We start from the raw sequence: 56,426 nt of genomic DNA, 5'->3' as shown, positions 1-56,426 counted from the left end.
GGGGCCAAAGTTTTTCTCAAAAATATGAAACCCGGCAGCGTCCGGCGCCAGACCAATATGCACATAGGGCCCGGCAGTCTGCGAGGCGGTTTCAGCTAAATAGTCTTTCATTGGGCGGCCCCTTGAGTACGGTTTTCGAACAGCGTGGCGCGGTGGCCGCGCAGCACAAGGTCAAAACGATAGGCCAGGCTATCGAGCGGCACGGCGGCGTGGGTATCCAGTTCGGCAATCAGGGTACGCACGGCATCATCGTTATTGATGGTTCTGACAATCGGACACTGTTTAATAAGCGGATCGCCTTCAAAGTACATTTGGGTAATCAGCCGTTGCGCCCAGGCATCGCCGGAGAGCGAAAAGTGAATATGCGCCGGTCGCCAGTCGCTAACCTGATTACGCCACGGGTAGGGGCCGGGTTTGATCGTGCGAAAACAGTAATAACCGTTTTCATCGGTCAGTACCCGTCCGCAGCCGCCGAAGTTGGGGTCAATCGGCGCCAGATACTGGTCTTTCTTATGACGGTAGCGGCCGCCGGCATTGGCCTGCCACACTTCGACCAGCGTATTTTTCATTGGCCGGCCAAAGCCGTCGCGCACGTAACCGTGGACGATAATTCGTTCGCCAATCGGCAGGCCGTCTTTGGCGTAGTTGAGAATGAGATCGTTATCCAGCGGACCAAGGTCTTCGCTGCTGAACACCGGGCCGGTAATCTCAGAAAGTGAATTTTGCAGGGAGATGAGCGCATTGCGCGGCGAGCGTAGCACGCTGGTTTTGTATCCCGGCGCTAGTGCCGGCGGATGGCTATTGTAATCGCGATGTACGACCTCGCGCGGTGACCATTTATTATTCATAGGGTACTCCATCAAACGGAAGAGAGGCATGTTGTTGTAATTTCGCCAGAAACAGTCTCTGTAAATGTTTTGTTAATTTAAAGTGAAATTAAATCTAATTTTTCATAACCAGCGGTTATGATTTGTACAAACGAAACGCGGTAGCAGGTTATCCGCATCACAGTTTGTAAATTCTTCCCGCCACTCTTAACGCGCTTTCCTACACTCCAGGAAGTATTCACTGGAGGTAAGACATCATGGCGAACACCATCACGGCTGATGAGATTCGGGAAAACTTTTCACAGGCTATGTCGGCAATGTACCAGCAGGAAGTTCCGCAGTATGGAACCCTCCTGGAGTTGGTGGCGGATGTGAATCTGGCGGTCCTGGAACACAACCCGAAATTACATGAACAATTGGCTAATGCCGACGAACTGGCACGGCTGAACGTTGAGCGCCACGGCGCGATCCGCGTGGGAACGGCGGAGGAACTGGCGACCCTGCGTCGCATGTTTGCCATTATGGGGATGTATCCCGTTAGCTATTACGATCTGTCGCAGGCTGGGGTACCCGTGCATTCTACCGCTTTTCGCCCGGTCGATGATGCGGCGCTGGCGCGTAACCCGTTTCGCATTTTCACCTCCTTGCTGCGTCTTGAACTGATCGGCAACGAGGCGTTGCGCCAGCAAGCGGCGGATATTCTCGCGCGTCGCGATATCTTTACGCCGCGCTGCCGTGAGCTGATTGCGTTACACGAAGATAGGGGGGAATTCACGGCAGCAGAAGCGCGCGAATTCGTCAACGAAGCGTTGGAAACTTTTCGTTGGCACCGTCACGCCACCGTTGACGAGCAAACCTATCACGCACTGCATAATGAGCACCGGTTGATTGCCGATGTGGTCTGTTTCCCCGGTTGCCACATCAACCATCTGACGCCGCGTACGCTCGATATCGATCGGGTTCAGGCGCTGATGCCGCAGTGTGGTATTGAACCGAAAGCGCTCATTGAGGGGCCGCCGCGCCGCGAGGTGCCGATTTTATTGCGACAAACCAGTTTTAAAGCGCTGGAAGAGCCGGTGATGTTCGCCGGTGAACATAAAGGCACGCACAGCGCGCGCTTTGGCGAAATTGAACAACGCGGCGTCGCGTTGACGCCGAAAGGACGAGCGCTGTATGACCGCTTACTGAATGAGGCCGGGGTCGGTAAAGACAACCTTAACCACCAGCGCCATTTGCAGGAGGTCTTTTGCCAGTTTCCTGACAGCGAATTTCTGTTGCGTCAGCAGGGGCTGGCGTGGTTCCGCTATCGCCTGACCCCCGCAGGAGAAGCGCACCGCCATGCTTTTGGCCCCGGCGACGATCCGCAACCGCTGATCGAGCGCGGTTGGGTAGTCGCGCAGCCGATTGTTTATGAAGATTTTTTACCGGTGAGCGCCGCGGGGATTTTCCAATCAAATCTTGGCAACGAAACCCAGGCCCGCAGCCACGGTAACGCCAGCCGTGACGCTTTTGAAGCGGCGTTAGGCTGTGAGGTCCTCGATGAGTTCGAGCTATATCAACAGGCGGAGGAACGCAGTAAACGCCGTTGCGGTCTGCTTTAAAATCGGTACTCTGCATGGCATAACTTGCAAAAGGACGTTGTTATGCAGAATTCATCTACGCCGCTTGTGAAAACGCGGCAGGGCACGCTATCCGGCACCAGTGAACAGGGTATCCATATCTGGCGCGGTATTCCCTACGCGCAGCCGCCGGTTGGCGAGCTGCGTTGGCGTTCGCCGCAGCCACCAGAGCGCTGGCAGGGCGTGCGTCAGGCCGATACCTTTTCCGCCGCCAGCTGGCAGGATATCGAATATTGTCGTGAACTGGGCGGCGGCGATCCTGGCCGTTTCTCAGAAGATTGTCTGTATCTCAACGTGTGGGCGCCCGCCGCCCGCTCGCAGCCGCTCCCGGTGATGGTCTGGCTGCACGGCGGCGGCTACACCATCGGCGCCGGCAGCCTGCCGCCCTACGACGGTAGCGCATTGGCCAGCCGCGAGGCGGTGGTGGTCACGGTGAACTATCGTCTTGGACACCTCGGCTTTTTCGCTCATCCGGCGTTGGAAGGCGAAGAGGGCGAGCGGTTGTATAATTTTGCGCTGCTCGATCAGATAGCCGCGCTACGCTGGGTACAGGACAATATCCACGCTTTCGGTGGCGACGCCGCCAATGTCACCTTGTTCGGCGAATCCGCGGGGGCGCGTAGCGTCCTGTCGTTAATGGCGTCGCCGAAAGCGAAGGGATTGTTCCATAAAGCGATCGTACAAAGCGGTTATACCTTACCGGATTTACCGCGGGAAAAGGCGCTGGCGAAGGGAAAGCTGCTGGCGGAACATTTTTCTCTTGCCGATGCCAGCGCGGAACAGCTGCGGGCAATCCCCGCCGATGCTTTTTGGGCGCTGACAGCGCCGCTGAATATTGGCCCGGCGCCGATTGTCGGCGATGCGGTGCTACCGGAGCCTATGCTCGACACGTTCTTTAAAGGACGTCAGCATGCGATGCCGGTGATGATTGGCTCCAATAGCGATGAGGCCAGCGTGATGGCGGTATTTGGCGTCGATATTGCCGGGCAGATTCAAAAACTGCGGCGCGAACGCCGTTTTGGCCTTGGGCTTATCAAACTGCTGTATCCAGGCGTCAAAGGTGATGAAGCGTTAGGCAGAGAAGTGTGCCGCGATATGGCGTTCACGACTTTGGGGTATGTTGTCATGCAGGCGCAGCAGCGTCTCGGGCAACCGTGCTGGCGCTACTGGTTTGACTATGTGGCCGAAGCGGAACATGAAACTTATCTCCATGGCGCCTGGCATGGCAACGAAGTGGTTTACGTTTTTGACAACCTGACCCGCGCCGAGCCGGTGTGTCAGTATGCCAGTGAGGCGGATAAAGCCTTCGCCGCGCAGGTCGCCGACTACTGGACTAATTTTGCCAGGCTGGCAGGCAATCAGTGCAGCGAGTTAACGGGCCCTGTACGCTGGCCTGCCTGTCAGCGCGGGCGGGACCGTTTATTGCGTATCGGACTCAACAAGCGCGCGGGCTTTAAAGTGGAGAACCGCTTTATGCGCGCGCGGCTGGCGCTGTTTCGCCGGGTGATGAAGCATCATGTGACGCTGGATTAACTAGCGCGGCGCGAAAGCGCGCCAGACCGTCGGCCTTACTTTGCGAGCGGCGAACGACCAGCCGGTAGCTGGCGCCGGTTTTGACGCTGAGCGAGAAGGGGCGACAGAGTCGCCCGGTACGAAGATCCTCCGCAACCAGCGTTTCGTCCGCCATGGCCACGCCGAGCCCCTGCATCGCGGCGGTGATGGCGAGGTCCATGGTGTCGAAATATTGGTTTTTATGCATTTTTAGCGCAGGTTCATGCGGGAAGTGCGCCAGCCACAGCAGCCAGTCGGTTTTATCGCGCGTCGGATGGAGAAATGTAGTGCCTGATAGCTGGGGATCGCACGGCGTATCGGGACTGGCCACCGGCGTGAGGGCCTCTTCAAACAGCAAGTCGCCGGCGCTTTGATGGGTGCCGAAGATAATCGCCGCGTCGTAGGGCTCAGTCTTAAAGTTGACGCTATGCTCGGTGGTGGTGGTCAACGCCACCTGCAATTCCGGATAACGTCGTTCTATCTCCAGTAGTTTCGGCACCAGCCAGCGGATCGCACAGGTAGGCGCTTTCAGGCGCACGACAGTTTGCTGCTGGCGCGCCTGCTCGGCTACCGTTAACAGGCGGCCGAATGCCGACTGCAGCTCAGGATAAAGCGCGCTGCCTTGCGGAGATAGCCGCAGCCCGCGGGCGTGGCGTTCAAATAGCGGGAAGCCAAACCAGCTCTCCAGCGCGGCGATCTGTCGGCTGACCGCCCCTTGCGTCAGGCACAGCTCCTGTGCGGCATGGGTTAGGTTGAGATGCCTCGCGGTTATCAGAAACGTTTCTACGGTATGAAAAGGCAGGGCGCTACGCGACATGTTGGCTCCAGCTATGCATTTTGATCATGGGCAGTATGCCACGCATCGTTGCGAAATTGGGACGATGCGTCCCGTTTTTGCCATCTAATCGTCATCCAGTGCTTACACTATTATTAGTCTCGTTGATACAACGTCTCTCACCGATTAGTTGATGTGTATAAAAGGAGCCACCATGTCTAAACCTTATGTTCGTCTGGATAAAAATGATGCGGCAGTATTACTGGTTGACCATCAGACCGGCCTGCTCTCACTGGTTCGTGATATCGAGCCGGATAAATTTAAGAACAACGTCCTTGCTCTCAGCGATCTGGCTAAATACTTTAAACTACCGACGATTCTGACCACCAGTTTTGAGAATGGCCCTAATGGCCCATTGGTGCCGGAACTGAAAGAACAGTTCCCTGACGCCCCTTATATCGCTCGTCCCGGCAATATTAACGCCTGGGATAATGAAGATTTCGTCAACGCGGTAAAAGCCACCGGTAAGAAACAGCTGATTATCGCCGGTGTCGTCACTGAAGTCTGCGTGGCCTTCCCGGCGCTGTCGGCGATTGAAGAGGGATTCGACGTCTTTGTGGTGACCGATGCTTCCGGTACTTTTAACCCGATCACCCGTGATGCGGCGTGGGATCGTATGTCTCAGGCGGGCGTGCAGTTAATGTCGTGGTTTGGCGTGGCCTGTGAGCTGCACCGCGACTGGCGCAATGATATTGAAGGATTGGGAACCCTGTTCTCTAACCACATTCCGGATTATCGGAACCTGATGACCAGTTTTAACCTGTTGAGCAAGAAATAAACAGCTGGCGGCCAGTTTTCAGGCCTGGCCGCCGCTTCAATCAGACGGGATTATTCACTCATCGAGGCGACAGGGTGCGACTTTGTACGTTGATTTTTCAATAGCCGCGTCGCCAGTACGCCAGACATCATCGACCCATTCACATTCAGCGCGGTACGCGCCATATCGACAATTGGCTCAATGGCGATAAAAATGCCGACCAGCGCCACCGGGAAGTTGAGCGTAGACAGGACAATCAACGCCGCAAATGTCCCTCCGCCGCCGACGCCTGCGACGCCAATTGAGCCCAGAGCGATAGCCGGAAGTAAGCTGGCTAAAAACGAGAACGACAGTGGGTCGATACCTAGCGTGGGCGCAATCATGGCCACCATGATGGCCGGATAGATTCCGGCGCAGCCGTTTTGCCCCATACTGGAACCAAAAGAGGCGGCAATGTTGGCGATGGTATTCGGCACGCCGAATTTTTCCTGAGCGGTAATCGCTAATGGAATCGAAGCCGCGCTGCTGCGGGAAACAAAAGCGAAGGTAAGCACCGGCCACACCGTTTTAAAGTAGCGCAGAGGATTTTGACCGCTAATAGTCAGCAGAATCGCATGCACGATAAACATCATGGCGACTGCCAGATAACAGGCGGCGATAAAGCCTAGCAGGCTGGTGAATTGCGCTAGCTGATAGGTTGAAAAGACTTTTGCCATCAATGCGAGGACACCGTATGGCGTCAGCGCTATGACGATACGTACCATCTTCATCACCCAAATTTGAATCGCGTTAATCCCGCTACTTAATTTTTGACCTTCCTCCGGCGCCTCTTTTTTCACCTTCAATAACGCCACGCCGGCCAGCAGGGTAAAGATGACGATGCCGATAACCGATACGCTGCGCGCGCCGGTCAGGTCGAGAAAAATATTTGTCGGGATCAGCGAAGTGACCAGTTGGGGTAGCGAAACGGCTGTGGTTTTGCTGACGTCTTCGGCGGTCAGCGTCGATTGCATATGGCTGAATGCGCTGGCGTCGAGACCGATCAGGTTAGCGGTAAACAGGCCGACCCAACCCGCAATCATTACCAGACACAGCATGCAGGCGACGATGGTTAAGGACATTCGGCCAATACCGGCGCTATTTTCGAGTTTGTTAATCGCTGACAAAATTGAAATAAAAATCAGCGGAACCGCGACAAGTTTCAGCAAATTAACATAGCCGTTGCCGACGATACTGTACCAATCAATGACCGTTTTACGCGGTTCGTTGGCAATGAAATGGAGCGATAATCCGAGAAGGGCGCCGAGAAAGATGGCGATAAAAACGCTTTTTGATAACGAGTGGCTTTTTTGTTCGAGTTTAAAAAGTCCCCATGATGCGATTAAAAATAACGCGATATACGCTGGCGTAATAAACATAAGATGTGCCTCTTGCCCCATTCAGCACCTGAAATGCCGGAAAGAGATTTATTCCAAATTTCTCTAAGACGGTCAGTAGCCTTAGAACCGCTGGGGATTATAAAGAATTGAATAGTATAAGGCATACAAAAATTGTGGTTCATGGCCTGAGTGTTAGCCCCGTCATGTTTTAAAGGCGTCCTGAGCCATGATCGGAATGCATAGCTCTTATGATAACAATTCGCTTGTCGCCTGAAGTCGCTTTGGTTTGAATGGATATGCAAATAAAACGAGAAAGGATTAATCATGGTTCTTAGTGCTTCGGTCACCACTCGCTCGAAATTGCCGGATGTCGGCACCACGATTTTTACCGTTATTGGCCAGCTTTCAGCGCAGCATAACGCGATTAATCTCTCTCAGGGTGCGCCTAATTTTGCCTGCGACCCACATCTGGTGGCCGGCGTGACGCAGGCGATGACCGCCGGACATAATCAATACGCGCCGATGACCGGCCTGCGGGCTTTAAAAGAGCGTATCGCTGACAAAATCGCCACGTTATATGGCACGCAATATGATGTCGATAACGAAGTGTTGGTTACCGCTAGCGCCAGCCAGGGGATCTATTCCGCCATTGCCGGGCTGGTACATGCTGGCGACGAGGTGATTTACTTTGAGCCTTCGTTTGATAGCTATGCCCCGATAGTGCGTCTGCAAGGCGCGACGCCGGTGGCGATTAAGCTCACCGTGCCGGATTTCGCGATTAACTGGGACGAGGTGCGCGCCGCGATTACCCCGAAGACGCGGATGATCATCATTAATACGCCGCATAATCCAAGCGGCCAGGTATTATCCGCCGACGACCTTAATCAACTGGCGATGCTGACCCGCAATACCGATATCGTGGTTTTGTCCGACGAAGTCTACGAGCACGTAGTCTTCGACGGCGAAAAGCATCACGGCATGGCGACCCATCCGCAGCTAGCGGAACGCAGCGTGATTATCTCTTCCTTCGGCAAGACCTACCACGTGACCGGCTGGCGGGTTGGTTATTGCGTGGCGCCAGCGGCGCTGATGGATGAGATCTGCAAGGTACATCAGTTCCTCATGTTTTCTGCCGATACGCCGATGCAGTACGCTTTCGCAGAGCATATGCAGAACCCGGCTTCATGGCTGTCGCTGGCCGCTTTTTATCAACAAAAGCGTGATTTGCTCCAGCAACTGCTGCAAGACTCGCCGTTCCGCTTATTGCCGAGCGCCGGCTCTTTCTTCATGCTGGCGGATTATCGCCATTTCAGCGATGAGCATGACAGCGAGATGGTGAAGTGGTTGATTACCGAATACGGCGTCGCCACGATTCCGCTATCGGCATTTTATACCGATGGTACTGATAACAAACTGATTCGGCTCTCTTTTGCCAAAGATGAAGCCACATTGCGGGCCGGCGCGCAGGCGCTGTGCCGCGTTAAGCCGCGTTAAGGAGCCAGACGATGAAAATAAAAGCCCTAACTCTTGCTTTGGGAATGCTGTGTACCGTATCAAGCTTTGCCGCTAGCGAATTACGCTACGGCGTGGAGGCGGAATATCCGCCGTTCGAAAGCCGTAATCCGGCAGGGGAGTTGCAGGGTTTTGATATTGACCTCGGCAACGCGATTTGTCAGGCCGCGCAGTTGAAATGCAGCTGGGTCGAAACCTCCTTTGATGCGCTCATTCCGGGACTGGTGGCGAAGAAATTCGACGCGATTAATTCGGCGATGAACATTACCGAACAGCGGCGCAAGAGTATTGATTTCACCCAGCCGATCTACCGTATTCCTTCACAGCTGGTGGGCAAGGCCGACAGCGGTATGCAGGCGACGCCGGATGGGCTGAAGGGCAAAACCATCGGCGTGCTACAGGGCTCGATTCAGGAAACCTTTGCCAAAGAGCATTGGGAAAAACACGGCGTCACGGTGGTTTCCTATAAAGACCAGAACATGGCGTGGGCCGATCTGCTTAACGGCCGTATCGACGCCTCGCTGGTGATGTCCGCGGCCGGGCAGGCCGGGTTCCTCAGTAAGCCGCAGGGTAAAGGATTCGGTTTTATCGGTAAGCCGGTGGCTGATAATACGATTCTGGGCAGCGGTATTGGCTACGGCTTGCGCAAGGGCGATGAGGCAACTAAAAAACAGCTCGACGCGGCAATTGATAAAGTGCGCGCCGACGGCACTATCACCCGTCTGGCGGCGAAGTACTTCCCCGGTATCGACGTCAGTGTGAAATAATCTTTACTTGCGGCTCTTTGTTTCGCAAAGAGCCGCCCGCATTACATCAGTACCACCGGTTTGATGACTTTACCGGAAGCTGAATCTGCGAAAGCCTGATTAATCTCTTCGAGCGGATAGAATTCGATAAGCTTATCAATGGGGAATTTTCCTTGTTTATAAAACTGTACCAGCTGCGGGATAAACAGCTGCGGCACGGCGTCTCCTTCGATTACTCCTATCAATGATTTACCTTCCGCCATTAGATCGTTTTGCACATTAAAGGTGATATCGCCCGTAAAGCCGACGACCGCCACCGTGCCTAACGGCTTAATCGCGTGGATTGCCTGCAGAACGATGGCGGCGACGCCGGTCGTTTCGATGGCGTAGTGCGCGCCTTTGCCGGTCAGTTGGCGAATAACCGCAACGCTATCTTCCTGTTTGCCATTGATCACGTGGGTTGCGCCGAGTTCACATGCCAGCTCAAGGCGATTGGCATGAATATCGACGGCGATGATTTGGCTACAGCCGGTGAGCTTTGCAGCCATAATGGCGCTTAAACCAACCGCGCCGCAGCCGAATACCACCAGCGATTCCCCGGCCACCGGTTTTAGTCGATTTAACACCGTGCCGCTACCGGTTTGAATTCCGCAACCCAGCGGACCAAGAAGCGATAGTTCGACTTCACGGTCGACAACAATAGCATTCGTCGCTTTGGTGACCACATACTGACTAAACGAAGATTGACCGAAGAAGACGGATAATTCTTGATCATCCAGACGATAAGGGGTGGTGCCATCGTCTAAGCGTCCACCAAAGTTTAAGTCATTGAAACTTTCGCACGCGGAAGGATGGTTGGTGAGGCAGTTTTCGCAGTGATGGCAGGCGGCGTAGCTCAGTACCACGTGATCGCCAATTTCGACCCCACGAACGGCATCACCGACGTTAACCACGATACCTGCGCCTTCGTGGCCCAGAATGGCGGGCATCGGCAGGATTCCGGCGTTATCGCGGATCACCGCGTCGGTATGACAAACGCCTGTGGCGACAATTTTTACCATCACTTCGTCTTTTTTAGGGGCGCTAACCTGAATATTTTTAATGCTAAATGGCTGTTGATAACCCAACGTCACGGCGGCTTTTACTTTCATTAGATACTCCTGACATTTTTCCCTGGAGAGTAGAGATTACACCTGGCGTGATGAAAATTTATCCTGTTCGTGCTGAAAATAAACAAAATGCGGGTAAAAACGGTTAGGTATCGGATCGGCGCGTGTTCGCCAAAACAGTTCAGCGATAGCGATCGCTGGGTGGTTATTCAGTCTGTTCCGGTGGACATCTTTTTTTTCATGCTTTTCGCCTGCCAACAATTGGATTATCAATCATTTTTGTCTAGAGTGAGCGGAATTCACGACGCAGATGTTTGCAACGTTGCGTATCCGTCGAACTCTCAAAAAGGACGCTTTTCCAGGCATGAACCGCAGACGTTTTCTTAAATCATCCATGGCTGTTGCCGCCGTATGCGGAACGTCAGGAGTCGCCTCGTTATTCACTAAAGCGGCTTTCGCCGCGGATTCTGCTATCGCCGATGGCCAGACGCGCCGCTTTGACTTTTCCGTCCTGCAGGCGATGGCTCATGACTTAGCCCGTCAGCCGTGGGGCGGCGCGCCGCGTGACCTGCCGCCGACGCTGGCGAATCTGACCCCTCAGGCCTATAACAGCATTCAGTATGATGCGGCGCATTCGCTGTGGAATAACGTTGAAGAGCGTAAGCTGGATATCCAGTTTTTCCATGTTGGTATGGGCTTCCGCCGCCGGGTGCGCATGTTCTCGCTGGACGCGCAGTCTCAGCAGGCGCGGGAGATACATTTCCGTCCGGAGCTGTTCCAGTACAACGACGCCGGCGTTGACACCAAACAGCTGGAAGGGCAGACCGATCTTGGTTTCGCCGGTTTCCGCGTGTTTAAGGCGCCGGAACTGGCGCGCCGCGATATCGTCGCCTTCCTGGGCGCCAGCTACTTCCGCGCGGTCGACAGCACTTACCAGTACGGCCTGTCGGCGCGTGGTCTGGCCGTCGACACCTTTACCGATACGCCGGAAGAGTTCCCGGATTTCACGTCATTCTGGTTTGAAACCGTCAAACCTGGCGCGACGGTGTTCACCGTTTACGCGCTGCTCGATAGCCCAAGCGTCACCGGCGCTTATAAGTTCACCGTGAATTGCCAGGAAACGCAGGTGATCATGGATGTCGAAAATCATCTCTATGCGCGCAAAGACATTAAGCAGTTGGGCATTGCGCCGATGACCAGCATGTTCAGCTGCGGTAATAACGAACGCCGGATGTGCGATACCATCCATCCGCAAATCCACGATTCTGACCGCCTGTCGATGTGGCGCGGCAACGGCGAGTGGATTTGCCGTCCGCTGAATAATCCGCAAAAGCTGCAGTTCAACGCGTTCCAGGATAAAAACCCGAAGGGATTTGGCCTGCTGCAGCTGGATCGCGATTTCAGTCATTATCAGGATGTGATGGGCTGGTATAACAAGCGCCCGAGCCTGTGGGTGGAGCCCCGTAATCAGTGGGGAAAAGGGGCCGTTAGCCTGATGGAAATCCCGACTACCGGCGAAACGTTGGACAATATCGTCTGCTTCTGGCAGCCGGAAAAACCGGTAAAAGCGGGTGATCAACTGGACTTTAGCTACCGCTTGTACTGGAGCGCGCAACCGCCGGTACGCTCTCCGCTGGCGCGAGTGCTGGCGACACGTACCGGAATGGGCGGCTTCCCGGAAGGATGGGCGCCGGGTGAACATTATCCGGACAAATGGGCGCGCCGCTTTGCTATCGATTTTGTTGGCGGCGACCTGAAAGCCGCGGCGCCGAAAGGCATTGAGCCGGTGATTACGCTCTCCAGCGGCGAGGCTAAGCAGGTAGAGATCCTCTACGTCGAGCCGTTTGACGGCTATCGAATTCTCTTTGACTGGTATCCGACTTCAGATTCCACCGATCCGGTGGAGATGCGCATGTTCCTGCGCTGCCGTGGCGACGCTATCAGCGAAACGTGGCTGTATCAGTACTTCCCGCCTGCGGCGGATCGGCGTAACTACGTTGATGACCGGATTATGAAATAACCAGGTCGTTGATACCCGCCCGCGGTGCGCTACTGCGGGCGTTGTTGTTTATCAGTGAGATATTGCCATGACTGCCGAAAACGGCCCCACCATCGAAACTATCCCGGTCAACGAACAGCTGGAGCTGCGTGCGGTTGACGAACGTTACGTCAGTGAGCTACATCAACTGGTGCTCAAAAACCGTGACTGGTTGCAGCATACGTTAAGCTGGCCTGCGGAAGTGCTGAGTGAAGATGAAACCCGGCGCCACGTGCAGGGAAACGTGATGCTGCACCAGCGCGGTTATGCAAAAATGTTCCTGCTGTTTTTACAGGGGCAGATGATCGGCGTACTGTCATTTAACCAGATTGAACCGTTGAACAAGACGGCCTATATCGGCTACTGGATCGATCAAAACCATCAGGGGCAGGGACTGTTATCACAGGCGTTACAGGCGTTTATCCACCATTATGCGCAAACGGGCATCGTGCGCCGTTTCGTTATTAAATGTCGGGTCGCCAACCAGCGCAGTAATCAGGTGGCGCTGCGCAATGGTTTCCAACTGGAAGGTTGTCTGAAGCAGGCCGAGTTTTTAAATGGCGCGTATGACGATCAGAATATCTACGCGCGGATTATCGACCCGCAATAAGTGGCTACAGCGAACCCAGCAGCGGCGTACGGGTGATATGCTCGTCGCCGCTGACGATTTTGCGCCCGCGAAGATGAATTTTGTCACCCTCCAGCGCTTCGATACAGGCGTTACCGCAGATTTCTACCTGATGTTCGATAATCACATCGCCACGAATCGTCGCATTTCCTTCGATGAGTATCTCGTCATCCAGCAGAATGGGCCCGCCGAGAAGATGGGCGTGCCCGCCGACCATGACGCGATGCTTTAACAGGCAGTTGCCTTCGACCACGGCGTTTTCACCCACTTGCGCACTATAGCGCAGAGTCGGGATTTGATCCTCGCCGCGCCCGGCAACCAGTCGCGCGCAATCGTAGACCCGGGCGTTGTCACATATCCATACATCGTTATCTTCATTACCTTCAATACGTGCGTTATCGAACACTTCGGCACGGTGTTCAACAAAAGCATGCTCAACTACGGCATCACCGTAGATTTGCGCCTGATGAACAATCCGTGAGGCGCTGACCGTGGCGCGCTGATAAATTTGCAGCACTTTGTCGGCATCAGAAGTCAGCCCCTGAGCGGCAATCACCAGACAATGGGGGAGAATACGCGCCTGGTCGGCGATTCGGCAGACACCACGGATTTGCGATTGCTTTATAGTGACGTTGTCACTTATCCTGGCGCCGTGACTTACCTCAACATTATCAAGCCAGGCGTTATCGCTAATCGTCGCCCCGTGGCTTATTACGCAGGTGCCGGTCAGACGGGCGTTGTCGTCAACGCGCGCGCCAGCAAAGACGACGCTATTGGCGTCATATATCCAGCAGTCGCCGCCCTGGCTTAAAGCGGCTTCATCATCGAGCCAGCCACCTTCGCTACCCGCCTTAACGTCCGAGAAATCAATCAGCGCCACGATTTGCCGCAGATTTACGCTATGTTTAATTCCGTCTACTTCGAAATGATACAGGCGGACGTGCTCACTCAGACGATATTTATTCATCAGTATTTCTCTTTACCGTTGGTTAACATAAACATAGCAAAAATCTCCGTAGCGCGTTTTATAAGGTTCCTTTAAAATGCAACTTAAAATTAAATTGAAAGTTTAAATAAAATGAATAAAAACGCAGTAAGCGACCGGGTGCTGAATCTACCGGCTGGCTATTTTGGTATGGTGCTGGGGATAATCGGCATGGGCTTCGCCTGGCGTTATGCCAGTACCATCTGGCCGGTGAGCAGTATTATTGGCGATGCGCTGGTGGTGCTGGCGACAACTATCTGGGCGCTATTAATGATAGCGTTTATTGCGCGGGCTATTCGTTTCCCGTGGAGCGTGCGGCAGGAGATCCGTCATCCGGTGGCCAGCAGTTTTGTCAGCCTGATCCCGGCAACAACGCTATTGGTGTCGATCGCTTTTGCAGGCTGGTATCGCCCGTTGTCGCTGGCGTTATTTGCTGCGGGGGTTACGCTGCAGCTTTGCTATGCGGCCTGGCAGAGCGCCGGGCTGTGGCGGGGTAAACATCCGGGAGAGGCGACGACGCCCGGTTTATATCTGCCGACTGTCGCCAACAATTTTATCAGCGCCATGGCCTGCGGCGCGCTGGGATTCAGCGATGCCGGACTGGTGTTTCTCGGCGCCGGCGTCTTCTCCTGGCTCAGCCTGGAGCCGGTAATCCTACAGCGTTTGCGCAGCAACGGCGAGCTACCGGCGGCATTGCGGACATCGTTGGGTATCCAGCTGGCGCCTGCTCTGGTGGCCTGTAGCGCGTGGCTCAGCGTCAATGGCGGCGACGGTGATACGTTTGCCAAAATGTTATTTGGTTACGGGCTGTTGCAGTTGCTATTTATGCTGCGCCTGATGCCGTGGTATCTGCAGCAGCCGTTTAATGCTTCATTCTGGAGCTTCTCGTTCGGGATTTCCGCACTGGCGACCACCGGCCTGCATCTGGGGCACGGTCAGCCGCACGGTTTTTTCCATACGCTGGCGATCCCCTTATTTATTTTTAGCAACCTGATTATCGGCCTGCTGCTGCTGCGTACCTTTCTTCTGCTGGTGCGGGGTAAACTGTTAATTCGCGTAGACCGTGCCACTTTATTGCCAAACAAGGATTAATCATGACGACTCGTGACGAAAACTACTTTACAGAAAAATATGGCCTCACGCGCACCCACTCAGAAGTGGTGTATGCCGCCTCGCTGATGCAGCCGGGCCAAACGCTTGACCTCGGCTGCGGCAATGGTCGCAACAGCCTGTATCTGGCGGCGAAAGGTTACAACGTCACCGCGTGGGATAAGAACCCCATGAGTATCGATAATCTGGAGACCATTCGTCAGGCAGAAGGGCTGGAAAACCTGCAGACGGCGATTAAGGATCTGAATACGCTGAGTTTTGATGACGAGTATGATTTTATTCTTTCTACCGTGGTGATGATGTTCCTGGAAGCCAAAACCATCCCTGGTCTTATCGCCAACATGCAGCGCTGCACGAAGCCTGGCGGCTATAACCTGATTGTGGCAGCCATGGATACCGAAGATTACCCTTGTACCGTGGGTTTCCCGTTCGCCTTCAAACCTGAAGAACTGCGCGACTATTATGCTGGCTGGCAGTTCCTCAAGTACAACGAAGATGTCGGCGAATTGCACCGCACCGACGCCAGCGGCAACCGCATCAAGCTACGCTTCGCCACGATGCTGGCGCGTAAACCGGCTTAATCCGCCGCCAGCAGGCACAGCTGCAGGGCGGTTAGATAGGAGGCCTCAAAGGCGCGCAGCGGCAAAAATTCGAATTTCGAATGGAAATTATGCGCGCCGGTGAAGAAGTTCGGCGTCAGCAGCCCCTTTGCCGATAACGCTGCGCCGTCGGTACCGCCGCGCATCGGCGTGGGTTTTGGCGTTATACCGAGGCTTTCCATCGCGGTGAACATCAGATCAATAGCCCGGCGGTCTTCGCCAATGGCGTTGCTGATATTGCTGTAAGTATCGCTTATCGTGAATTCAACCCTGGCAGTGGGGTACTGGGCGGCGATTTTCTCTGCCACTTCGCCAATCTGTTGTTTGCGTCGGTTAAAGCTGTCCAGATCGAAATCGCGAATATTAGCCTGCAAGCGCGTGCTGTTCTGATCGCCATGAATACCATTAAACCACACGTAGCCTTCGCGCCCGGCGGTGTGCTCCGGCGTCTGCCGGCGGTCGAAATGGCTCATAAAGTCGGTAGCCATTAACAGCGGGTTAACTAATACGCCTTTGGCGGACATTGGGTGCGCCGTGACGCCGGTAAACCGTATCTCCGCGGAGGCTGCGTTGAAGTTTTCATAAACGATCTCGCCCAGTTCGCAGCAGTCGATGGTCCAGGCAAAATCGACGGCAAAACGCGAGAGATCCAGCGCTTTTGCCCCGCGAAGACCCACTTCTTCATCCGGGACGAACGCCACGACGATATCGCCATGCTTATGTTCGGCGGTCAGGTTTTCCAGCAGAGTCATGACAACGGTCACCGCTGCTTTGTTATCGGCGCCCAGTACGCTGGTGCCGTCGCTGAAAATAATCTCTTCATCACGGTAGGCCAGAATTTCCGGATGCTCGTCAACCCGCAGCCAGATTTGCTGTTCCGGGTTAAGGCAGAGATCTTCGCCAGTAAATCGCAGGATTTGTGGATGAATATCCGGCGACAGTCCGACATCAACGGTATCAATATGCGTGATAAAGCCGATCCGCGGCGCACCGGGGACGGTGCCTTTTTTAACCGCCGTCACGGTCGCGTGCTCGTCGACAACGATATCGTCAAGGCCAAACTGACGTAGCTCGTCGGCTAACGCCTGCGCCATCTGATGTTGTCCGGGCGTCGTGGGTAACGTGGTTGCTCGTGGATCGCTTTGGCTGGTGATAGCCAGATAGCGAAAGAAGCGCTGGGTTAATTGTCTGGTTAAGGGCGAGGCCATAGTGTTTCCTTCTTAATTTATTATTTCGGGTGTTTGCAATCTGGCTTTAGTGTTATCTATGGGCAATAAAACAAAAAGCTATTCATTAGTCAAAAAATGAAAAGGGAAACGCATGCAACGCACATTTACTTCAATAGCTCTGACGATAGCGGCATTAGCGGTGAGTTCCGCTGTGAATGCGAAAACACTGGTTTATTGCTCTGAAGGCTCGCCGGAAAACTTTAATCCGCAGCTTTATACTTCCGGGACCAGCGTCGATGCCAGCGCGATACCGATATATAACCGGCTGGTGGACTTTAAAGTTGGCACCACGGAATTGCAGCCCAGCCTGGCGGAAAGCTGGGAGGTGAGCGACGATGGCAAAGTTTATACTTTCCACTTACGCAAGGGCGTTAAATTCCAAAGTAATAAGTATTTTAAACCGACCCGTGATTTTAATGCCGATGACGTTATTTTTTCCTTTATGCGGCAAAAGGATCCGAATAACCCTTATCATAACGTCTCTAATGGCAACTACTCCAATTTTGAAAGCCTGGAGTTTGGTTCGTTAATTACCGCAATTGATAAACCGGATGAATATACGGTGCGTTTTACCCTCGCGCACCCCGAGGCGCCTTTTGTCGCTGATCTCGGCTGGTATTTTGCTTCAATCCTCTCTGCGGAATATGCCGATGCGATGCTGAAAGCCGGAACCCCGCAGCGCGTTGATATGGATCCCATCGGTACCGGGCCATTTAAGCTGGCGCAATACCAAAAAGATTCGCGGATTTTGTTTACCGCATTCCCTGATTACTGGCAGGGAAAAGCGAAAATCGATCGTCTAGTATTTAGTATTACGCCTGATGCCTCGGTGCGTTACGCTAAACTCGAGAAAAATGAGTGTCAGGTCATGCCATTCCCTAATCCCGCCGATTTACCGCGGATGAAAGAGAATCCGCAGATCAATCTGATGAGCAAAGCCGGGCTTAATACCGGGTTCCTTGCCTTCAACACGCAGAAAGCGCCGCTGGATAACGTTAAGGTACGCCAGGCATTGGCTATGGCTATCAACAAACCGGCAATTATTGACGCGGTGTTCCACGGCACTGGTACGGTAGCGAAAAATCTGCTGCCGCCTGGCGTCTGGAGTGCAGATGCCGACCTGCAGGACTACAGTTGGGATCTGGAAAAAGCCAAAGTGCTGCTGCGTGAATCCGGCGTGAAGGGTCCCATCACCATCGACCTGTGGGCGATGCCGGTTCAGCGTCCCTATAACCCGAATGCGAAACGGATGGCGGAAATGATCCAGGCCGACTGGGCTAAAATCGGCGTGCAGACCAAAATCACCACCTATGAATGGGGCGAATACCTTAAGCGGGTGAAAGACGGCGAGCATCAGGCGGCGTTGATGGGCTGGACCACCGCGACCGGCGACCCGGATAACTTCTTTGGCCCATTATTTACCTGCCAGTCGGCCAACGGCGGTTCTAATTCGGCGAAATGGTGTTACGCGCCGTTTGATAAAATTATCGCCGAAGCCAAAACCATCACCGACAGGCCACAACGAGAAGCTTTGTATAAACAGGCGCAGCAGATGATGCACGATCAAATGCCGGCCGTGATGATTGCGCACTCAACTATTTTTGAGCCGGTAAGTAAATCGGTGACCGGGTATGAAATCGACCCGTTTGGTAAACATCTTTTTTATCAAGTGGACGTAAAATAAACACCATAAATAAATCCGCCGCATTGGCGGATTTATTTTTTGCAAGGAGTTGACGGACCACCTTTTTTGTCACAAAACTTAGCGTGGGAATTTGTTATAAATCTTGCCGACAAACTGCATTTACAGGGATCATCCATGCGTACGAAAACGTTATTTAAAGTAGCCGCTCTGGCCGGGCTACTGGCATTAACCGGTTGTGCATCCAAACTGGCGCAACCGAATCAGTATTCCGGGTTCTTAAAAGATTACTCTAAGTTAAAAGAGACTACCTCGGCTTCCGGCAAACCAGAGCTGCGCTGGATCTCCCCGGACTACAATCCGAGCAATTACGACAATGTTGTCTACCGTCCAATCACCTACTACCCGGTGCCGAAACCAACGACTCAGGTAGGGGAGAAAGCGCTGCAGGACATCCTCAATTACACCAACAAGCAGATGAAACAGGCCATCAGCGAACGTAAACCGTTGGCGACTACGGCTGGCCCGCGCAGCCTGATTTTCCGCGGCGCAATCACCGGTGTTGATACCAGTAAAGAAGGTCTGCAGTTCTATGAAGTGATCCCGGTGGCGATGATTGTCGCGGGTACCCAGGCGGCAACCGGCCATCGCACGATGGACACGAATCTCTACTTCGAAGGCGAACTGATCGACGCGAAGACCAATAAACCGGTTATTAAAGTTGTACGTAAGGGCGAAGGCAAAACGCTGTCTAATGAGAGCACGCCGCTGACCGCTGATACGTTGAAACAGGTGATTGATGATATGGCGATCGACGCGGTGAAATTCGATCCGTCACAGAAGTAATTGATGCGTTAAGCCCGTCTGGCGCGATGCCTGACGGGCTTATTATTAGGCCAGCCGGCGGCGCAAAAACAGCTGTTCGGGGCGGGCGAACATCACCAGATTTCCTACCAGTATTAACGCCAGACCTAGCACCGCATTGCTATGCCAGACGTAACCTTCGTAGAAGGTGGAGATAGTTAATGCCACCAGCGGGAAAAGCAGCGTGCTATAGGCCGCTTTGCTGGCCCCGATACGGCCTACCAGAGTGAAATAAGCGCCGAACGCGATAACCGAACCGAACAACGCCAGATACAGCAGGGCGCCCATATAACTCCATGTCCACTGTGGCGTAAAATTATCGCCGCGCAGCAGCGCGATCGCCCCCATCACCAGGGTGCCGTAAAACATGGCCCAACTATTGGTGGTTAATGTCTCAAGCCCGCGGCGCTGGTGGCGAATACTCAACATGTTGCCTAATGAAAAACCGTACGTTCCCAGGGCGCTCAGGCCAATTCCCCACAGCAGCGACGCGTTTAGACCATTGGCGAGGAGATCGTCCCAGAAAAGGGTGACAATTCCTGCGAGCCCCAGTGCCGCAGCCAGCCAAAAGCGCCCCGGTGGCTGCTGGCGGAAGAAAATAAAACTATTGATCGCGTTAAATAATACCGCCATCGAAAAGATCACCGACTCAAGGCCGGTATTGATATGCGCCGCGGCGGTATAAAAACACCAGAAGTTAAAGCAAAAGACGCAGCAGCCTTGCAGCATGCAAAACAGATGATCGCGCATCGCCAGCGGGCGCAGGCGGCGGGTAATCAGCAAAATTGTCAGCATAGTGACGCTGGCGACGGCAAAGCGCCAGAAAATCGATACCGGCGCGGCGACGGGCCCTTGTTGTAAAAAGATAGCAATCCATGTGGTACCCCAGATAACCACCACCAGCCCGTAGAGTAATGCGTTCAAAATGTCTCTCCTTTAATATGCCTGGCGTAAGTGTGCGATTTTTCCTGGCAAAGCGCTGTCACCGTTTTGTTGCTGACTTGCAAAATCTTGCGCTTATTTTTCACAAGCTCATGGTCAATGCTGGTAAGCGGTGATGACAATTCATAGACTAGAGGTCTGCGGATTAAAAACGATGTGAAGGCTATGGCATACGGGACGTTCGAAACATTACAACAACAGAATGCGGTGCTGCGGGGGACCGTAGAACTCAATTCCGGGATCCAGCTTGCCGCGTGGTACAACGACCTTGACCGGATCACGGTGCGCAGCGACCACCACACGTTGAGCCTGTATATTGCCGATGGTTACGAAAGCTACCAAAAAACGCCCTACGGCTGGAGGAACGGCGGCGGGCCGGATCGTTTTTGTCTGATGCCAAAGGGGGACGAAAGCACCTGGGATATTCGCGGCGATCTTTCGTTCGTTCATCTCTATTGCACCGATGAGCACCTACGCCGCGTCGGCGAGCAAATTTGGGACCGCAGCCCGGCGTCTTTCACCTTGCAGGAAAAAACCTTCGCCAGCGATGACAAAATTACCGCGGTTTATCGTCAGTTTCTGCTCGATAACGACTGGCGCCAGCAGGCTAATCAATTACTGTTAAGCTCGGCCAGTACGCTGCTGTTAACGCATCTGATTCAAAACTATTCGAACGTCCAGTGGCGCCTGCCGACGGTTACCGGCGGCCTGGCGCCGCATCTGTTGCGTAATCTGTTGGCGTGGATTGAGGAGCACCTCGAGCAGCCGCTAACGCTCGCCGACCTTGCCGCCCAGGCTTCGCTTAGCGAATACCATTTTGCGCGGATGTTCCGCCAGTCAATGAATATGGCGCCGCATCAGTATGTGATGCAGCGGCGGATGATCAAGGCGCAACATCTGATTTGCCACACCCAACGGCCGTTGACCGAGATAGCGCTGGCCTGCGGGTTTAGCTCCGCCAGCCATTTTAGCCACCGGGTAAAAAGCGCCACGGGTCTTACGCCAAGCCAGCTACGCGCGGCGCAGCGCGGTTAATAGCGCATAGCTGATACCGCCGAGGACCAGCCCCCAAAAGGCCGAGCCGACTCCTGCAAGGGTAACGCCGCTGGCGGTGACTAAAAAGGTTACGACTGCGGCATCGCGTTCGCTCTCATGCCCCAGCGCCTGATAGAGGCTGCCGCTAATGGTTCCTAACAATGCCAGCCCCGCCAGCATTTGGATCCACACCGGCGGTAGCGCCGCCATTAGCGCGGTTATCGAACCGCCAAATAGCCCCGCCAACAGATAAAACACACCGGCCGCCGCTGCGGCGAGCCAGCGCTTATCCGCATCCGGATGCGCATCCGGGCTTTGGCAGATGGCGGCGGTAATGGCGGCGATGCACACGGAATAGACGCCAAATGGTGAGAATAGCAGCGCCAGCGCGCCGGTAAATACGATTAGCGGCGAGACCGGAACCCGATATCCTGATGCCTGAATGGTCGCCAGGCCGGGCGCGTTCTGTGACGCCATGGTGACAAGGAAAAACGGTACACCGACGCTGAGCAGTAGCGAAGGGGTGAACTGCGGCGTAATCCACTGCGGAGCAACAAAAACCATATCGTTTGCCACTGGCGACAGCGAGCCGGTTAGTAGGGCGATGATCCCGCCCGCCGCTAACGCCGCAACGACCGCAAAACGTGGGTAAAGCGCTTTGCATAACAGCCAGGCGGCGAACATCCCGCCGCATAGCGGGAGATTATCCTGCAAACTGCCAAATGCCTGCAGACCAAAACGCAGTAGGATCCCCGCCAGCATTGCCGCCGCCAGCGAATGCGGAATGATTTTCATGAGGCGGGCAAACAGTCCCGTCACGCCGCATAGCAGAATCAGGGCGTTGGCGAAAACAAATATTCCCACCGCCTGCGCCAGCGTCGCTCCCTGTAATCCACTGACCAGTAAAGCCGCGCCTGGAGTTGACCATGCGGTGAGAATGGGGACTTTCCGCCATAGCGTTAATACCAGCGTGCTGACGCCCATCGCCAGGCCAAGGGCGGTCATCCAGCCAGCTATTTGTCCGGCGTCGGCGCCAGCGGCGGCGGCCGCTTGCCAGATGATGGCGGCGGAGCTGGCGTAGCCTACCAGCACGGCGACAAATCCCGCGAGCAGCGTGGGGATGGGAAGGGTAAAGGAGCGCATGAACACCTCTTGTGCGTTATAACATACGACGAAGGTAGCATTGTGCGTTATAGCGTACAACTGGTAATATCATGAAAATGACGAGGAGCCCCCAATGAATATTGCCCAACATCTGGCATTGACGCTGAAAAGCCTGCGTCAGCAGCGCGGCTGGAGTTTGTCGCGGCTGGCGGAAGAAACCGGAGTATCAAAGGCGATGCTCGGGCAAATCGAACGTAATGAATCGAGCCCAACGGTCGCGACATTGTGGAAGATAGCCACCGGCCTCAATGTGGCGTTTTCGACGTTCATCGTTGCCGATGAGACGGCTGCGCCCGCCGCCTTCGACCCGCAGCAACAGGCGATGGTGGTGACGCCCATCTTCCCATGGGATCCTGAACTGCGTTTTGACCATTTTTCGATTACCCTCGCCCCCGGCGCACTGAGCGAATCGACGCCGCATGAGACCGGCGTCATTGAACATGTCGTGGTCATTAGCGGTACGCTGGATTTATGTCTGCAGGGGCAGTGGCATTCATTGCAGGCGGGAGAAGGGCGGCGCTTTGCCGGCGACCTGACGCACGCTTACCGCAATAGCGGCGCGCAGACGGCGCACTTTCATTCACTGATTCATTATCCAAAAGAAAAAGCCGCGGATTAATCCGCGGCCAATCAAGATGACTGAGACTAAAATTCACAACGTGACGAGGAAAATCCGGAATACGCAGCCACTGTAACCTTGCCGGGTTTTCATGAGAAATAGCTTTTTCTTCAATGCTTTGCCGATTTCTGCAAATTCGCTGTGTGGGCGCGGCGGAAAATGTTTTCGTCTACGCCCAGTTCTGACTACAATAGCCGCCATTTCGACCCCCTATAACGGATAACGACGAGCGTATGCGCCTGCAAAACCATCATCTTGAACTTCTTAGTCCTGCCCGCGATGCCGGGATCGCCCGTGAAGCGATTTTACACGGCGCCGACGCGGTCTATATCGGCGGGCCGGGCTTCGGCGCGCGGCATAATGCCAGCAATAGCCTGAGCGATATCGCCAACCTGGTGCCGTTTGCGCATCGCTTTGGCGCGAAGGTGTTTGTGACGCTGAATACCATTCTTCATGATGATGAACTGGAACCCGCGCAACGGCTGATTACCGATCTGTACGAGACCGGCGTTGATGCATTGATCGTGCAGGATATGGGGATTATGGAGCTGGATCTGCCGCCGATTGAGCTGCACGCGAGCACCCAGTGCGATATTCGCAGCGTCGAGAAGGCTAAGTTTCTCTCTGATGCAGGCTTCAGCCAGATTGTTCTGGCCCGCGAACTCAACCTCGATCAAATTAAAGCGATCTATGATAATACCGACGCGACTATCGAGTTCTTTATTCACGGCGCCTTATGCGTAGCCTATTCCGGTCAGTGCTATATTTCTCATGCACAAACCGGACGTAGCGCCAACCGCGGCGACTGCTCTCAGGCTTGCCGCCTGCCTTACACCCTGAAAGACGATCAGGGGCGCGTCGTGGCCTATGAAAAACATCTGTTGTCGATGAAAGATAACGATCAGACCGCCAACCTGGCGGCATTGATCGACGCCGGCGTGCGCTCCTTTAAGATTGAAGGGCGTTATAAGGATATGAGTTATGTGAAAAATATCACCGCTCACTATCGTCAGATGCTGGATCGTATTATTGAAGACCGCGGCGATCTCGCGCGTTCTTCCGCCGGGCGCACCGAACACTTCTTCGTGCCGTCGACCGATAAAACGTTCCATCGCGGCAGCACCGACTATTTTGTTAACGCGCGTAAGGGCGATATCGGCGCGTTTGATTCGCCGAAATTTATCGGCCTGCCGGTAGGCGAAGTATTAAAAGTCGGAAAAGATTATCTCGATGTCGAAGTGACCGACGCGTTGACTAACGGCGACGGTCTGAATGTGATGATCAAACGTGAAGTTGTCGGCTTCCGCGCCAATACGGTGGAGAAAACGGGGGAAAATCGTTATCGCGTCTGGCCAAACGAAATGCCGGCAGACCTGCATAAAGTGCGTCCGCACGAGGCGCTTAATCGTAACCTCGATCATAACTGGCAGCAGGCGCTACTGAAAACTTCCAGCGAGCGCCGCATTGCGGTTGATATCGCGCTGAGCGGCTGGCAGGAACAGCTGGTGCTGACCATGACCTGCGAAGACGGCGTCAGCGTCACGCATACGCTGGATGGCGAATTCGCCGAAGCGACCCAGGCGGAAAAAGCGCTGGCCAATTTACGAGATGGCGTGGCGAAGCTCGGCCAGACCATTTACTACCCGCGTGATGTGCAGATTAATCTACCGGCGCTGTTTGTTCCGAACAGTATGCTTAACCAACTGCGCCGTGAAACCGCAGAGATGCTCGATCGGGCGCGCCTCGATGCCTGGCAGCGCGGAACGCGTAAACCGGTCTCCGTACCACCGCCGGTGTATCCGGAAACGCATCTGTCGTTCCTGGCGAACGTTTATAACCACAAAGCGCGCGCTTTCTACCAGCGCTATGGCGTTCAACTGATCGATGCGGCGTATGAAGCTCATGAAGAGAAAGGCGACGTGCCGGTGATGATCACCAAGCACTGCCTGCGATTCGCCTTCAACCTGTGTCCGAAGCAGGCCAAAGGTTCGATAAAGAGCTGGAAGGCGACGCCGATGCAGCTGATCCATGGTGACGAAGTGTTAACGCTGAAATTTGATTGCCGTCCATGCGAAATGCACGTGGTGGGTAAAATCAAAAATCACATCCTCAAGATGCCGCATCCGGGCAGTATCGTCGCCTCCGTCAGTCCTGACGAGCTGATGAAAACGTTGCCCAAGCGTAAAGGCGCGTAAGGGCCGTTCTCACGGCGGACAGTTATGCGCCTTTGCTTTGCGCGCATACTGCCGGTGGTGATGCTCGCGCAGCGAACTGGCGGTATCCTCAGCCCGGCTGCGTAGCTCATCGCAATCAGCCTCGTGCAGTAACTGCTGTTCGAGGCTTTGCACCGGGAAATAATCATGCCCCTGACGTTGGGCGAGCAGATGCCCGGAGAATAATCCGCACATCAGCACCACTGCCGCTATTCCTCTCCGCCACATATCATTTTCCATATCAATAAATAACGCATGATTAATATGATTGATTTAATATTGGTTTTTCTGCCTGGTTATCAAAGAAGCGCAAGGCTTTGTCAGGCAAGGCTGAAGAAAGATGAAAAAAAAGCCTGACGCGATAAGCGCCAGGCCAGGGAATAGATTTTTTTCAGGCGCGAAGCCCGGCGGCGTTCATCAGCAGGCGGAAAATCATGCTGATGGCGCCCAGCGCCAGCACGCTAGCTCCCCATATGGCCGCCAGCCATAACAGCCGTTTTATCCATGAGCGCTCCATCAGTGATACCCCTCGCCAGGCTGAACTTTGCCGCGGAAGACGTAGTAGCTCCAAAAGGTATAACCAAGAATGACGGGAATAATCAGTAGCGCGCCAACCAGCATAAAGCCCTGGCTTTGCGGCGGCGCCGCGGCCTGCCACAACGTGATTCCCGGCGGGATAATATGCGGCCAAATGCTGATCCCAAGTCCGCTAAACCCAAGAAAAACGAGCCCCAGGGTCAACACGAACGGCAGGCAATGACCGTCGCGTTGCCCAAGCGTGCGCCATAGCCAGGCGCTGATGGTGATAACCAGCAGCGGTACCGGCAGCAGGTAAACCAGATTCGGCAGGCTAAACCAGCGCTCGGCGATCGCCGGCTGGGAGAGCGGCGTCCACAGACTAATCGCCGCTATCACTATCAGTAAGGCCAGCAGCAGAAGGCGTGAAATTCTGCGCATGGTATTCTGCAGCGGATTCTCGCTTTTCATTACCAGCCAACTGGCGCCCAGCAACGCGTAGGCAACGGTGAGGCCGAGACCGCAGAATAGGGTAAATGGCGTGAGCCAATCCCACATTCCGCCGCTAAAGCTGCGACCGCTGACCGGAAAACCATGAATGACCGCGCCGACGACCATGCCCTGGGTGAATGTCGCCAGTAGCGATCCGCCCAGAAAAGCCTTATCCCAGAAAGGGCGGTGCGAGGGGGTCGCTTTGAAGCGAAACTCAAAGGCCACGCCGCGAAAAATAAGCCCGATCAGCATCAGGGTGAGCGGCACCGACAGCGCGTCGATAATCACCGCATAGGCCAGCGGAAAAGCGCCGAAGAGGCCTGCGCCGCCAAGCACCAGCCAGGTTTCATTGCCATCCCATACCGGTGCGACGCTGTTAACCATCACGTCGCGCTCTTCACCGCCGCGTACGGCGGCAAATAGTATCCCGATCCCTAAGTCGAAACCGTCCATGACGATGTACATCAGGGTGGCGAACACGATGATAACAAACCAAATAACCGATAAATCAATACCCATTAGCGGGACTCCTTGTGCTGAAAACCATCCGTAACGGCAGAAAGCGGACGCGCGGGCGTTCCTGATGGCACAGGTACCTGCTCTTGCGGCCCTTTGCGGATCAGGCGCAGCATATAGCTATAGCCAACACCGAATACCGAGCTGTAGACGGCAATAAAGGCCAGCAGGCTAATGGTCATATGCAGATCGCCGTGAGCTGATACGGCCTCGGAAGTGCGCTGTACGCCGTAGACCACCCACGGCTGGCGGCCGACTTCGGTGGTCACCCAGCCAGCCAGAATCGCAATTAGTCCGGAAGGCCCCATCCACAACGCGAAGCGCAGGAAAGGTTTTGAGGTATACAAACGCTGACGATAGCGCAGCCATAGGGCAATGACGCCAAGCAGAATCATCAGCATTCCCAGGCCCGCCATCAGACGAAATGACCAGAAGACAATGGTTGAGTTAGGGCGATCTTGCGGGGCGAATTCCTTCAGCGCCGGCACCTGTTTATCGAGGCTGTGGGTGAGGATCAGACTGCCGAGGGCAGGTATCTCCAGCCCGTAGCGGGTACGTTCTTGTTGCATGTCCGGCCAGCCGAACAGCAGCAGCGGCGTCGGTTCGCCGGGCGGATTTTCCCAGTGTCCTTCGATAGCGGCAATTTTCGCTGGTTGATGTTTCAGGGTGTTAAGCCCATGCATATCGCCGATTAATGCCTGAATGGGGGCGACAAGCAGCGTCATCCATAGCGCCATAGAGAACATCGCGCGGATAGCAGGCGTTCGGTTGCCACGAAGCAAATGCCATGCGGCGGAGGCGCCCACGAATAACGCGCTGCTAAGAAACGCAGCAACGGACATATGGAATAAGCGGTAGGGGAAAGAGGGATTAAAGATAACGGCCAACCAGTCAACGGGTACCACCTGGCCGTTAACGATTTCAAAACCTTGCGGCGTTTGCATCCAGCTGTTTGAGGCCAGGATCCAGAACGTGGAAATGATGGTGCCCAGCGCCACCATGCAGGTGGCGAAAAAATGCAGGCCGGGGCCGACGCGGTTCCAGCCAAATAACATCACGCCAAGGAAACCGGCCTCAAGGAAGAAGGCGGTAAGAACTTCATAAGTTAGCAGCGGGCCGGTAATGCTGCCTGCGAACTGCGAGAAACCACTCCAGTTGGTGCCGAACTGGTAGGCCATCACCAGCCCCGAGACCACCCCCATACCAAAGTTGACGGCAAAGATTTTCGACCAGAAATGATATAGCGAGCGCCAGACAGGATTTTTTGTTTTTAACCACAATCCTTCAAGTACCGCCAGGTAGCTGGCAAGACCGATGGTGATCGCGGGAAAGATGATATGAAATGAGACGGTAAAGGCGAATTGGATCCGCGCCAGATGAAATGCATCAAGACCGAACATGCAGGACTCCACAACAAAATTGATTCAGCGCAATTTTAAGGGGTGGTGGGGAGTGATAGCAGAGGCAGAAAAGCGCTTTTTTATGATAACAGTTGCGGATTGTTATTCTTTCTATCTCTGTTTCATATTTGTGAAGTCAATTCTCATGTCACTATAAATAATAAATTACGTATTGTGAATTTATTCCTGTGATACTTCACATTTTTGTTTACGATTTTCCTTATTGCTTGCGCTGTATTTCATTAATTATTCTGCTAGCCTGTAACGGTGCTGAGTTTAGCTGTAGGGTTTGCTTTTTAAATATCCATATTTATTATGTGAATTGGTTATTCATTGTAGTTTTATATATTAAGTTGATGAAAAAAGGGAGACGGTTTGTCAAAAAAAGGACTGCGAAGTTTACTTATCTCATTGTTGATAATGACTATTTTTTGGCTTGCTGTGGGCGGCGGAGTCTATCTGATGATTTGAGTTATTATTATCCTCAGCATGAAATTACTTCATTTTTTAATGGCGATGAATTTATCTCATGCGAGGTTAGCGAGCTTTTTTAATCGTGGGTTCACAACATGAGAAACAACGCATATCAACGTTCAAACGATTGGGTTTTGCATTGATATACCGTGCGTTTAATGGATGTGCCTCATGACGTTCTGGCTCGGGTAATATTTTATTACTATTCTCAAATGCGCATATTTCATTAGTGATAATACAATCTCATGTTATTTGAACATCAGCGTCATCGCTTGCAGTGCGAAACCAGTATTTATCCGGTGATATCTATTAGCTATATCAGTTTTTAAAACCTGCCATTTTTGACCATCTGTTATAAGATACGGGTCTCGTTGGTTAAATGGATGCGGTAATGAAAAAATATCAGCAGCTTGCGCAACGGCTCACGGAACAGATCGCGCTCGGCGTTTGGCAACCCGGCGATCGCCTACCTTCATTACGCGAGCAGGTTGTCAGCAGCGGAATGAGTTTTATGACCGTCAGCCATGCCTACCAGTTACTGGAAAGTCAGGGACGAATTATCGCTCGCCCGCAATCGGGTTATTATGTGGCGCCGCAGCCGGTAAAACAGCGCCAGCCTGAACCTCCGGCGCAAGTCACGCGCCATGAGTCGGTGGATATCAACACCTATATTTTCGACGTCCTGCAGGCAAGCCGTCAGGCTTCGATGCTGCCTTTTGCTTCCGCCTTTCCCGACCCGCGCCTGTTCCCCTTACAGCAGCTAAATCGTTCTCTGGCGCAGGTGAGTAAAACTGCTACCGCCATGAGTGTGATTGAGAACCTGCCGCCGGGTAATGATGAGCTTCGTCATGCGATTGCCCGGCGTTATGCGTTGCAGGGAATGAACGTATCGCCGGATGAGATAGTCATCACCGCCGGTGCGTTGGAGGCATTAAACCTCAGCCTGCAGGCGGTGACTGAACCCGGCGATTGGGTCGTCGTAGAAAATCCGTGCTTTTACGGCGCGCTGCAGGCGCTTGAACGTTTGCGGCTAAAAGCGCTATCGGTGGCCAGCGATGTGAAAGAGGGGATCGATCTGGCGGCGCTGGAACAGGCTTTGCAGAGCTACCCGGTAAAAGCCTGCTGGCTGATGACCAATAGCCAAAACCCGCTCGGATTTACGCTGACGGCGGACAAAAAAGCGCGGCTGGTATCGCTATTGACGCGCTACAACGTCATGTTAATTGAAGATGACGTTTACAGTGAGCTGTACTTTGGTCGGGAAAAACCGCTACCCGCAAAGTACTGGGATCGTGATGAGATGACGTTGCACTGTAGCTCATTTTCAAAATGTCTGGTTCCGGGGTTTCGTATCGGCTGGGTCGCTGCTGGCCGACATGCCCGCCGTATTCAGCAGTTACAGCTGATGAGTACGCTATCTACGAGTTCGCCAATGCAGTTGGCGCTGGTCGATTATCTTTCTACCAAACGCTATGACGCGCATTTGCGCCGTTTACGTCGTCAGCTTGCTGAGCGGAAACAGCTGGCCTGGCAAGCGCTACTGCGCTTTTTACCCGCAGAGGTCAAAATTCATCATAGCGACAGCGGCTATTTCCTGTGGCTGGAGTTGCCCGCTGGTATCGATTCAGGCGAACTCAGCGCACTGGCGTTGCGGGATAACATCAGTATTGCACCGGGTAAAATGTTTTCGACCACGGCCGACTGGACTTCATTTTTCCGTTTTAATACCGCCTGGGGCTGGGGAGAAAAAGAGGAGCAGGGTGTGAAACGGCTCGGCGAACTTATACGTCAACTTTTGCCTTAGTTTATTCATCGCTTTTTTTAATTGCCGGCTTTTATTTTCCCGGCAATTTATCCCCTTCATTCTCGTATTCATTTATCAGCTTAAAATATCCACCATTAGCGGGTCGTCATAGGGAATATGCATACTCGTCCTTTTGCCATAACTCTTTGTCTATAATCCATATTATCGAATCGTGGTGGCGATTTTTGCGGAATGCGCACCTGGTCACAACCTGAGGAAATTTCCCCAGAGCCCCGCAGGCCGCCGTCTACCCTTATTAAGGGAGATATTTTTACGGCACGGCTGCCGCTACTTTTATTCTGACAGGAGTAAGTTCAAATGAGCAAAAAATTTGCCCGTGGCAGCCTGTGCGCGCTGAGTATGGTTGTGCTGACAGCGCAAGCCGCTGAACCGCCGACTTCGCTGGATAAAGGCGAAGGGCGGCTCGATATTATTGCCTGGCCGGGTTATATCGAACGCGGTCAGACGGATAAGAATTATGACTGGGTAAGCCAATTTGAAAAAGAGAGCGGCTGTCAGGTTAATGTGAAAACTGCCGCCACCTCTGACGAAATGGTCAGCCTGATGGCGAAGGGCGGTTACGACCTGGTGACCGCCTCCGGCGACGCCTCGTTACGCCTGATTATGGGTAAGCGTGTACAGGCGATTAATACCGCGCTGATCCCAAACTGGAAAACGCTTGACCCGCGAGTTGCCAAAGGCGCGTGGTTTAACGTCGGCGATAAAGTGTACGGCACGCCCTATCAATGGGGGCCGAACCTGCTGATGTACAACACTAAAACTTTCCCGACACCGCCTGATAGCTGGAAAGTGGTTTTCGTCAAACAGGACCTGCCGGACGGAAAAAGCAACCAGGGGCGAGTTCAGGCCTATGATGGTCCGATTTATATCGCTGATGCGGCGCTATTTGTCAAAGCAACACAGCCGCAGTTAGGAATCAACGATCCCTATGAACTCACTGAAGCGCAGTATCAGGCGGTGTTGAAGGTTCTGCAGGATCAGCATCCGCTGGTTCACCGTTACTGGCACGATGCGACCGTGCAGATGAGCGACTTTAAAAACGAAGGAGTGGTTGCTTCGGGCTCCTGGCCGTATCAGGCCAATGGTCTGAAAGGTGAAGGTCAGCCTATTGCTACCGTGTTCCCAAAAGAAGGTGTAACCGGCTGGTCCGATACCACGATGCTGCATAGTGAGGCAAAGCATCCGGTATGCGCTTACAAGTGGATGAACTGGTCGCTGACGCCGAAAGTACAGGGCGATGTCGCCGCCTGGTTTGGATCGCTGCCCGTGGTGCCACAGGGCTGTAAAGCCAGTACGTTACTGGGAGACAAAGGTTGCGAAACCAACGGCTACAACCAATTCGACAAGATTGCGTTCTGGAAAACGCCGATTGCCGAAGGCGGGAAGTATGTTCCTTATAGCCGTTGGACCCAGGACTATATCGCGATTATGGGTGGCCGCTAAGCGCCTGGAGACTGAACATGACGTACGCGGTAGAGTTTGATGACGTTTCGCGTCTTTACGGTGACGTGCGCGCGGTAGATGGCGTGACTATCGCCATTCGCGATGGTGAGTTTTTTTCCATGCTGGGGCCGTCCGGCTCCGGCAAAACCACCTGCCTGCGCTTAATTGCGGGCTTTGAACAGCTATCCGGCGGTTCGATTCGTATCTTTGGCCAGCAGGCCAGCGAATTACCGCCATGGCAGCGTGACGTCAATACGGTTTTTCAGGATTACGCGCTATTTCCGCATATGTCGATTATCGACAACGTCGCCTATGGGCTGATGGTGAAAGGCGTGGGCAAAAAAGAACGTCAGCTTCGCGCCCGGGAAGCCTTAGAAAAAGTGGCGCTTGGGTTCGTTCACGCGCGCAAGCCTTCGCAGCTATCCGGCGGTCAGCGGCAACGGGTCGCCATTGCCCGCGCGCTGGTCAACCAACCTCGTGTGCTGTTATTAGATGAACCGCTTGGCGCGCTGGATTTAAAACTGCGTGAACAGATGCAGGTGGAGTTAAAAAAACTTCAGCAGTCGTTGGGCATCACTTTCATTTTTGTTACTCACGATCAGGGTGAGGCGCTGTCGATGTCCGATCGCGTGGCGGTGTTTAACAATGGGCGTATTGAACAGGTCGACTCGCCGCACTCGCTCTATTTACAGCCTAAAACCGCCTTTGTTGCCGGATTTGTCGGCACCGCGAACGTTTTTACCCCAGACGTTTCTCAGCGCCTATGCGGCTTGCCCGGCGCCTGGTCGTTGCGTCCTGAACATATTCGACTGAATAGTGGCGGTGATATCCAGGTTCAGGGGACCGTGCAGGCGGTGCAGTTTCAGGGGGCGTCAACGCGTATTGAACTGAAACTTGCTGCGGGCGATAAACTGCTAGTCAGTCAGGCCAACGTCGATGGCGGGGCAGCGTTGAGCGCGCCACAGTTGGGGCAACAGGTATTGGCCTGTTGGTCGCGTTCGGCGATGGTTTCCCTGGAAAGCGGAGGCTGAGATGACGATGGCGCTTGTGCAACCAACGACCGGGCGAGTGTCAGGGCTGTTCTGGCGAAAACCTTCACTGGGTCTGTTTTTACTGCTGCTGGGTCCGCTGATGTGGTTTGGCGTTGTCTATCTGGGGTCGCTCCTGACGCTGTTGTGGCAAAGCTTCTATACCTTTGATGACTTTACGATGTCGGTCACCACGGATTTGACGCTCGCTAACCTGAAGGCTCTGTTTAATCCCGCCAACTACGACATCATTGTTCGTACCCTGGTGATGGCCATCTGCGTGACTATTGCCAGCGCAATCCTGGCATTGCCGATGGCGTGGTATATGGCGCGTTATACCCGCGGCAAGATGAAAGCCTTCTTTTATATCGCGGTGATGTTGCCGATGTGGGCAAGTTATATCGTCAAGGCGTACGCCTGGACGCTATTGCTGGCGAAAGATGGCGTGGCGCAATGGTTCCTCGGCCACCTTGGTCTGGAGAGCGTGTTAAATATGGTATTGACCATCCCGGCGGTCGGCGGCAATACCTTATCGACCTCCGGGCTCGGGCGATTCATGGTATTTGTCTATATCTGGCTACCGTTCATGATCCTGCCGGTGCAGGCGGCGCTGGAACGTCTGCCGCCATCGCTGTTGCAGGCCTCAGCCGATTTAGGCGCCCGACCGCAACAAACCTTCCGCTACGTGGTACTGCCTTTAGCCATACCGGGTATCGCGGCAGGTTCTATCTTTACCTTTTCCCTCACGCTTGGGGATTTTATTGTCCCACAACTGGTGGGGCCGCCCGGTTTCTTTATCGGCAACATGGTCTATTCGCAGCAGGGCGCGATTGGCAATATGCCGATGGCGGCGGCGTTCACGTTGGTGCCGATTGTTCTTATTGCACTGTATCTGGCGTTTGTTAAGCGCCTGGGAGCGTTTGATGCACTCTGAACGCGCACCGTTGTTTCTCAAAATTGCCACCTGGGGCGGGGTGATATTTCTCCATTTTCCACTGCTGATTATCGCCTTGTACGCCTTTAATACAGAGGATGCCGCTTTCAGCTTCCCGCCGAAAGGGCTGACGCTCCGCTGGTTCAGCGAGGCTGCCGCTCGTGCAGATATCATTGAATCAGTGACGTTGTCACTTAAGATCGCCGCTTTATCTACGGGGATTGCCCTGGTGTTAGGTACTCTCGCTGCCGGCGCGCTGTGGCGGAGTACGTTTTTTGGTAAGAATGCCGTGTCGCTGCTGTTGCTGTTACCTATTGCGCTCCCCGGCATTATTACCGGCCTGGCGCTGTTGACGGCATTTAAAGCCGTTAATCTTGAGCCTGGCTTGCTAACTATCGTGGTGGGTCATGCGACCTTCTGCGTAGTCGTAGTGTTTAACAACGTTATTGCCCGATTTCGCCGGACATCATGGAGTCTGGTAGAAGCATCAATGGACCTCGGCGCAACAGGCTGGCAAACCTTCCGCTATGTGGTGTTACCCAATCTGGGGTCGGCGCTGCTGGCAGGCGGCATGCTGGCGTTCGCCCTGTCCTTTGATGAAATTATCGTCACTACCTTTACCGCCGGTCATGAACGGACGCTTCCTCTGTGGTTGCTAAATCAGCTGGGGCGTCCGCGCGATGTGCCGGTCACCAACGTCGTCGCTCTGTTGGTGATGTTAGTGACGACTGTACCCATCCTGGGGGCCTGGTGGCTAACCCGTGACGGTGAGAATAACGCCGAAAGCGGAAAATAATACACTTTACAGGATCATGCTATGCAACATAACCTTTTGATAAACGGTCAATTAGTGGCGGGTGAAGGCGAGGTGCTGCCGGTATTCAATCCTGCCAATGGCGAAACGATTATTGAGATTGCGGAGGCGACCGAGGCGCAGGTTGATGCCGCCGTCAATGCTGCAGATCGTGCGTTTGTCAGCTGGAGCCAGACAACGCCGAAAACCCGCGCCGAATGTTTGCTGAAAATGGCGGATGTGATTACTGAACATGCAGAAACGCTCGCCAAACTGGAGTCTTTAAACTGCGGTAAACCGCTACATTGTGTTATCAATGATGAAATGCCGGCGATTGCCGATGTATTTCGCTTCTTCGCCGGCGCCGCGCGTTGCCTGCCGGGAATGGCGGCCGGAGAGTACCTTGAGGGGCATACCTCAATGATCCGCCGCGACCCGGTTGGCGTAGTGGCCTCGATTGCACCCTGGAACTATCCGCTGATGATGGCGGCCTGGAAGCTGGCGCCCGCGCTGGCGGCCGGTAACTGCGTGGTGATTAAACCTTCGGAAATCACTCCGCTTACGGCATTGAAGCTGGCGGAGCTCGCGAAGGATATTTTCCCGGCTGGCGTCATTAACGTGCTTTTTGGCCGCGGCCCGACTGTTGGCGATCCGCTCACAGGCCATAGTAAAGTGCGTATGGTTTCGTTGACTGGCTCGATCGCCACCGGCGCCCATATTATTGGTCACACGGCGACGTCGATTAAACGCACCCATATGGAGCTGGGCGGTAAAGCGCCGGTCATTGTTTTTGATGATGCAGATATCGATGCCGTCGTTGAGGGCATTCGTACCTTTGGTTTTTATAACGCGGGCCAGGACTGTACCGCCGCCTGCCGTATTTATGCGCAACAGGGCGTCTACGAACGGCTGGTTGAAAAGCTAGGCGCTGCCGTGGCCAGCCTGAAAATGGGGCAGCCTGACGATCCGTCCACGGAGCTGGGGCCGGTAAGTTCTCTTGCCCATCTTGAACGGGTGACCGCGGCTGTCAACGCCGCACGCGCCTTACCGCATATTAAAGTGGTGACCGGCGGCAGTCGCGCGGCGGGGAATGGTTACTATTTCCAGCCCACGCTGTTGGCTGGCGCGCAGCAGGATGATGCTATCGTACAACGCGAAGTTTTTGGTCCGGTAGTCAGCGTAACGTCGTTTAGCGATGAGGAACAAGTATTAACCTGGGCTAATGATTCACAGTATGGTCTGGCCTCCTCGGTCTGGACGCAGGACGTTGGCCGCGCCCATCGTCTGAGCGCGCGTTTGCAGTACGGTTGCACCTGGGTGAATACCCATTTCATGCTGGTTAGCGAAATGCCGCACGGCGGACAGAAGCTTTCTGGTTACGGCAAGGATATGTCAATGTATGGGCTGGAGGACTACACGGTGGTTCGCCATGTGATGGTGAAACATTAACGTACCGGCAGCATTACCAGACTAATAGTTGCAATAGCAACAATTGTTAAAAAAGATAAGGGGTAATATGAGAGTATTCTTATACCCCTTCAAGAGCTAAGCCATTGTGAGTGCCGGAGATAAGCGCCGGATGGGGTGTAAACTACTAAGCATGTTATTAATTGTTAGATCCCTGCAGGATGATGCGGGGATTTTTTTTGTATCGACTTTTAGGAGCGATGCAATAATTAATGTTTATCTTTTTTAGATGGCAGGCCCGAGTGGCGGCGCTCACGAATATAAGAGACAAGGCTGTAGATTGCGATCACCAATAGAACTAAAGCCATTAGCAGGGCAACTATTCCTGACATAAGCGACCTCAAAAATAAGTGAGAGAAAAAGCAAATACGTTATAACGAATAGTAATGAAACTATGCGCAAATCCGTGAATTTGCAAATAATAACTTCGTTCACCTACCGCAATATACAGCACAAAATAACAAGTAGAAAATCTACAGTCCGCATTAAGCGTAAGGATCAGAAGTCGATTGCTGATTATTTTGCGCAGTCAATTTAAGAAAATCCTCACCCCTTAAAGCCAAGTATAGTTAAATATCAATAATCCGGTATACGAAAAACCAGATCAATTTGTTATTTCCAATTATATAAATATTCTCTCCCTGGCGGGGCGGGCATGGCGGATCCCACTTCTTAGAAACGCGCTTCTGGAAGGTAATGGTTGTAGCAATAATGTTAAATATGGGTAGAGATCGCCACCGGGCCGTTGTTTGCATGTATGTGATTTGACTTTATCGCATCGCTCATGAGAAAATTTTACAAAATTTGTTATTCTGAAGTTGAATTGGTTTTGAAAAAGCTAGTATTTCTCCTGTTACTCACCGGCGTAAGCGCGATGCTTTACGGCAATCTCCCTGCCCAGCGTATTAGTGACTGTGAAAGCCTGGGGGCAAATGAGGACGTTTGCACAGCGGTAGAGTGGGATAACGAAAAGCTGAATTTCTTGCCGCAATATAACCCGGAAAATGTTAAGACTATTGCTGCGCTTCAGCAGTCAGGCGCCGGGAAACGCGCGACAGTTAAATCATAAAAAAAGCAGCCGCTGAGGCTGCTTTTTTAGGTTTAGTTGCTGAAAAAATTACTAAAACCAACCAAAACGAACGGATAACAGGCTAATAAGCGCAAGCGCTGCGCCGACATTAATCAGAATTACGGTTTTGCTGGAAACATCCATAACGCCACCTTTATGAGTAAGCCCCTACATTTATAGTCGGTGGCGTAGAGTTGCGCTATCGGACAACACTGAATCAACCGTTTTTCCATGGTCTTTGCAGCGATTTGTTTTGTGAAGTATTGATCTCTGACGTGCTAAGTGGTGCGGGACAGGATAACGCGTATAGCGCGATGTCTGACAGGGAAGGAAAAAAATGACTTTATACCAGAAGATGCTGGTTTTTTATGCCGTAATGGGCTGTATTTGTGCGTTGATAAGCTGGTTTTTAACTAAGGAAAGCCGCTGCATTCGCCTGCTGGCGGCGCTGTTGATTGGTGCGACATGGCCGTTCAGCTTTCCTATGGCGTTGCTGGTTTCACTGTTCTGAACAACAGAAATGGCTGGCCTAATTATCTTGATGTCTGTATATAAATACAGTTAAAAATAATAAGGATGCCATCTGATGAACAGCTTCTATTCGCATTTAGCCGGCGCAACGGTCCGTTGGTTTGATTTCCAAGGCCAGGGGGACCCTATTGTGTTCATTCATGGGTTAGGTTGCGCCTCTTCATACGATTACCCGCCAGTGGTTTCTAACCCTATATTGAATGGGCGCCGGGCCTTACTAATTGATCTTCCAGGCTATGGTTACAGCGATAAACCGCTTCAGTTTGGCTACCGAATTGCTGACCAGGCTGCGGTCGTTGTGGAGTGGCTGAACAAATTGCAGGTCAGCCGCTGCATTCTCTACGGCCATAGTATGGGGGGCAGTGTGGCTATTGAGGCAGCGCAGCGGCTGGGCAAACGCGTTGAGGCCTTAATTGTCGCCGAGCCCAATCTCTATGCCGGTGGGGGATTCTATAGCTGTAAAATCGCCGGGCAGACGGAAGATGATTTTATCGCCAACGGCTATCAGTCGATGCTGGCGGCAGAAACGTCCCCATGGAAAGGTTGCCTACAAAATAGCGCACCGTGGGCGTTATGGCGGGGAGCTACCAGCCTGGTAGTAGGCGCTTCTCCCTCGTGGTTTGAGCGTTTTATTCACCTGCAATGCCGTAAGACGCTTATCTACGGTAGTTTATCGCTACCCTCACAGGAAGCGGAAGACGTCGAAACTGCGGGTATCGCATTGGCTGTCATACCACAGGCGGGGCATTCGATGGCATGGGAAAACCCGGCCGCGCTGGCGCGCGCGATTGCCGGGCTGGTCTGAAAGCATCGCGGTAAATCAGAACGGTAATTCGCGCGGGCGAGTTTGCATGGTTATCCAGCGAAGCTCGGTGAATTCAGCGATCCCGGCGCGTCCGCCGAAGCGGCCATAGCCGGACGCTTTACAGCCGCCGAACGGCATCTGCGCTTCATCATGTACGGTAGGGCCGTTAATATGGCAAATACCGGTTTGCAGGTTTTGCGCCACATTCCAGGCGCGAGCGGTATCGCGGCTATAAACCGCTGCCGCCAGCCCGTACTCGCTATCGTTTGCCACGGCCAGCGCCTCTTCCTCGCCGTTAACCCGGATCACCGATTTGACCGGGCCAAAAGATTCTTCATGCCATATGCGCATTTCGCTCGTTACGCCATCCAGCAGGGTGGCGCGCATTTGCGTCGAATCCGCTTTTCCACCGCAGAGTAAATGTGCGCCTTTACTTAGCGCATCATCAATCAACGCGTTGCAGCGTTGTACCGTTTTCAAATCGACCACCGGGCCGAGAAGCGTAGCAGGCAGCGCGGAAGCTCGTTGGCTGATTAAAGCGACAAAGTCATCCGCGATGCTCTCATCGACAATAATGCGCTCGGTGGACATACAAATCTGCCCGGCGTTGGCAAAAGCGCCGAAAATCGCGCCCGCCGCTGCCTGCTGCAGATCGGCATCATCCAGTACCAGTAGAGGCGCTTTGCCGCCCAGCTCCAGTATCGCAGGCTTAAGGTATTCTCCACAGGTGCGGGCAATAATGCGCCCAACCGGGGTCGACCCGGTAAAATTGACGCGTCGTATGGCGGGGTGAGCAATCAGCGTCTCCACCAGCGCAGGCGCTTCGGCTGGCGAGCAGGTGAGATAATTCACCACGCCGTCGGGAAAGCCCGCCGCGGCAAGGGCATCGACGATTAAGCTTTGCGTGGCGGGCGAGAGTTCCGAACCCTTGAGTATCACCGTATTGCCGCAGGCCAGCGGCGTAGCGATGGCTCTGGTTGCCAGAATGAGCGGCGCGTTCCACGGCGCCATAGCCAGCACCACGCCGGCCCCCTGACGCACGCCCATCGCCAGATTGCCGGCCACGTTGGAGGGAATAATTTGACCTTCGATTTGCGTGGTCAAGGCCGCGGCTTCACGCAAAATATCTGCCGCCAGGTGCACGTTGAATCCGGCCCAGTGCGCTGTCGCGCCGGTCTCCGCCGCCATAGTGGCGATAAATTTCGCCTCTCTACGCTGCATTTGCTCGGCGGCTTCCAACAACAGACGGCGACGTTCGGAGGGGATGGTGTCGCGCCATGACGGGAATGCGGCGGCGGCGGCTTCTGCGCAGCGACGGGCGTCATTGAGGCTGGCCGCTGCGGCGGTAGAGACTATCTCGCTATTTTGCGGATGTCGGCGAGTGAAAGTAGCGTGGCCTTCGGCATCATGCCAGCGGCCGCCGCTATATAAGCTGCAGGTTATTGTCATTAGCGTAACCTCATTGGTCTGCGGAGTGTCGAGTCTACCGCCTTACCTCATTGCGCAGCGGCGAAAGGGCGGTTATCGCACAACTTTTTTGCAGATTACTCAGCGGGTCACAACTTAGTACAATAATGAGAACGGTGAACATGGGCCGTAGCAGACATAATCCATTCGCCACGGCCCAAAGAGGACAGTTAATGTAATGGCTGTACCTGTAGTGCGTCAGAATATTGTTTTAGCTTTTTAATTTTATCTTTTAATATCCAGCTTAATTCCGAAATATTCATTTTTATTTCGTCAACATCGACCGAACTGTTTTCCGTGAAGGCAGGCGTTGCGCCAACGACACCGCTCGCCAACGCTTTATTCGTTTCACAACGATAGCCGATATCATATAGCTTATCGCTTAGCTTTTTCTCGAAAGCGTTGAGATTATCATATGCCCGGAGATAGTCCGTAATTTGGACGGCGGAATGTAATATGTAAAATCGTGATTTGACCGCCGGTGTTTTATCAAGATCAATAGCAATTGAGTCGTCGGGAACAAAAAGATTAACGTTAGGGACCGCCGCGGCTTGCGAACGTTGAGTCACATCATAGACACCGCCATCGTCGGCCTGTAAGGCGGCGTGATGCGTTGCGACCAGAAAACAGCCCGGCCAGTAGTTTATCTCCCAGCCCAGCAGCATTTTTCCACCGACCTGTTCGATCGCCGCGCTGACATTCCAATAGGCGTTTCCCTCAGGCCCAGGTCTATCAATGACCGGGAGATAGATCGGACTGGCGCCAGGATTCAACTGTTCGGCAAATTGCAACAACCGCGGATCGTTGAGGGTGATAGGCTGATAAATCGAATTCGTCATGTAACGCTCCTTTGACTGAAAAGGGACAATGCGGCACGCGATTGGATCTTAGTCGTAAATAATCATTTTGTCGTACCGGTGCGGGCGTAGCCGATGATAGTGCCGTTAAGCAAAGCAAACAGCACTAACCTTATGAGTTAAAGTGTGAATCTAATAGCGATTCATTATTTGCTGGTTGTATTCCACTGTGCTGTTATTAGTGTGCATATAACAAATTTATAAGGTTTATAACCATGTCTACAGGGAAATCACTACTTGCGCTGGCCTTAAGCGCGCTGTTGCCGACCGGCGCCGCGTTGGCTGCGGCCAACGACACGTTGGTCTACTGTTCGGAAGCCTCGCCGGAATCCTTTAACCCGCAAATCGCCAGCTCTGGTCCTTCATTCGTTGCCAGCTCACAGGTACTTTATAATCGCCTGATAACCTTTGATCCGCTTAAAAACACGCCGATTCCGTCGCTGGCGACCGAATGGAAAGTCTCTCCGGATGGTAAAACCTGGACCTTTACGCTGCGTAAAGGCGTGCAGTTCAACAGCAATAAATACTTTAAACCGACCCGCGATTTCAATGCGGATGATGTGTTGTTCTCGGTGCTGCGCCAGCAGGATCCGCAGCATCCATATCACAACGTGTCGCAGGGCAATTATGAATATTTCCACGACGTTGGTCTTGATAAGCTGATTAAAGAAGTGAAGAAGATTGATGATTATCACGTTCAGTTTGTGCTGAGCGAACCCAATGCGGCGTTTCTCGCCGACTGGGGGATGGACTTCGCCTCGATTCTTTCTGCGGAATATGCCGACGCGATGTTGAAAAAGGGGACGCCGGAATACGTTGATAGCTGGCCTATTGGCACCGGCCCTTACGCGCTGCAGCAGTACAAGGTAGATTCACAAATCCGTTATATCGCCAACCCGCACTATTGGGAAGGCGAGGTACCGACTAAACATCTGATCTTCTCCATCACGCCGAACGTTGAAACCCGCCTGGCTAAGCTGCAAACCAACGAATGCCAGATCATTCCCGCGCCATCGCCGGTACAGTTTCCGGTAATTAAAGGGAATAAAGATCTGGCGCTACACGCGGTGGAAGCCTTGAACGTGGGCTATCTGGCATTTAATACTGAAAAGAAACCGTTTGATAACGTGCTGGTACGTCAGGCGCTGAACTACGCCACCGATAAGCAGGCGATCGTGAAGGCGGTCTTCCTGGATTCCGGCAACGTGGCGAAATCGCCGATCCCGGCCAATATGCTCGGTTACAAGAAGGATTTACCGGATTACGACTACAATCCACAGAAGGCGAAAGAGCTGCTTAAGCAGGCGGGGGTGGCGCAGGGCGCAGAAGTGACTCTGTGGTCGATGCCGGTACAGCGCCCGTATAACCCGAACTCGAAACGTGTCGCTGAAATGATTCAGAACGACTGGAGCAAAGTCGGCATAAAAGCGAAAATCGTCAGCTATGAGTGGGGCGAATACCTTTCCGGTATGCGCAAGGGCGAGCATGATAGCGCGTTGTTTGGCTGGATGTCCGATAATGGCGATCCGGACAACTTCGCCGGTACGCTGCTCAGCTGTGATAATATCAAAACCGGCTCTAACGTAGCGCGCTGGTGCGATAAGTCCTATGACGCGCTGGTGAAAAAAGCGCTTCTGGTGAGCGATCCGCAGGCGCGCGCCAAACTTTACCAACAGGCTCAGGAAATTTTCTATCAGCAGGCGCCGTGGATCACGCTGGCGACGGGTAAAACTTTCTACGCCACCCGCAGCAACGTCAGCGGCTATAGCGTGAGTCTGATGGGAAGCGATTTTTCCAAAGCTAAGCTGAATTGATCGAAAAGGAGAACAGGATGGCACATCTGGACGATGTCATTGCCAGGGTCGATGACACCATTGCCGGGGGCGTGATTAGCCATATGAACGAGCTACTGATTGCGTTAAGCGATGATGCTGAGCTGGGCCGCGAAGAACGCTATAACCAGCAGCAGCGTCTACGGACGGCGATAGCCCATCACGGGCGTCAACATCATGAAGATCAGGAAGCACGCCGCGAGCAATTAACCAAAGGCGGCGAGATCCTTTAAGGGTGATGTCAGAACTGGCGTCTGGCGACCAGCCAGGCGCCTACCACCAACATCACCGCCCCGCATACTGGCCCGATTAACGCCCTAATCGGCACGCCGTGGGCGCGAATCAAATCAATAACCAATCCGCCAACCAGCTGACTGGCCACCAGCACCGCAATGGTTGTCGCCGCCCCTACGTTTTGATAACCGCTGATGCTGGCGAAGACGAAAAACGATCCCAGCAGGCCGGGAATAAGGGTCCACCATTTGATGTTCAGCGCCAGTTCCTGAAAGCCTGCCGCGCCGTGGCGCAATAGCAAAATGGTGACAAAAATAACAATTCCCACCAGCGAATTGAGCAACATGGCGATAAGAATCGTCGAGGCGGATTGGGTAATGCGGACCATCAGGGTGTTTTGCAATACCAGACCGACGCCCGCCGCTATCAGGCAGGCAAGGGTGAGCGACTGATTCATGCCTCGCCGTCCGGATCCTGGCGATCGTCGAGCTGTAGCTGCATAAAGGTCAGATCCAGCCAGCGACCGAATTTAGTTCCCACCTGCGGCATCTGCCCGCTGGTGATAAACCCCAGGGTTTCATGTAGATGCAACGAAGCATGGTTGCGGGATTCAATTCCGGCCACCATCACATGTTTGTGCAGACGCCGCGCTTCAGCGATAAGCGCGACTAACAACTTACGGCCGATCCCCTTACCCTGATGATCGGGATGGACATAGACCGAATGTTCAACGGTATGGCGGAAACCGTCAAATGCGCGCCAGTCGCCGAACGAGGAGTACCCGGTAATCACGCCGTTTTCTTCACTCACCAGCACCGGATAGCCGGCAATCTGCCGGGCCTCAAACCAGGCAATACGGTTATCGATATCGACGGTTTTGTCATTCCAGATGGCGACGGTATGCAGTACGGCGTGATTATAGATTTCGGCGATCGCCGCGCAATCGTCTTTACTGGCATGGCGGATGGACATAGCAAGCCTCAAAGTTTGTACACTATAGTAGTACGGTATTATTACAATAATGAACGTCCGGCTGTCATCAATTTTACGATAAATTTTACGTGGAACAGCGCAGTATCGGGGATAGCGGACAGTTGTGTAATACGGTAGTGCGCACTATATTGTTACGTCATGAATACTATAGAAGACAATCTCAATCAGCGCATTAGCGCACGCATTCGTATCGAACGCGAGTCCCGCGGCTGGTCGCTAAGCGATCTGGCTGAACGCGCAGGGGCCTCGCGGGCAATGGTGCATAAAATAGAACGTGGCGAAAGTAGCCCCACCGCGACGATGCTGGGCCGTCTCTCCGGCGCGTTTGGTATCAGCATGTCGACGTTGATTGCGCGTGCAGAGATGCAGGAGGGTAAGCTTTTGCGCTTTGCCAACCAGCCGGTGTGGCGCGATCCACAAAGCCACTATTTGCGCCGTCACGTCTCGCCGCGCAGCGATTTGCCGCTCGATCTGGTGCAAATAGAGTTGCCGGCCGGCAGCGATGTACCGATGCCTGCTTCTTCGTACGCGCTGGCGCGACAGCTCATCTGGCTACAGCAGGGTGAGTTAGTTTTTGTTGAAGGGAACACTCGCCATCAGATGCAGACGGGGGATTGTCTGGAATTGGGGCCGCCCAACGATTGCCGGTTTATCAATGAGTCCAGCGAGACTTGCGTCTATCTGGTAGTGCGTCTGAATCAATCCGGCTCATAATGTTAAAGCGCGTTAAGCATAAAACGGCTAGCCTCAGTACAGGCCGTTAACAAGAGGAGTTTGCTATGACCGCTAATCCACAACGCCATCACCGCTGGGTATTGGCTTCACGCCCGCACGGTGAACCTACCGCCGAAAATTTCAGACTGGAAGAGGGCGATCTACCAACGCCGGGGGCGAATCAGATCCTGCTGCGGACTATTTATTTGTCACTCGACCCTTATATGCGCGGACGGATGAGCGATGCGCCTTCTTATTCGCCACCGGTGGACATTGGCGCGGTGATGGTCGGTGGGACGGTAAGTCGCGTGGTGAGCTCAAATCACCCTGATTTTAAACCCGGTGAGTGGGTGCTTGGCTATAGTGGCTGGCAGGATTATGCGCTTTCCGATGGTAGCGATCTGGTTAAGCTCGGCGACAATCCTGAACACCCTTCCTGGGCGCTGGGGGTGTTAGGCATGCCGGGATTTACCGCTTATATGGGGCTGCTGGATATCGGCCAGCCGAAAGCGGGCGAAACGCTGGTGGTGGCGGCGGCAACCGGGCCGGTGGGGGCCACCGTCGGGCAGATTGGCAAACTTAAGGGTTGCCGCACCGTCGGTATTGCCGGCGGCGCCGAGAAATGTCGTTATGCGGTAGAGACGTTAGGCTTTGATATTTGTCTTGACCATCGCGCTGCGGATTTCAGCCAGCAGCTGGCGCAGGCGTGTCCGCAGGGAATCGATGTCTACTATGAAAACGTCGGCGGTAAAGTCTTTGATGCGGTTCTGCCGTTGCTGAATACTGCGGCGCGTGTTCCCGTGTGCGGACTGGTTAGCGGCTACAACGCCACCGCCTTACCGGATGGCCCGGATCGGCTGCCGCTGCTGATGGCGACCATCCTTAAAAAACGCATTCGTATGCAGGGCTTTATCATCGGCCAGGATTATGGCCATCGCATTGCCGAGTTCCAGCAGCAAATGGGGCGCTGGGTACAGGAAGGTAAAATCAAATATCGCGAGCAGCAGATTGACGGCCTGGCGCAGGCGCCGCAGGCGCTGATTGGCCTGCTGAAGGGGGAAAACTTCGGCAAAGTGGTGATTAACGTCGCAGCGGACGAGTAACGTCGCCGTTTTCTCCAATGCCCCCGAAGAAGCATGCGGGGGCGCTTTCGCCGCCTTTAACCAAAAAATGATTAATCCATACTTTTATTAATGGTTTGCTTTTCCGTGAGCGGCTTTTTATCCTTAAGGAAACTTAAGAGGTTAATGCGATGAAAGATGTAGTTGATAAATGCAGTACCAAAGGCTGCGCCATTGATGTTGGCACCATTATCGATAACGAAGACTGCGTTTACCGGGTCGAGAAACTTTTCCCTACCCGTGAAGAAGCGGAGTCCGCGGTAGCGGCCATTCGTGAACGCGCCGTTGCCGCCGCCAGCGAAACGCCGACCGTGGATTACACTATTGAACCGGTGGGTAATGAGGCGAAACTGGACGCGGCGGTGAATTTCTCCTGCCAGGCGGAAAAAATTATTTTCGAATTGTCTTTAAGAAGCGCCTTCTAACAGACTGCGGCGGAATCAAAAAGGGATCCCAGTTGGGATCCCTTTTTTATCATCACCCATCGGCGGGCGTAGTTACTCGAAACGCCAGGCGAGATTCATACCGATGCCGAAGTTACGGCCCGGCGCTGGTTCGTAATAACGACCATTGGATTCGTTGACAATCACTGAGCCCACGTAATTGCGATCAAACAGATTATCGACGCGGCCAAACAGATCCATATCCATTTTTCCGTAGCTCCACTTATAGCCGGTGGTCAGGCCAACCACGGTCCACGATGGCGCTTTGGCGGTGTTGGCGTCGTTGGCCATAATGTCGCCCATATAACGGATATCGCTCCCCGCGTACCAGCCCTGTTCCGGTTGATAACCGAAAGAGGCGTAGCCCATATTGCGGGCGATACCCGGAATACGATTGCCGTTGCAGTCCGACGAACCGCAAACGTTCGTGCGATAGGTGGCGTCGAGCCAGGTCCATGCTGCTTTTAATTTCCAACTGTCGCCAAACTGCTGGTCGAGACCTAATTCCATTCCCTGACGACGGGTCTTACCGGCGTTTTTATAGCTGGTGCGACCGCCACTGCTGGAATCGACCACAATCTCATTGTCGGTATCGGTCTGGAAAAGCGCGGCGGTGAACAGTCCGTTGCCTATCCGCGTTTTGCTGCCAATTTCCACGGTTTCATTTGTGGAAGGTTTAAGATCGAAATTTAATCCGCTCTGGTTGCCAGAACGATAAGAGAGCTCATTGATCGTCGGCGTTTCAAAACCGCGCCCGGCGGAAAGATAGATATTCCAGGCATCCGTGACGGCATATTTCAATGAACCGGCTGGCAGCCATTTGTGATAGCTGGCATCGCCGCTATCGTCGCCGTTACCCGGGGTGACGTAATAGTCGTTAGAGTCAAACCACACGGAACTGTAGCGAACGCCTGCATCGAATGTGAGCTTGTCGGTCAGCTGCCACTGGGTTTGCAAGTATGGGTCCAGGTTCCACATCAGATTACGTTCATTACGGCGCAGGTTGCCCTGTTCGCCATATTGCGGCGCGCCGTTCACCAGAACGTAGTTTTCATAACCCTTACGTCGTTCGCTCATATTTTCGTAATCAAGACCGGTGGTAAAGGTCACCGGCACCAGCAATTCGCCGCGGTGGGTCCAGCGGGTGTCGATCCCCTGATAATGGCGAGTCAAATCGATGACTCCCCCGGAATGCGAGGGCTTCAGCTGCGGCGCCATGGGGATTGACTGGTACTGAGTGGTTTCGCGCTCGCCGGCATACATCATCACGCTCAGATCGTCCTGCTGGCTAAGCTGGCGCTCATAGCGTAATCCGGCCTGAGTCTGCTTCACCGTTTTACGTGTGTTGTACTGGTCGCCGCGGGGCGACTGGCGCGGGTTATTCTGCCACTCGTCGTAGCTCAATCCGCCCGGGTCGTTAGCTTTAATATCCACGCTATTGAACAGCAACGTTAATTTACTGACGTCATCAATACGCACGCCTAATTTTGCGTTGGCGAGATTTTTCCGCGCGCCGCTATGGTCGCGTGAACCATGGGTAGTGAAACGGTTGGTAGACACCGTGTAGTCGACGTCGCCTGCCTGAGTGCCGTCGCCGACGGCGCCGGTAGCTTTCAGTCCATAATGCCAGGTACCGAAGCTGCCGTAGTAGCTGCTGGCCTCAATGGTCGGCGGCTGGCTGCCGGTTTGGGTATTGACGTTAATTACGCCGCCGGAAGAGTTGCCATAGAGCGCGGAAAAAGGTCCGCGTAACACTTCCAGGCTATCGATGCTGCCGATATCGATATTCGATGTCTGCCCCTGGCCATCGGGCATGGTGGCAGGGATACCGTCAACGTATAGTCGCAGGCCACGGACGCCGTAGGTGGAGCGGGAACCGAAACCACGAATCGACAACTGCAAATCCTGAGCATAGTTTTGCCGGTTTTGTACTTGTAAACCGGGTACCGCGCCGAGCGATTCCGAGAGGTTAATTCGCGGGGCGGCCTGTCGCATATCATCGCCATTCACTACGCTGACGGCGGCAGGGGTATCCAGTTCGGAAACCGCGGTAGGCGTCGCCGTGACGACCATGGTTTGTTCGTCGTTGGTGCTGGCATGCACGTTGGCGACGAGAGGGAGTAATAAAGCGGGGAGCGCGACCGTGCGCATGGCAATAATCTTCATCAAAGCGACTCGCAAAGAGAAACGTACCAAATGGAACATATGTATATATGTTACACCGTTTGTAAATTCTTTGAAAATAATTAACTAACCAGTCGTTAAGTAATAGCCAGCAAAGGTGATTCTTTTAAGCAAAAAAGACAATTAACGCTCCACATTAAGATAAATAATGATTACTATTCTCATTTACAAAACGAGTGAAGTTAAACTTTACGCTGTGGAAGCCATCTCTAACCAGTAATTAATTGTTCTATAAAGGGAATCGTTATGTCATTACGTCAGTTATCCGCGCCGCGTCTGCGTCGTTCTCTGTTATTAACGTCGTTACTGTTGGCAGGCAGCTTCAGCGCCCACGCCGCCGAGGAGCTCCTGCGCAAAGCGGTCGGTAAAGGCGCGTACGAAATGGCGTATAGCCAGCAGGAAAATGCGCTGTGGGTTGCCACCTCGCAAAGCCGCTCCCTTGATAAGGGCGGCATCGTCTATCGTCTGGATCCGACCACGCTCGACATCACCCAGGTTATTCATAACGACCTGAAACCGTTCGGCGCCACCATCAATAACACCACCCAGACGTTGTGGTTTGGCAACACCGTTGATAGCAGCGTCACCGCAATAGATGCCAAAACCAGCGCGGTGAAAGGGCGACTGGTGCTTGATGACCGTAAACGTAGTGATACCGTGCGCCCGCTGCAGCCGCGTGAGCTGGTGGTGAATGAGAAAACCAATACCGTGTATATCTCCGGGCTGGGTAAAGAGAGCGTGATTTGGGTGGTGGATGGCGACAAGCTGACGCTGAAAGATACCATCGCCAATACCGGCGCGATGGCCACCGGGCTGGCGCTCGATGCTGACGCTAAACGTCTTTACACCACCAATGCCGATGGCGAACTGCTGACTATCGATACCGATAGCAATAAGATCCTCTCGCGTAAGAAGCTGCAGGATGACGGTAAGGAGCATTTCTACCTGAACCTGAGTCTGGATACAGCTGGTCACCGTGCTTTCATTACCGACAGCAAGCAGCCGGAAGTGCTGGTGGTAGATATTCGTGACGGGAAAGTACTGCAAAAAATCGCCGCGCCGGAATCTCTGGCGGTACTGTTTAACCCGGCCCGCAACGAAGTCTACGTCACCCATCGTAAAGCGGGTGAAGTCAGCGTCATTAATGCTAAGACCTATAAGGTCGTTAAAACCTTCAAAACGCCAACCTTCCCGAATAGCCTGGCGCTGTCCGCCGATGGAAAAACGCTGTTTGTTAGCGTGAAGCAGGAGTCAACTCGTCAGAAAGAGGCCACCGCGCCGGACGACGTAATCCGCATTGCCCTGTAATCTCAAGGGAGGGGACGCCCCCTCCTTACTCCGGGTCTCATCCTCTGTTACAAACCGCTATTAGCCTGATTACTATAAAGGTTATACACTTACTTTTTCCCGCGCGCGGCGGGAAAGTGGTAATCATTCTGGAGAAATTATGAAAAAGCCATATATGGTGATCTGCGCGGCGGCAATGCTGGCGCTTCTGGCAGGCTGCAGCTCTAATTACGTCATGACGACAAAAAGTGGGCAAACTATTGTGACCCACGGTAAACCGCAGTTGGATAAAGAGACCGGCATGACCAGCTATATCGATGAGTCTGGCAACAAACGCGAAATCAACAGCAGCGACGTTGCTCAACTGGTGGAAGATAATTAATTTTGCGGTGACGGTTTGCCCGCAGAGGGGCAAACCGTTATGGAGTGGCGCTTAGCGTTTTTCAACGCCCGGCGCCGTGCTGTGAACATCAGCCACGCGTTTACGTACGCCGAACCAACCAGCGACCAGCAGCACCGCCAGCAGCGGAATGGATCCGATGGTATAGGTGCCGTTCGGGTAGTCAAAAGCCATCAACACCAGTACGCTCAGCAAGAACAGCAGCGTCAGCCATGAAGTAAACGGCGCGCCCGGCATCTTGAAGCTTACATCCGCCGCTTTTCCTTCCTTGATAGCCTTACGCAGACGCATCTGGCAGATCACGATAAAGCCCCATGAGGCGATAATCCCCAGAGAGGCGACGTTAAGTACGATCTCAAATACCTGCGACGGCACCAGATAGTTGAGAAAGACTCCCACCACGTAAACTGCCAGTGTCGCGAGGATCCCGGCGTAAGGGACGTGATGGCGGCTCATCTTCGACATAAACTTCGGCGCTGAACCTCCCATCGACATCGAACGCAGAATGCGCCCGGTGCAGTACAGGCCGGAGTTCAGGCTGGAGAGGGCGGCAGTTAACACCACGATGTTCATCACGCTGCCGATGTACGGTACGCCGAGCTTCGAGAAGAAGGTGACGAATGGGCTTTGTCCTGCCTGATAGGCGTTCCACGGCAGCAGCAGCACCAACAGTACGACGGAACCGACGTAGAACAGGCCGATACGCCAGATCACGCTGTTAATCGCTTTCGGTACCATGGTTTCCGGATCTTTACATTCGCCCGCCGCGGTACCCACCAGCTCGATAGAAGCGAAGGCGAAGACGACCCCCTGAACCAGTACCAGAGCCGGCAACAGACCGTGCGGGAAGAAACCGCCGTTGTCGGTAATCAGATGGAAGCCGGTGGCATTGCCATCCAGCGGTTTGCCGGTACCGAGGAAAATCGTGCCGACAACCAGGAACGCAACGATAGCGAGTACTTTCACCAACGCGAACCAGAACTCCATCTCAGCAAACCATTTCACGCCGATCATATTCATGGTGCCGACGATCGCCAGCGCGCCAAGGGCGAAGACCCACTGCGGGACATCGCCGAAAGCGCCCCAATAGTGCATATACAAGGCGACGGCGGTGATATCGACGATACCGGTCATTGCCCAGTTGACGAAATACATCCAGCCGGCGACGTAGGCGGCTTTTTCACCGAGAAATTCACGAGCGTAAGAGACGAAACTACCGCTGGAGGGGCGATGGAGAACCAGTTCGCCGAGGGCGCGAAGGATGAAGAAGGAGAAGATACCGCAAACCAGATAAACCAGCGCCAGCGCCGGGCCTGCCATTTGTAAACGCGCCCCGGCGCCGAGAAACAGACCGGTCCCGATGGCGCCGCCAATGGCGATCATCTGTACCTGACGGTTGCCCATTGCTTTGTGGTAACCCGATTCGTGCGAGTTGAGCCAGTGGCGTTTCGCGGCATGATGTTCCGCCGCGTCAGTGTGTTTGTTATTCATTGATGTACCCATTTTCCTGTCAATGTCCATGAGTGGTTGTCGTATCGCGCAGCGGCGATACATCGTGCTGGCTTTCTCACTATTCTGTCGTAGAGATAAATCAGGCACGGCGCTGCATCCTACACGTAACGTGATAGTGACGCACGTAAAACATTTCACTACAGCACTTACTTAAATATCAATGAGTTCAATGACGCAACGCGTCGACGAGTAGCGCAAACGCAGCGGTATGCTGACGGCGGCTGGGATAATACAGATGATAACCAGGGAAGGAGGGTGTCCAGGCATCGAGCACCCGCACTAAACGACCGGCAACCAGCGCCTCCTCGACGCAATCATCCGGCACATAGGCCAGGCCGAGACCAGATTCAGCGGCATCAATGCGTTGCGGCAAACTATTCAGCGTCAGTTGGCCATCCACATAAACCTGAAAATTTTTACCATCGTCGGTGAATTCCCAGGCGTAAATCCCGCCGCGGGTAGGTAGGCGCATATTAATACAGCGGTGCTGATCCAGTTGATAGGGCGTCTGCGGGGCGCCGTAGCGTTGTAGATAATCGGGCGAGCCCACGACGACCATGCGCATGTCCGGGGCGATGCGCACCGCAATCATGTCCTTTGCCACCTGATCGCCAAGGCGTACGCCGGCGTCAAAGCGGCCATCGACGATATCGGCCAAGCCGTTATCGACGGTAATTTCGATATTGATATCGGGATAACGCAACATAAAGGGTTTTAATGCCGGCCATAATACCGCGCTGACGGCGTGTTCACCGGCGTTAAGACGAATATTACCCGCCGGAAGGGAGCGGCTATCCCTCAAGGCGCTGAGCTCGCGTTCAATTTCCGTGAGATGTGGACGTAAATTCTGGAACAATTTTTCACCCGCTTCGGTGGGAGCGACGCTGCGGGTGGTACGGGTTAGCAGACGAACATCAAGCCGGGCTTCGAGGTTGCGCATCGCATGACTCAGCGCGGATTGCGACACCCCAAGTTGGGCAGCGGCGCGGGTGAAACTGCGTTCGCGGGCGACCACCATAAACGACAGGAGATCGTTGAAGTTATCTTTTAGCATTATTATTCCGCATTAATGAATTTGATTCATGGCTGGAAGTTGAGTCTAAACCTTGTGCGGCAGATCCGCCACGAAGACACCCTATTGCACGCGTCTTTTATTGCGCATATCTAATTTCCGGCAGAGTACATGTGAATAAATTGTTTCTCAGCACGCGCTGCAGATTCTAATAATGCAGGCATGTTAATTAAAACGAGCCTGCGAAATGTCTTATCGAATCAGTATCCTGGATAAAAGTCCTCTGGCTCCCGGCGAAACTGCCGCTCAGGCGCTGGCGCGTACGTTAACGCTTGCGCAACAGGCGGAACGCTGGGGATATCATCGTTTCTGGATTGCCGAGCATCACAACGCGGAACAACTGGCGAGTCCGTCGCCGGAGCTGCTGATTGCCTGGATCCTCGGGCAAACCCGGCAGATCCGCGTCGGATCCGGCGGCGTGATGCTCCAGCACTATAGCCCCTACAAAGTCGCTGAAAACTTCAATTTGCTCGCCAGTATTGCGCCAGGACGCGTCGATCTCGGCGTTGGTAAAGCGCCAGGCGGTCTGCCGCTCGCCACTCGCGCGCTACAACAGGGCGTCCATCAGTATGAGAAGGGCAGTTTTGCCGAACAGCTTGCCCAGCTTGATAACTGGCTAACGTTGACCGAAAGTCAGGGTGAGGAGAGCCTGCGCGCGACCCCCATCCCGCCGCGCCGCGCCGACGGTTTCCTGCTCGGCGCCAGCGTTGAAAGTGCGCGTCTGGCAGCGAGCCTGGACTGGAACTTCGTTTTTGCCGCGCATCTCAATGGCGATAAAAATCTGTTGCAGAAGGTGCTGACGAACTGGCGTGAGTTGAGCCGCCGCGAGGTCATCGTGGCCGTACAGGTAATTGTTGCGCAAGACACCGCCAGCGCGGCCGAACTGGCGAAGCAGGTGGAAGTCTGGGGCGTCGAGCTGGCAAACGGCCAGCGGGTAACGGTGGGTAGCGAAGCTCAGGCAGCGGCCTTTGCCCGTCAGGCGGGGAGTCCGCCCACGCGCATCGAACGCCGCGAGTCTTCTCTCTTATTCGGTACTGCAGACGAGGTTAAAGCACAACTCGATGCCCTTCAGGCGCAGTGGGGAATTGATGAGTTTATTATCGATACCCCTATTGCCGAAGGCCGTGCGCGGCTGGAATCGCTGGGGTTGCTGGCGCAGGCGCATCTTGGCGCGGAGGTAACGCCATGAATTTCGAACAACAGTTGATTAGCTGGCGGCGCGAACTGCATCAGAACCCGGAACTCTCGTTACAGGAAGTGGCAACCACCGCGCGTATTCGCGACTGGTTGCAAAGCGGCGGCCTCCCGCTGCTACCTTACGAGTTAACCACCGGCGTGGTGACGGAAGTCGGTAGCGGCGACAAAATCATCGCCCTGCGGGCCGATATTGACGCGCTACCGATAGAAGAGGCCACCGGGCTGCCGTTCCGCTCGCAAAATCCCGGCGTCATGCATGCCTGCGGTCACGATATACATACCAGCGTAATGCTTGGCGCAGCGTTGTTGTTAAAGGAACGAGAAGCGCAACTGCCGGGGCGAGTGCGGATCCTGTTCCAGCCAGCGGAAGAGAGTTTCGGCGGTGCAAAAACGCTGATCCGCGTTGGGGCGCTTGACGGCGTATCGGCCATCTTTGGCATGCACAATGAGCCCAATTTACCCGTTGGCGAATTCGCCACCCGCGGCGGCCCGTTTTACGCCAACGTCGACCGCTTCGTATTCAAAGTGACCGGCAAAGGGGCGCATGCCGCCCGGCCGCATGAAGGAAAAGATGCCATCCTGCTGGCGAGTCAACTGGTGACGCTGCTGCAGAGCGTCGCCAGCCGCGAAGTGAATACCCTGGATTCGGTGGTGCTTAGCGTAACGCGCATCCAGGGGGGAAATACCTGGAACGTTTTGCCGGAAAGCGTGGAGCTCGAAGGAACGCTGCGCACCCACAGCAGTGAGGTGCAGCAGCGGGTTAAGGTGAGAGTCAGCGAAATCGCCGCCGGCTTCGCCAGCGCCTTCGGCGCGCAAATCGATGTCTTCTGGTACGCCGGGCCAACGGCGCTGGTCAATGATGAACGTTGGGCGGCATTTGCCGGCGAGGCGGCCGACCGCTTCGGTTATCGCACGCATCACGCCGATTTGCACCTGGGCGGCGAAGACTTTGCCGTCTATCTGCAGCATATCCCGGGCGCATTCGTCAGCATTGGTAGCGCCAGTGAATTCGGCCTGCATCACCCGGCCTTTAATCCGGATGAAAACGTCATTGCCCCAGCCGCGCGCTATTTCGCGGATCTGGCGGAACAGGCATTACACCATATTTAATTTTTGACAGGGTAAGGGGTCACTATGTCTGAAAAACGGCAATTACGTCTGGGGACGATTTTACATGGCGCCTCTGGAAATATGTCCGCCTGGCGTCATCCGGCGGCGCTGGCGGATGCCAGTATTAATTTTGAATTTGTGAAAGATACGGCGCAAAAAGCCGAGCAGGGGAAACTCGATTTTATTTTTGTCGCCGACGGGTTATATATTAACGAAAAATCCATTCCGCATTTTTTAAATCGTTTTGAGCCTTTAACGGTATTATCAACGCTGGCGGCGGTGACCGATCGTCTGGGGCTGGTTGGCACGCTCTCCACCTCCTATAGCGAACCGTTCACGACCGCGCGACAGTTCGCCAGCCTTGACCATTTAAGCCACGGGCGCGCCGGCTGGAACGTGGTGACGTCGCCGCTGGAAGGCTCAGCGAAAAACTTCTCCCGCGCCCAGCATCCCGATCATGCGCTGCGCTATCGCATCGCCGACGAATATCTTCAGGTGGTTAAAGGCTTGTGGGATTCCTGGGAAGATGGCGCTTTTGTGCGTAATAAAGAGAGCGGACAGTTTTTTGATAAAAATAAACTGCATACGCTTAATCATCATGGCGATTTCTTTAAAGTCGCTGGCCCTTTGAATATTTCCCGCACGCCACAGGGACGGCCCATTATATTCCAGGCAGGCGCCTCTGATGACGGCAAAAAATTAGCCGCTCGCCACGCTGATGCCATTTTTACCCACCAGGAATCATTAGCCGAAGCGCAGGCGTTTTATCAGGATGTCAAAAGCCAACTGGCTGCCTATCAGCGCAGCGCGGATCAACTGCATATTTTTCAGGGCGTCAGCGTAATCGTCGGTGACGACGCGGAGGATGCGGAGCGTCAATATCAGACCACAGCGGCGCTGGTCTCTATCGACGACGCGTTGAATTACCTGGGTCGTTACTTCGAGCATCACGACTTTGCGCAATATCCACTGGATGAACCCTTCCCGGATATTGGCGATCTTGGGCAAAACAGCTTTCGCAGCACCACCGATGAGATTAAACGCAATGCTCGGGAACGGGGATTAACCCTGCGCCAGGTGGCGCTGGAGGCTGCCAGCCCGCGCCCACGGTTTTCCGGCACGGCCAGCGAAGTTGCCGACGGCCTGCAGCAGTGGTTCGAACAACGCGCCGCCGATGGCTTCATTATTCAGGGCGGTACGCCGGAAACCTTCCCGCGTTTCGTTGATGAAGTGGTGCCATTGCTGCAGGCGCGCGGATTGTTCCGCCGCGACTATCCAGGCACCACGCTGCGGGAAAGCCTGGGGCT

General features: G+C 54.0%; 54 protein-coding genes and 1 pseudogene (2 of these 55 running past the window's edge). 33 read left to right on the top strand and 22 right to left on the bottom strand.

Translation table 11 applies throughout. The annotated features are described in order from the left end of the window. Together pcaG and pcaH are read right to left on the bottom strand one after the other, a co-directional pair. Positions 1–111 carry the beginning of a protocatechuate 3,4-dioxygenase subunit alpha gene (pcaG, locus tag PGR29_RS02555; RefSeq protein ID WP_087859503.1) on the bottom strand. The gene continues 510 nt to the left of window position 1, outside the view, so only the first 111 of its 621 coding nucleotides appear in the window; it begins with the start codon at positions 109–111; its stop codon lies beyond the left edge, outside the window. Beyond that, entirely contained in the window at positions 108–848 is a 741-nt protein-coding gene (pcaH, locus tag PGR29_RS02550) for a protocatechuate 3,4-dioxygenase subunit beta (RefSeq protein WP_087859504.1), read from the bottom strand. The genes pcaG and pcaH overlap by 4 nt, the downstream gene beginning before the upstream one ends. Positions 849–1,084: 236 nt before the next feature. Here pcaH and hglS point away from each other — a divergent pair, with 236 nt between their 5' ends. Both hglS and PGR29_RS02540 read left to right on the top strand, forming a co-directional pair. After that, positions 1,085–2,428 carry a 2-oxoadipate dioxygenase/decarboxylase HglS gene (hglS, locus tag PGR29_RS02545; RefSeq protein WP_087859505.1) on the top strand — a complete coding sequence of 448 codons (1,344 nt, stop codon included), beginning with the start codon at positions 1,085–1,087 and terminating at the stop codon, positions 2,426–2,428. Positions 2,429–2,470: 42 nt separating this feature from the next. Beyond that, positions 2,471–3,979 (top strand): carboxylesterase/lipase family protein, encoded by a 1,509-nt coding sequence (locus PGR29_RS02540; RefSeq protein WP_316423995.1) that lies wholly within the window; start codon positions 2,471–2,473, stop codon positions 3,977–3,979. On the opposite strand, the gene PGR29_RS02535 is transcribed toward PGR29_RS02540, so the two are convergent. Beyond that, positions 3,918–4,814: a LysR substrate-binding domain-containing protein gene (locus PGR29_RS02535; RefSeq protein WP_087859507.1), complete on the bottom strand. Its 897-nt coding sequence runs from the start codon at positions 4,812–4,814 to the stop codon at positions 3,918–3,920. The two genes, PGR29_RS02540 and PGR29_RS02535, sit on opposite strands and share 62 nt — an antisense overlap. A gap of 172 nt (positions 4,815–4,986) precedes the next feature. Here PGR29_RS02535 and ycaC point away from each other — a divergent pair, with 172 nt between their 5' ends. Beyond that, entirely contained in the window at positions 4,987–5,610 is a 624-nt protein-coding gene (ycaC, locus tag PGR29_RS02530) for an isochorismate family cysteine hydrolase YcaC (protein ID WP_015366381.1), read from the top strand. Between the two features lie 50 nt (positions 5,611–5,660). Here the strand turns inward: ycaC and PGR29_RS02525 are convergent, their stop codons facing one another. Continuing rightward, positions 5,661–7,007 carry an L-cystine transporter gene (locus PGR29_RS02525; protein ID WP_316423994.1) on the bottom strand — a complete coding sequence of 449 codons (1,347 nt, stop codon included), beginning with the start codon at positions 7,005–7,007 and terminating at the stop codon, positions 5,661–5,663. Positions 7,008–7,292: 285 nt separating this feature from the next. On the opposite strand from PGR29_RS02525, the gene PGR29_RS02520 reads away from it, so the two are divergent. Next, a complete protein-coding gene (locus PGR29_RS02520) occupies positions 7,293–8,462 on the top strand; it encodes a pyridoxal phosphate-dependent aminotransferase (RefSeq protein ID WP_316423993.1) in 1,170 nt (389 codons plus the stop codon). Positions 8,463–8,473: 11 nt separating this feature from the next. Further along, a complete protein-coding gene (locus PGR29_RS02515; RefSeq protein WP_316423992.1) occupies positions 8,474–9,247 on the top strand; it encodes an ABC transporter substrate-binding protein in 774 nt (257 codons plus the stop codon). A gap of 41 nt (positions 9,248–9,288) precedes the next feature. Here the strand turns inward: PGR29_RS02515 and PGR29_RS02510 are convergent, their stop codons facing one another. Beyond that, positions 9,289–10,377, bottom strand: coding sequence for an NAD(P)-dependent alcohol dehydrogenase (locus PGR29_RS02510; RefSeq protein WP_316423991.1), 1,089 nt, complete (start codon positions 10,375–10,377; stop codon positions 9,289–9,291). Positions 10,378–10,699: 322 nt separating this feature from the next. On the opposite strand from PGR29_RS02510, the gene PGR29_RS02505 reads away from it, so the two are divergent. Next, complete coding sequence (locus PGR29_RS02505) at positions 10,700–12,355, top strand: glucan biosynthesis protein D (RefSeq protein ID WP_087859511.1); 1,656 nt, start codon at positions 10,700–10,702, stop codon at positions 12,353–12,355. A gap of 67 nt (positions 12,356–12,422) precedes the next feature. Beyond that, positions 12,423–12,983, top strand: coding sequence for a 50S ribosomal protein L7/L12-serine acetyltransferase (rimL, locus tag PGR29_RS02500; protein WP_087859512.1), 561 nt, complete (start codon positions 12,423–12,425; stop codon positions 12,981–12,983). 4 nt (positions 12,984–12,987) lie between these two features. Here rimL and ydcK read toward each other — a convergent pair whose 3' ends face one another. Then, positions 12,988–13,968 (bottom strand): YdcK family protein, encoded by a 981-nt coding sequence (ydcK, locus tag PGR29_RS02495; RefSeq protein ID WP_316423990.1) that lies wholly within the window; start codon positions 13,966–13,968, stop codon positions 12,988–12,990. A gap of 111 nt (positions 13,969–14,079) precedes the next feature. Between ydcK and tehA the strand changes: the two genes are divergently transcribed. Both tehA and tehB read left to right on the top strand, forming a co-directional pair. Continuing rightward, positions 14,080–15,078: a dicarboxylate transporter/tellurite-resistance protein TehA gene (gene tehA, locus PGR29_RS02490; RefSeq protein ID WP_316423989.1), complete on the top strand. Its 999-nt coding sequence runs from the start codon at positions 14,080–14,082 to the stop codon at positions 15,076–15,078. A 2-nt stretch (positions 15,079–15,080) separates the two neighbouring features. Next, complete coding sequence (gene tehB / locus PGR29_RS02485) at positions 15,081–15,677, top strand: tellurite resistance methyltransferase TehB (protein ID WP_087859516.1); 597 nt, start codon at positions 15,081–15,083, stop codon at positions 15,675–15,677. Here the strand turns inward: tehB and pepT are convergent. After that, positions 15,674–16,903, bottom strand: coding sequence for a peptidase T (pepT, locus tag PGR29_RS02480; protein ID WP_271032629.1), 1,230 nt, complete (start codon positions 16,901–16,903; stop codon positions 15,674–15,676). The genes tehB and pepT overlap by 4 nt on opposite strands. 112 nt (positions 16,904–17,015) lie before the next feature. Here pepT and PGR29_RS02475 point away from each other — a divergent pair, with 112 nt between their 5' ends. Together PGR29_RS02475 and PGR29_RS02470 are read left to right on the top strand one after the other, a co-directional pair. Beyond that, positions 17,016–18,608 (top strand): ABC transporter substrate-binding protein, encoded by a 1,593-nt coding sequence (locus PGR29_RS02475; protein ID WP_316423988.1) that lies wholly within the window; start codon positions 17,016–17,018, stop codon positions 18,606–18,608. 135 nt (positions 18,609–18,743) lie between these two features. Further along, a complete protein-coding gene (locus PGR29_RS02470) occupies positions 18,744–19,412 on the top strand; it encodes a DUF3313 domain-containing protein (RefSeq protein WP_087859521.1) in 669 nt (222 codons plus the stop codon). A gap of 45 nt (positions 19,413–19,457) precedes the next feature. On the opposite strand, the gene PGR29_RS02465 is transcribed toward PGR29_RS02470, so the two are convergent. Continuing rightward, positions 19,458–20,354 (bottom strand): DMT family transporter, encoded by an 897-nt coding sequence (locus PGR29_RS02465; protein WP_316423987.1) that lies wholly within the window; start codon positions 20,352–20,354, stop codon positions 19,458–19,460. A 183-nt stretch (positions 20,355–20,537) separates the two neighbouring features. Here PGR29_RS02465 and PGR29_RS02460 point away from each other — a divergent pair, with 183 nt between their 5' ends. Beyond that, positions 20,538–21,407, top strand: coding sequence for a helix-turn-helix domain-containing protein (locus tag PGR29_RS02460; protein WP_087859524.1), 870 nt, complete (start codon positions 20,538–20,540; stop codon positions 21,405–21,407). Here the strand turns inward: PGR29_RS02460 and PGR29_RS02455 are convergent. After that, complete coding sequence (locus tag PGR29_RS02455) at positions 21,384–22,556, bottom strand: benzoate/H(+) symporter BenE family transporter (protein ID WP_316423986.1); 1,173 nt, start codon at positions 22,554–22,556, stop codon at positions 21,384–21,386. The genes PGR29_RS02460 and PGR29_RS02455 overlap by 24 nt on opposite strands. 88 nt (positions 22,557–22,644) lie before the next feature. Here PGR29_RS02455 and PGR29_RS02450 point away from each other — a divergent pair, with 88 nt between their 5' ends. Continuing rightward, a complete protein-coding gene (locus PGR29_RS02450) occupies positions 22,645–23,190 on the top strand; it encodes a helix-turn-helix domain-containing protein (RefSeq protein ID WP_316423985.1) in 546 nt (181 codons plus the stop codon). A 233-nt stretch (positions 23,191–23,423) separates the two neighbouring features. Continuing rightward, the gene (locus PGR29_RS02445; RefSeq protein WP_113373268.1) at positions 23,424–25,385 is read left to right on the top strand and encodes a peptidase U32 family protein; all 1,962 of its coding nucleotides are present in this window, start codon (positions 23,424–23,426) and stop codon (positions 25,383–25,385) included. A 9-nt stretch (positions 25,386–25,394) separates the two neighbouring features. Here the strand turns inward: PGR29_RS02445 and PGR29_RS02440 are convergent, their stop codons facing one another. The 4 genes from PGR29_RS02440 to PGR29_RS02425 all read right to left on the bottom strand — a co-directional run bounded on the left by PGR29_RS02440 (position 25,395) and on the right by PGR29_RS02425 (position 28,327). Continuing rightward, complete coding sequence (locus PGR29_RS02440) at positions 25,395–25,631, bottom strand: DUF2554 family protein (protein ID WP_087859526.1); 237 nt, start codon at positions 25,629–25,631, stop codon at positions 25,395–25,397. A gap of 163 nt (positions 25,632–25,794) precedes the next feature. After that, entirely contained in the window at positions 25,795–25,920 is a 126-nt protein-coding gene (locus PGR29_RS02435) for a DUF2474 domain-containing protein (protein ID WP_087859527.1), read from the bottom strand. Further along, entirely contained in the window at positions 25,920–26,930 is a 1,011-nt protein-coding gene (gene cydB, locus PGR29_RS02430) for a cytochrome d ubiquinol oxidase subunit II (protein WP_316423984.1), read from the bottom strand. Before cydB ends, PGR29_RS02435 begins: the two co-directional genes overlap by 1 nt. After that, positions 26,930–28,327 carry a cytochrome ubiquinol oxidase subunit I gene (locus PGR29_RS02425; RefSeq protein WP_087859529.1) on the bottom strand — a complete coding sequence of 466 codons (1,398 nt, stop codon included), beginning with the start codon at positions 28,325–28,327 and terminating at the stop codon, positions 26,930–26,932. Before PGR29_RS02425 ends, cydB begins: the two co-directional genes overlap by 1 nt. A gap of 865 nt (positions 28,328–29,192) precedes the next feature. Here PGR29_RS02425 and PGR29_RS02420 point away from each other — a divergent pair. From PGR29_RS02420 to patD, 6 genes are all read left to right on the top strand, one after another. Continuing rightward, positions 29,193–30,605 (top strand): PLP-dependent aminotransferase family protein, encoded by a 1,413-nt coding sequence (locus PGR29_RS02420; protein ID WP_087859530.1) that lies wholly within the window; start codon positions 29,193–29,195, stop codon positions 30,603–30,605. 318 nt (positions 30,606–30,923) lie between these two features. Beyond that, on the top strand, positions 30,924–32,069 hold the full coding sequence (gene ydcS, locus PGR29_RS02415) for a putative ABC transporter substrate-binding protein YdcS (RefSeq protein ID WP_087859531.1): 1,146 nt from the start codon (positions 30,924–30,926) through the stop codon (positions 32,067–32,069). 17 nt (positions 32,070–32,086) lie between these two features. Next, positions 32,087–33,100, top strand: a complete 1,014-nt coding sequence (locus tag PGR29_RS02410; protein ID WP_213316166.1) for an ABC transporter ATP-binding protein — start codon at positions 32,087–32,089, stop codon at positions 33,098–33,100. A 1-nt stretch (position 33,101) separates the two neighbouring features. Beyond that, the gene (locus tag PGR29_RS02405) at positions 33,102–34,031 is read left to right on the top strand and encodes an ABC transporter permease (RefSeq protein WP_316423983.1); all 930 of its coding nucleotides are present in this window, start codon (positions 33,102–33,104) and stop codon (positions 34,029–34,031) included. After that, on the top strand, positions 34,021–34,827 hold the full coding sequence (locus PGR29_RS02400; RefSeq protein WP_113373273.1) for an ABC transporter permease: 807 nt from the start codon (positions 34,021–34,023) through the stop codon (positions 34,825–34,827). Before PGR29_RS02405 ends, PGR29_RS02400 begins: the two co-directional genes overlap by 11 nt. Positions 34,828–34,848: 21 nt before the next feature. Then, on the top strand, positions 34,849–36,273 hold the full coding sequence (gene patD / locus PGR29_RS02395; protein WP_087859537.1) for an aminobutyraldehyde dehydrogenase: 1,425 nt from the start codon (positions 34,849–34,851) through the stop codon (positions 36,271–36,273). Positions 36,274–36,500: 227 nt separating this feature from the next. Here the strand turns inward: patD and PGR29_RS02390 are convergent, their stop codons facing one another. Continuing rightward, entirely contained in the window at positions 36,501–36,623 is a 123-nt protein-coding gene (locus PGR29_RS02390) for a small membrane protein (protein WP_087859538.1), read from the bottom strand. Positions 36,624–37,075: 452 nt separating this feature from the next. Here PGR29_RS02390 and PGR29_RS02385 point away from each other — a divergent pair, with 452 nt between their 5' ends. Then, positions 37,076–37,360, top strand: a complete 285-nt coding sequence (locus PGR29_RS02385; RefSeq protein WP_410477020.1) for a hypothetical protein — start codon at positions 37,076–37,078, stop codon at positions 37,358–37,360. Positions 37,361–37,411: 51 nt separating this feature from the next. Here the strand turns inward: PGR29_RS02385 and yncL are convergent, their stop codons facing one another. Beyond that, entirely contained in the window at positions 37,412–37,504 is a 93-nt protein-coding gene (gene yncL, locus PGR29_RS02380; protein ID WP_064571558.1) for a stress response membrane protein YncL, read from the bottom strand. A gap of 193 nt (positions 37,505–37,697) precedes the next feature. Here yncL and PGR29_RS02375 point away from each other — a divergent pair, with 193 nt between their 5' ends. Both PGR29_RS02375 and PGR29_RS02370 read left to right on the top strand, forming a co-directional pair. Beyond that, positions 37,698–37,871 (top strand): GhoT/OrtT family toxin, encoded by a 174-nt coding sequence (locus tag PGR29_RS02375; protein ID WP_015366412.1) that lies wholly within the window; start codon positions 37,698–37,700, stop codon positions 37,869–37,871. A gap of 75 nt (positions 37,872–37,946) precedes the next feature. Beyond that, positions 37,947–38,696, top strand: coding sequence for an alpha/beta fold hydrolase (locus PGR29_RS02370; protein WP_045394028.1), 750 nt, complete (start codon positions 37,947–37,949; stop codon positions 38,694–38,696). A gap of 15 nt (positions 38,697–38,711) precedes the next feature. On the opposite strand, the gene PGR29_RS02365 is transcribed toward PGR29_RS02370, so the two are convergent. Both PGR29_RS02365 and PGR29_RS02360 read right to left on the bottom strand, forming a co-directional pair. Then, positions 38,712–40,145 (bottom strand): aldehyde dehydrogenase, encoded by a 1,434-nt coding sequence (locus tag PGR29_RS02365; RefSeq protein WP_316423982.1) that lies wholly within the window; start codon positions 40,143–40,145, stop codon positions 38,712–38,714. Positions 40,146–40,333: 188 nt separating this feature from the next. Next, the gene (locus PGR29_RS02360) at positions 40,334–41,002 is read right to left on the bottom strand and encodes a hypothetical protein (protein WP_087859541.1); all 669 of its coding nucleotides are present in this window, start codon (positions 41,000–41,002) and stop codon (positions 40,334–40,336) included. A gap of 233 nt (positions 41,003–41,235) precedes the next feature. Between PGR29_RS02360 and PGR29_RS02355 the strand changes: the two genes are divergently transcribed. Then, positions 41,236–42,834, top strand: coding sequence for an ABC transporter substrate-binding protein (locus tag PGR29_RS02355; protein WP_087859542.1), 1,599 nt, complete (start codon positions 41,236–41,238; stop codon positions 42,832–42,834). A 17-nt stretch (positions 42,835–42,851) separates the two neighbouring features. Continuing rightward, positions 42,852–43,085, top strand: a complete 234-nt coding sequence (locus tag PGR29_RS02350) for a YdcY family protein (RefSeq protein ID WP_087859543.1) — start codon at positions 42,852–42,854, stop codon at positions 43,083–43,085. A gap of 8 nt (positions 43,086–43,093) precedes the next feature. On the opposite strand, the gene PGR29_RS02345 is transcribed toward PGR29_RS02350, so the two are convergent. Beyond that, positions 43,094–43,543, bottom strand: coding sequence for a DMT family transporter (locus tag PGR29_RS02345; RefSeq protein ID WP_032708166.1), 450 nt, complete (start codon positions 43,541–43,543; stop codon positions 43,094–43,096). Continuing rightward, positions 43,540–44,058, bottom strand: coding sequence for a GNAT family N-acetyltransferase (locus tag PGR29_RS02340; protein WP_316423981.1), 519 nt, complete (start codon positions 44,056–44,058; stop codon positions 43,540–43,542). Before PGR29_RS02340 ends, PGR29_RS02345 begins: the two co-directional genes overlap by 4 nt. A 159-nt stretch (positions 44,059–44,217) precedes the next feature. Here PGR29_RS02340 and PGR29_RS02335 point away from each other — a divergent pair, with 159 nt between their 5' ends. From PGR29_RS02335 to PGR29_RS02325, 3 genes are all read left to right on the top strand, one after another. Further along, positions 44,218–44,793: a helix-turn-helix domain-containing protein gene (locus PGR29_RS02335; RefSeq protein WP_271032618.1), complete on the top strand. Its 576-nt coding sequence runs from the start codon at positions 44,218–44,220 to the stop codon at positions 44,791–44,793. A 65-nt stretch (positions 44,794–44,858) separates the two neighbouring features. Further along, positions 44,859–45,896 carry an NADP-dependent oxidoreductase gene (locus PGR29_RS02330; protein WP_213316161.1) on the top strand — a complete coding sequence of 346 codons (1,038 nt, stop codon included), beginning with the start codon at positions 44,859–44,861 and terminating at the stop codon, positions 45,894–45,896. 149 nt (positions 45,897–46,045) lie between these two features. Further along, positions 46,046–46,339, top strand: a complete 294-nt coding sequence (locus PGR29_RS02325) for a DUF406 domain-containing protein (protein ID WP_047054792.1) — start codon at positions 46,046–46,048, stop codon at positions 46,337–46,339. A 72-nt stretch (positions 46,340–46,411) separates the two neighbouring features. Here the strand turns inward: PGR29_RS02325 and pqqU are convergent, their stop codons facing one another. Continuing rightward, the gene (gene pqqU / locus PGR29_RS02320) at positions 46,412–48,523 is read right to left on the bottom strand and encodes a TonB-dependent receptor PqqU (RefSeq protein ID WP_213793963.1); all 2,112 of its coding nucleotides are present in this window, start codon (positions 48,521–48,523) and stop codon (positions 46,412–46,414) included. 264 nt (positions 48,524–48,787) lie between these two features. On the opposite strand from pqqU, the gene PGR29_RS02315 reads away from it, so the two are divergent. Further along, on the top strand, positions 48,788–49,849 hold the full coding sequence (locus tag PGR29_RS02315; RefSeq protein WP_316423980.1) for a YncE family protein: 1,062 nt from the start codon (positions 48,788–48,790) through the stop codon (positions 49,847–49,849). Positions 49,850–49,988: 139 nt separating this feature from the next. After that, positions 49,989–50,210 (top strand): YgdI/YgdR family lipoprotein, encoded by a 222-nt coding sequence (locus PGR29_RS02310; RefSeq protein WP_015366425.1) that lies wholly within the window; start codon positions 49,989–49,991, stop codon positions 50,208–50,210. A gap of 51 nt (positions 50,211–50,261) precedes the next feature. Here PGR29_RS02310 and ansP read toward each other — a convergent pair whose 3' ends face one another. Next, entirely contained in the window at positions 50,262–51,719 is a 1,458-nt protein-coding gene (ansP, locus tag PGR29_RS02305; protein WP_045382500.1) for an L-asparagine permease, read from the bottom strand. Positions 51,720–51,906: 187 nt separating this feature from the next. Then, positions 51,907–52,794, bottom strand: a complete 888-nt coding sequence (locus PGR29_RS02300; protein WP_271032615.1) for a LysR family transcriptional regulator — start codon at positions 52,792–52,794, stop codon at positions 51,907–51,909. A 205-nt stretch (positions 52,795–52,999) separates the two neighbouring features. Between PGR29_RS02300 and PGR29_RS02295 the strand changes: the two genes are divergently transcribed. The 3 genes and pseudogenes from PGR29_RS02295 to PGR29_RS02285 form a co-directional block, all read left to right on the top strand. Next, the gene (locus tag PGR29_RS02295; RefSeq protein ID WP_213793966.1) at positions 53,000–54,001 is read left to right on the top strand and encodes an MsnO8 family LLM class oxidoreductase; all 1,002 of its coding nucleotides are present in this window, start codon (positions 53,000–53,002) and stop codon (positions 53,999–54,001) included. Continuing rightward, a complete protein-coding gene (locus tag PGR29_RS02290; RefSeq protein ID WP_087859552.1) occupies positions 53,998–55,119 on the top strand; it encodes a M20 peptidase aminoacylase family protein in 1,122 nt (373 codons plus the stop codon). Before PGR29_RS02295 ends, PGR29_RS02290 begins: the two co-directional genes overlap by 4 nt. Positions 55,120–55,143: 24 nt before the next feature. Then, positions 55,144–56,426: pseudogene (locus PGR29_RS02285) on the top strand (NtaA/DmoA family FMN-dependent monooxygenase); it runs 981 nt beyond the window's last position.

This window comes from Klebsiella sp. 141203 (genome assembly GCF_032601985.1).
Taxonomy (GTDB): domain Bacteria; phylum Pseudomonadota; class Gammaproteobacteria; order Enterobacterales; family Enterobacteriaceae; genus Klebsiella; species Klebsiella aerogenes.
The sequence above is the reverse complement of the archived record's forward strand: the minus strand, read 5'-3'. Positions and strand labels throughout refer to the sequence as shown.

What these genes read in the sequence shown, in the direction of transcription:
- pcaH (WP_087859504.1), bottom strand. Translation starts at nt 848, where the DNA reads ATGAATAATAAATGGTCACCGCGCGAGGTCGTACATCGCGATTACAAT.
- hglS (WP_087859505.1), top strand. Translation starts at nt 1,085, where the DNA reads ATGGCGAACACCATCACGGCTGATGAGATTCGGGAAAACTTTTCACAG.
- PGR29_RS02540 (WP_316423995.1), top strand. Translation starts at nt 2,471, where the DNA reads ATGCAGAATTCATCTACGCCGCTTGTGAAAACGCGGCAGGGCACGCTA.
- PGR29_RS02535 (WP_087859507.1), bottom strand. Translation starts at nt 4,814, where the DNA reads ATGTCGCGTAGCGCCCTGCCTTTTCATACCGTAGAAACGTTTCTGATA.
- ycaC (WP_015366381.1), top strand. Translation starts at nt 4,987, where the DNA reads ATGTCTAAACCTTATGTTCGTCTGGATAAAAATGATGCGGCAGTATTA.
- PGR29_RS02525 (WP_316423994.1), bottom strand. Translation starts at nt 7,007, where the DNA reads ATGTTTATTACGCCAGCGTATATCGCGTTATTTTTAATCGCATCATGG.
- PGR29_RS02520 (WP_316423993.1), top strand. Translation starts at nt 7,293, where the DNA reads ATGGTTCTTAGTGCTTCGGTCACCACTCGCTCGAAATTGCCGGATGTC.
- PGR29_RS02515 (WP_316423992.1), top strand. Translation starts at nt 8,474, where the DNA reads ATGAAAATAAAAGCCCTAACTCTTGCTTTGGGAATGCTGTGTACCGTA.
- PGR29_RS02510 (WP_316423991.1), bottom strand. Translation starts at nt 10,377, where the DNA reads ATGAAAGTAAAAGCCGCCGTGACGTTGGGTTATCAACAGCCATTTAGC.
- PGR29_RS02505 (WP_087859511.1), top strand. Translation starts at nt 10,700, where the DNA reads ATGAACCGCAGACGTTTTCTTAAATCATCCATGGCTGTTGCCGCCGTA.
- rimL (WP_087859512.1), top strand. Translation starts at nt 12,423, where the DNA reads ATGACTGCCGAAAACGGCCCCACCATCGAAACTATCCCGGTCAACGAA.
- ydcK (WP_316423990.1), bottom strand. Translation starts at nt 13,968, where the DNA reads ATGAATAAATATCGTCTGAGTGAGCACGTCCGCCTGTATCATTTCGAA.
- tehA (WP_316423989.1), top strand. Translation starts at nt 14,080, where the DNA reads ATGAATAAAAACGCAGTAAGCGACCGGGTGCTGAATCTACCGGCTGGC.
- tehB (WP_087859516.1), top strand. Translation starts at nt 15,081, where the DNA reads ATGACGACTCGTGACGAAAACTACTTTACAGAAAAATATGGCCTCACG.
- pepT (WP_271032629.1), bottom strand. Translation starts at nt 16,903, where the DNA reads ATGGCCTCGCCCTTAACCAGACAATTAACCCAGCGCTTCTTTCGCTAT.
- PGR29_RS02475 (WP_316423988.1), top strand. Translation starts at nt 17,016, where the DNA reads ATGCAACGCACATTTACTTCAATAGCTCTGACGATAGCGGCATTAGCG.
- PGR29_RS02470 (WP_087859521.1), top strand. Translation starts at nt 18,744, where the DNA reads ATGCGTACGAAAACGTTATTTAAAGTAGCCGCTCTGGCCGGGCTACTG.
- PGR29_RS02460 (WP_087859524.1), top strand. Translation starts at nt 20,538, where the DNA reads ATGGCATACGGGACGTTCGAAACATTACAACAACAGAATGCGGTGCTG.
- PGR29_RS02450 (WP_316423985.1), top strand. Translation starts at nt 22,645, where the DNA reads ATGAATATTGCCCAACATCTGGCATTGACGCTGAAAAGCCTGCGTCAG.
- PGR29_RS02445 (WP_113373268.1), top strand. Translation starts at nt 23,424, where the DNA reads ATGCGCCTGCAAAACCATCATCTTGAACTTCTTAGTCCTGCCCGCGAT.
- PGR29_RS02440 (WP_087859526.1), bottom strand. Translation starts at nt 25,631, where the DNA reads ATGTGGCGGAGAGGAATAGCGGCAGTGGTGCTGATGTGCGGATTATTC.
- PGR29_RS02435 (WP_087859527.1), bottom strand. Translation starts at nt 25,920, where the DNA reads ATGGAGCGCTCATGGATAAAACGGCTGTTATGGCTGGCGGCCATATGG.
- cydB (WP_316423984.1), bottom strand. Translation starts at nt 26,930, where the DNA reads ATGGGTATTGATTTATCGGTTATTTGGTTTGTTATCATCGTGTTCGCC.
- PGR29_RS02425 (WP_087859529.1), bottom strand. Translation starts at nt 28,327, where the DNA reads ATGTTCGGTCTTGATGCATTTCATCTGGCGCGGATCCAATTCGCCTTT.
- PGR29_RS02420 (WP_087859530.1), top strand. Translation starts at nt 29,193, where the DNA reads ATGAAAAAATATCAGCAGCTTGCGCAACGGCTCACGGAACAGATCGCG.
- ydcS (WP_087859531.1), top strand. Translation starts at nt 30,924, where the DNA reads ATGAGCAAAAAATTTGCCCGTGGCAGCCTGTGCGCGCTGAGTATGGTT.
- PGR29_RS02410 (WP_213316166.1), top strand. Translation starts at nt 32,087, where the DNA reads ATGACGTACGCGGTAGAGTTTGATGACGTTTCGCGTCTTTACGGTGAC.
- PGR29_RS02405 (WP_316423983.1), top strand. Translation starts at nt 33,102, where the DNA reads ATGACGATGGCGCTTGTGCAACCAACGACCGGGCGAGTGTCAGGGCTG.
- PGR29_RS02400 (WP_113373273.1), top strand. Translation starts at nt 34,021, where the DNA reads ATGCACTCTGAACGCGCACCGTTGTTTCTCAAAATTGCCACCTGGGGC.
- patD (WP_087859537.1), top strand. Translation starts at nt 34,849, where the DNA reads ATGCAACATAACCTTTTGATAAACGGTCAATTAGTGGCGGGTGAAGGC.
- PGR29_RS02390 (WP_087859538.1), bottom strand. Translation starts at nt 36,623, where the DNA reads ATGTCAGGAATAGTTGCCCTGCTAATGGCTTTAGTTCTATTGGTGATC.
- PGR29_RS02385 (WP_410477020.1), top strand. Translation starts at nt 37,076, where the DNA reads ATGAGAAAATTTTACAAAATTTGTTATTCTGAAGTTGAATTGGTTTTG.
- yncL (WP_064571558.1), bottom strand. Translation starts at nt 37,504, where the DNA reads ATGGATGTTTCCAGCAAAACCGTAATTCTGATTAATGTCGGCGCAGCG.
- PGR29_RS02375 (WP_015366412.1), top strand. Translation starts at nt 37,698, where the DNA reads ATGACTTTATACCAGAAGATGCTGGTTTTTTATGCCGTAATGGGCTGT.
- PGR29_RS02370 (WP_045394028.1), top strand. Translation starts at nt 37,947, where the DNA reads ATGAACAGCTTCTATTCGCATTTAGCCGGCGCAACGGTCCGTTGGTTT.
- PGR29_RS02365 (WP_316423982.1), bottom strand. Translation starts at nt 40,145, where the DNA reads ATGACAATAACCTGCAGCTTATATAGCGGCGGCCGCTGGCATGATGCC.
- PGR29_RS02360 (WP_087859541.1), bottom strand. Translation starts at nt 41,002, where the DNA reads ATGACGAATTCGATTTATCAGCCTATCACCCTCAACGATCCGCGGTTG.
- PGR29_RS02355 (WP_087859542.1), top strand. Translation starts at nt 41,236, where the DNA reads ATGTCTACAGGGAAATCACTACTTGCGCTGGCCTTAAGCGCGCTGTTG.
- PGR29_RS02350 (WP_087859543.1), top strand. Translation starts at nt 42,852, where the DNA reads ATGGCACATCTGGACGATGTCATTGCCAGGGTCGATGACACCATTGCC.
- PGR29_RS02345 (WP_032708166.1), bottom strand. Translation starts at nt 43,543, where the DNA reads ATGAATCAGTCGCTCACCCTTGCCTGCCTGATAGCGGCGGGCGTCGGT.
- PGR29_RS02340 (WP_316423981.1), bottom strand. Translation starts at nt 44,058, where the DNA reads ATGTCCATCCGCCATGCCAGTAAAGACGATTGCGCGGCGATCGCCGAA.
- PGR29_RS02335 (WP_271032618.1), top strand. Translation starts at nt 44,218, where the DNA reads ATGAATACTATAGAAGACAATCTCAATCAGCGCATTAGCGCACGCATT.
- PGR29_RS02330 (WP_213316161.1), top strand. Translation starts at nt 44,859, where the DNA reads ATGACCGCTAATCCACAACGCCATCACCGCTGGGTATTGGCTTCACGC.
- PGR29_RS02325 (WP_047054792.1), top strand. Translation starts at nt 46,046, where the DNA reads ATGAAAGATGTAGTTGATAAATGCAGTACCAAAGGCTGCGCCATTGAT.
- pqqU (WP_213793963.1), bottom strand. Translation starts at nt 48,523, where the DNA reads ATGAAGATTATTGCCATGCGCACGGTCGCGCTCCCCGCTTTATTACTC.
- PGR29_RS02315 (WP_316423980.1), top strand. Translation starts at nt 48,788, where the DNA reads ATGTCATTACGTCAGTTATCCGCGCCGCGTCTGCGTCGTTCTCTGTTA.
- PGR29_RS02310 (WP_015366425.1), top strand. Translation starts at nt 49,989, where the DNA reads ATGAAAAAGCCATATATGGTGATCTGCGCGGCGGCAATGCTGGCGCTT.
- ansP (WP_045382500.1), bottom strand. Translation starts at nt 51,719, where the DNA reads ATGAATAACAAACACACTGACGCGGCGGAACATCATGCCGCGAAACGC.
- PGR29_RS02300 (WP_271032615.1), bottom strand. Translation starts at nt 52,794, where the DNA reads ATGCTAAAAGATAACTTCAACGATCTCCTGTCGTTTATGGTGGTCGCC.
- PGR29_RS02295 (WP_213793966.1), top strand. Translation starts at nt 53,000, where the DNA reads ATGTCTTATCGAATCAGTATCCTGGATAAAAGTCCTCTGGCTCCCGGC.
- PGR29_RS02290 (WP_087859552.1), top strand. Translation starts at nt 53,998, where the DNA reads ATGAATTTCGAACAACAGTTGATTAGCTGGCGGCGCGAACTGCATCAG.